Origin of the sequence: Sphingobium soli, assembly GCF_020782245.1 — a bacterium.
GTDB lineage: Bacteria > Pseudomonadota > Alphaproteobacteria > Sphingomonadales > Sphingomonadaceae > Sphingobium > Sphingobium soli.
Genome location: NZ_JAJGNP010000011.1, coordinates 1 through 56,318 on the forward strand (window position 1 = coordinate 1; position 56,318 = coordinate 56,318).

Sequence of the window (56,318 nt, forward strand, 5' to 3'; positions counted from 1 at the left end):
CCAGAACCCAAAAGAGAAAACCACGGGTTGACCCACCCGTGACACCCGAAACATAATCCGCAGACGGGTCACTTCTCGATGGAAAACCCGGGTCACTTCTCAGTGGAAATCAACAGCACTATAGGGCATCACGGCCGTCGCGCCCCGCTGATTGCGTAAATAGTCGATGAAAATCTTGCCCGTGCGTCTGGCCTTTGCGAGGGCGGCGGTAAAGCGGTCGGGATCGGCCTGCGCCAGAGCCAACGCGAAGCGATGGGCAAAATCCTTGACCTGCGGCCATTCCGCCGTCGGCGTCAGAGGCGCGATCACGTGAACCCCTTTACCGCCCGTCACCATCGGAAAGGTCACCAGCCCCATCTGCCCCAGCACATCCTGCAGGTGGAGAGCAGCGGAGGCGACATCCTTGAATTCCAGTCCTTCATCAGGATCCAGGTCAAAGACGAGGCGATCGGCCTTTTCGACATCCTCGATCCGCGCGCCCCAGCCATGAAACTCGACGGTGCCCATCTGAACGCAGGTGAGGAGGCCTTGCGCCGAATCCACAAACAGATAGGGCTCCTCATGGCCATCCTTCTCCAGGATCGCGACCTGCTTGACGCTGTCGCCAAAGCTCCCGGCATCGTGCTTCTGGAAGAAGCATTTCTTAGCGCGACCCTGCGGGCATCGTACGAGGCTGACAGGGCGGCTTCCGGCCCAAGGCAGCATGATATCAGCCACGGCCTCATAATAGTCAGCCAGTTCACCCTTGGTCAGCTTGCCTTCTGGGAATATCACCCGGTCCCTGTTGCTGATCCTGACGCCGCTGGCGATCGCCGATCGCGCCGCGGTCGTAACAGGGCTCTCAACTTCCAGCACAACAGCTTCGGGCTTCTTGTCCTCCCGCAAACCCAGATAGCTTGAATGCCGCAGCACACCCTCTTCAGTGAACTCGATATAGGCGATCTCGGCAACGAGCCGAGGCTTGATCCAGGTCGCCCCCCGCACGGCGGCCCGCGGCGCATCAACCGTGGGTCTTTTCTGTTCAAGCGACGCCATAAGCGCCATTAACCGCTCGACCTCGCCACCGCTAAAACCGGTCCCGACCTTACCGGCGTAGCGCAGCTTTCCTTTTTCGTGAACGCCCAGCAGAAGCGCACGGAAACCGCGCTGCTTGTCCGACGGGGTCCAGCCCACGATGACGAATTCCTGACGACGAATACATTTGGTCTTGACCCATGAGCCCGATCGCGAGCCCGTGTAGCGTGCATCGTTACGTTTGGAGATGACGCCCTCCAGCCCGGCGCCGCAAAAACTATCGAACAACTGCTCGCCCCGCCCGCCTATGTGGTCCGAATAGCGGATATGGTCCCGGCCCTCACCGATCAGCGCAGCCAGCTTCTCCTTCCGCTCAAGCAGCGGGCGGCCTGTGAGGTCTTCACCATCAAGCGCCAGCAGATCGAAAGCCATATAGTCGATTTTGCCCGGATCGCTTTTCAGCGCCGCCTGAAGTGCCTGGAAGCTCGTCCGTCCATCAGGCAGGATCACGACAGCCTCGCCATCGATAAGCGCGCTGCGGGCGTCCAGCGTCACGGCGTCTGCGATGAGGCTCGCGAACCGGTCGGACCAGTCGAGGCCCGACCTTGTATAAGCCCGTCCCTCTCCGCCGCCGATCGCCAATAAGGTGCGATAGCCGTCATATTTGAGTTCATGGAGCCATTGGTCTCCCGCCGGGACATGATCGACCAGCGTTGCCAGCTGTACCGGCCGAAACGGAGGCAGTGCCGATTTGCCCCTCCGGCGTGCTTTCGATGCTGCTGTGGCAACCGGCGCGGCAGAAAGCCTGGCAGAGGAGCCCCGCGCCGTCTTCCGCTTTGGCACGGGCTTTCCGGCCGCGATCTCTTCCATGGTCCGCCCGGTGTCGACGCTGGTGAGATGCGTGCCCACGAGATCGTCCGAACCACCCGCATGAGCGTCATTCACCTTCCTGAGAATCCAGTTTTCGCCCTTTTCCCTGCCGCGGTGCTTCAAGCGGAACAGGATCCATTCGCCTTGCATGCGTCGCCCATGAAGAATGAAGTGAAGATGCCCTTCCGGCAACGTCTTGCGCGCATCCTTCCCGGCAATCGGTTCCCAGGTGCCATTGTCCCATAGCATGACTGTGCCGCCGCCATATTCACCCTTGGGGATGGTGCCTTCGAAGCGCGCATAGTCGAGTGGATGATCCTCCGTGCGTACCGCAAGCCGCTTGTCATCCGGGTTTGCACTTGGACCCCGGGTAACGGCCCAACTGAGGAGAACGCCGTCCAGCTCCAGTCTGAAATCATAATGGAGACGAGACGCGGCGTGTTTCTGCACGACGAAGCCATTGCCAGCTATCGGTGCGCTCGCGCCGGACGGCTCTTTGGTTCGCGTAAAATCCCGTTTCGCACGATAGAGTGCGAGACTGTCGTCCGCTTTGCGCGTCGAAGCTTTAGCCATCTTCTTCTTCCAAGCTACCGCCGATCAACCTGCAGCACGAGCAAGTCGTTCCACCGCATAACGCAACGACTTTGGTCCCTTCGCTTGTCGCTATTACCTTGCACATGCTTGCTTGTTCGCCATATTGTGCAGTGCAGCATAAACGCCCTCTAGGACGATCTCATGCGCTGCCGGGCAACGGGAGATATCCGCGTGACCAAATTATCTGCGACTATTGCAAAGCTCACCGTTATGCGCGGCGTGACAGCCGCTCCGGCGAATGCCGTCGGTGCAAGCCGTTTGAAAGATCTGGAGGGCTTCGGCGCCAATCCGGGCGCCCTGATGGCCAGAATTCACGTGCCATCAAGGCTCCACGAAAAACCCGCGCTCGTGGTGGTTCTTCATGGCTGCACCCAGACCGCTGACGGCTATGACCATGGTTCAGGCTGGTCGCACCTTGCCGATGAACAGGGTTTTGTGTGTCTGTTTCCAGAGCAGCAGCGAACGAACAATCCCAATCTCTGCTTCAACTGGTTCTCTCCGGCAGACAATCGCCGAGACAGAGGCGAAGCCCTCTCCATTCGCCAGATGATTGACGCCACGGTGGCGGCCTATGATATCGATCCTTCGCGCGTTTTCGTGACGGGCCTTTCGGCTGGAGGGGCCATGACGTCCGTCATGCTGGCGAGCTATCCTGAGCTTTTTGCAGGCGGCGCCATCATCGCAGGTCTCCCGCATGGGTCGGCGGACAATGTCCAGCAGGCCTTGCAAGCCATGCGCGATCCGGGCGCGATCAACGCGAAACAGCTCGGGGATCTAGTACGCAAAGCGTCGCGCCATGAAGGATCCTGGCCGCGCATTTCGATCTGGCACGGTAGTGCAGATCAGACGGTCAGCAGCAAGAATGCTGATGCGATCCTTGCTCAATGGCTGTCGGTTCACGATCTCGATCCCACGACCGCCGCCACCGAAATGATCGGGCAGCATCGCCGCCGCGTCTGGAAGGACGGCTCTAGCCGCCCCCTGGTCGAGGACTTTCGCATTGCCAAAATGGGCCATGGCACGCCCATTGCGACTACCGGGCCGGAAGCATGCGGTAGCGCAATGCCCCATATGCTCGACGCCGGCATCTCCTCAACCCGGCGGATTGCATCTACCTGGGGTCTGCTTGGCGCCGATCAAACGGCTCAAGCGGCCTCTACCTATAAGCGCCCAGATGAAACGCCCGCGCATTTGCCGGCGGTGAAGTTCAGCCGACTCGATCCTATGGCATCTGAGACTTCACCCCCTGCCGGGTCCGCGAGGGCCGGCGTTGAAAAAGTCATCCATGACGCCCTTCGCGCAGCCGGTCTTATGCGGTAACCGCGCATCTCGGTCAGGCTGGCAGGGAAGCAGAAGCGGATCAGTCGTCTGACGCCATATCTCGAGCGAACCGGTAGCTGGTCTGCTCGAACTTGAGCGCGCGGAAGAAATTATGAGCGTTGCTGATTGCAATATCGCTCATGGCTTCAATTCGACTGCAGCCCAGTTTGCGAAGCGCTGCGCAGGCTTCGTTCAGCAAGGCGCTTCCGACCCCCTGCCGCCGCTGGCCCTTGTCCACTAACAGCAGGGTTATGCGACCGATGAGGCCATGCTGGAGCGTCTGGATGCTGGTCCAACAGCAGCAGCCGATGATCTCGCCTTTCTCAGCGACGCAAGCCCCGCCGCCAGCCTTGCGCAGTTTCTCAAGATTTCGCGCGATGCCCAGTTCGTCCGCGTTACCGGCTGCAAGCTGGCGCAGCAGCCCTGACAGTCCTGCCGCATCTGACGATTTGGCGATCCGTATTTCAAGGGCGGTGGGGGCTGGCTTGGCGGGGGCATCTGCCTGTCGATCATGCTTTCGTGCAGCCGCGGCGGTGATTTTGGAGCGCCTGCGCGTAGCTGGTTTTGCGCTTTTGTCCGAGGCACGCGAAACCGGCCGGCTCGCGGCCGCCGGGGCCGACGCCGTTTCTGTCGGCCCAGGCCCTCTCACTCGGTCTGTGGCCCCGCGCCGCCGCCGAATGACTGGCTCCTCGTCCGGTTCTTCATCCTGCGCGCGCGCTTTGGACGGATGTGGCGGTCGGGCGGGCGTTGCCTCCGCCGACGCTTTCCAGGTGCCGGTGGCCCCCTTTCGCAGATACGCCTCAATGTCCTTTGGCGAAGCGGTCAGCCCCTTATCGCTGACGCCCAGCAGAGCCTTGCCCTCAGCGTCCGTCAGTCCGAATTTCCCATAGTCGCCGCTGCCGGGCTTGCGTTTGCGAGACTTCAAAAGCTTGAGGCCCCGATGCTCCGCCATGTCCCGCAGCTTCTGGTCGATCGGTTCATCTGTCATGATGCCATAAACCCGCTGACCATGCGCAGGTTCAAAGAGCGCGCCATCATCAACCCGCCATCCCGAGCGTGCAAGTTGGCGTTAGGGACTTGTTGAAGGCGGAACCGTCCTGGTTATTCAAACGCTCGATAGCCATGCGCGCCAGACGTCTAAACTCCTCCATGATCGACCGGATCGGATATGACGAGGATCAACGCATCCTCATCGTCACCTTCCGTGATACCGGAAAATATCTATACCATGATGTTCCGGTCTCGACCTTCGAAGCGTTTTGCGAGGCGCTGTCCGCAGGCGCCTTTTTCAACTTGCATGTGAAGGATCGATTTCGGTGCAGCCGCGACCCGGACAGGAAGCGCTTTGGTCCAAACGCATGAAGATCGTTCAGGTGTCTCCCAGCGCGCGATAGACCGACATGAGATGACGACCCGCTATCGCACGCGCCCGCGGCGAACGGATCGTCTCCTCATTGGTTTCGTGCAGCGTTGTCAGCATGTCGAGCAATTCCTGCCGGGGCATACCGGTTTCCAGCATGTGCGTACCGATCAGCGCCACAAGATTGCTCCATAAAGTGATGGATGCTTCGGCAAAGGCTGTATCGCTTTCATCATCCTCGCCGCGCAGGGAATTATCGTTCACCGCGTCAAGCCCGTTTCCTGGCAGGAGCCTTGCGCGTCGGCTTAGCTGCCGATTTTGTCGTCGCCTTGGCGGACGCTTTGCCCGTCCCTTTTTTGGCCGGTGCCTTGGCTTTGGCGGCACTCCCACCCGCAGGCCCGATCGATTTCTTGAGCGCCGCCATCAGGTCAACGACATTGCTGCCACGAGGGTTAGAGCCGCCGTCATCATCGCTGTCGATATTGAGGGTCTTACCCTTTTTCTTGCGCTCGATCAGATCCTTGAGCGCATCGACATAGCGATCATGAAATTCGCTCGCATCGAATTTGCCCGTCTTCTTGTCGATCAGCGTCGTGGCAAGATCGAGCAATTCTTCATCCGGATCACCGTCGCCGATCTCACGGAAATAGCTGGCAGCCTTGTTTACCTCGTCGGCATAGCGAAGCGTTTCCATGACCATCCCGCGCCCGCAAGCCTTGATGCTCACCACATATTCGCGGCCGCGCATCGCTAGTTGGCCAAGGCCGACCTTGCGGCTACGGCGCAATGCTTCGCGCAAGACGATGAAGGCTTCTTCGGCCAGATCGTCTGCGGGCACGACATAATAGGGCTTTTCGAAATAGATCATGTCGATGTCTTGAGCATCGACAAACTGGGTCAGTTCTAGGGTCTTCTTGCTTTCAAGTTTAACCCCTTCGATTTCCTCTTCATCTAGGAGTACATATTCGCCCTTGGAATATTCAAAGCCCTTGACGATCTCGTCGAGGTTGACCGGCCCGATGCCGGGGACGACCTTCTCATATTTGATGCGCTTGCCCGATGGTTCGTGAATCTGGTTGAAGGCGATCGTCGCGCCGCTCTTTGTCGCTGCATAGATTTCGACAGGGATCGAGACTAGAGCCAGCCGGATCTGGCCTTTCCAATAGGGTCGCGCAGCCATGAACGCCTCCTGACGGCTATTACCGTCACAACCTCTCAGCCATTTGTGTGTTCCACTGGCCCGCTGGGAGGCGACCCACGATCCGCAGAACGCGGCTATGAAAGCACGCGATGGTTGGCGCAGGCGCCGAACGTCGCGCCATCATTACCACCCTCCAGAAGCGCGGATCATTCGCTACTGAAGACTTGAAACTGGCAGAAAATGGGGGCCGCTGCGACCGCTATCGATGGAGCAGAGAGCTGGATTACCTTCGGCTTTACTGCCTAAGCGCCTATGTTACTCTAGCGATCGACGAAACATATGGAGGAACACCCCATCTGTAATCTGTTCACCGTGCGCAAGAGCGCCGCAGAGGTTGCAGCGCATTTCGGCGTCACTCTCCCTGTTGCACAGTTCAACGCTCCCGATGAAGTTTATCCCGGCTATCCCGGAATGGTGGTTCGCGAGCAGGGCGGCGAGCGCGTGCTGCAAAGCATGACATGGGGCTGGCCGGTGCGGCTCAAAACGATGAAGCCGGAATCCAAACCCAAGCCGGTTAACAATATTGCCGATCTGAAGAAGCCTTTCTGGATTGGCGCAGCGCGTAAACCCGAGTTTCGGTGCCTGATCCCGGTCACGCATTTTGCGGAAGCAGAAGGCCCCAAAGGCGCGAAAACAAGAACCTGGTTCTCCCTTCGCGACGGCGCTGTGTTTGCATGGGCCGGGCTTTGGCGCGACAGCGCTGAGTGGGGGCCGGTGTTTTCAGGGGCGATGACCGACTGCAACGATGCGATCCGCCCCGTCCATGATAGAATGCCCGTGCTGCTGCATGAGGATGAATATGAGAAATGGCTGCGCGGCAGCTTCGAGGACATTATCGGCTTTCAGAACCGGTGCTTTCCTGACGACCTGATCGTGATGGAGCGCACCACCGAGGCCTGGAACAAAGCAAAGCCAGCCCCGTCGGCTCCTTCCTTGCTGTGACGAAAGAGCAGGAAAGATAGGCCGAGGCACTGGCCATCGAACGACGGTACGGCGGGAATGCGCCGGATCATATTGCCACGAGAGTCACCGAACTTGCACTTGCTGGCGATGAAGTAGGTGTGCAGCGATGGATAGCTATTGCAGAGCGGTTCGACCAGCTTCAGCCCGACCAACTAGGTTCGAGGCAGTAGCATCTGAAGAACGCGGCTAAGCCAACCTAGCAGACGGAAGTTCAAATGCGCGTTGCGAGGGTGCAGATGATGTCGCTTCGTCTCGCCTGCACAACGAGGCGGCGGCTCCGCTTTGCGAGCACGCCAAGCCCGCCCACACCTCCAAATCCCGACATGAACGTCTTGGTATCGGCGCGTCCAATCTGCCGTGCATCTGCGCTGCTGCTCTGACCTCTCAACTGAAGACGTGATCTGAGTGATTCGCGAAGAGCGCCTCGTCACTCGCGATCCGCCCCGTTTATCGCTTGAATCGCCGTTCCAGCGGCGCCTTATTGCGAAAAGCGGCACTGAGATGCCGCTTTAGGCACTTCAGTGCCGCATTCGGCATCTCAGTGCCCTCCCTATTGCGGCAAACCGCACTGTCAGCACTACTCCGGTTCATCCCGAACGGGGGCGCTGATGTGAACGCTCAATTGAGCAGATGAAGATAAGCGCCTCAGCCCCCTGTCGGTCCGACAAGGCATCGTGCCTTGAAGAAAAGGAGACAATCCGATGTCGGCATTTCGCCCGGCCATTCTGGCTGGATTGCTGCCTGCCGCCTTGCTGACCGCGCCAGCAGGAGCGGCCGGCCACAAGGCTGAAAATCAGAAGCCGTCCAGGCCGCAGCCTCTGCAGACCTCCCAAACGAACGGGGATTTTTTCGTACACACCGTTAGCGCCGCAGTCGCCATCGACACGCCGATGATCACGCTGGGTCAAGGCATTCGATTTGACGCAGCTTTATTCGGACCGCACTTACAGTTGGACAAGGATCTGGGCCAATGACCCCTCCCTTATCGCGCCATCGGTACATGATCGCCGCATTCGCCGTCATTGCCGCTCATTCCGCCTCCGCAGCCGAAAGTGAGCAACTCAAAACCGATCTGGCGGCAACCGCACGTGCGGCAGAAGCGCAACTTCATCAAAGTTTTGCCAACCTCCAGTTCGAGGATTTCGGTCCGGCGCCCGTCACGGGTCCGCTATTCCAGGCAAGCGCTGGTGGCCGCATCCTCTATTATGCGCCCCAGAGCGACCATCTGATGTTCGCCACCATTTACGACCGGAACGGCGTCAACCTGACCGCCCTCGCACAGGATGCCAGCGCGCGGAGAAAGCTCGGCAGCCTCGATCCCACCCAGGCGCTCACCATCGGACCGCCAGGGGCACCCACAGTCATTGAGTTCACCGATCCCGACTGTCCCTATTGCCGTGCCCTCGACCGCTTCTGGGCGGCGAAGGCCGCCGAAGGCAAGCCAGTGCGCCGCCAGATTTATTTCGTGAGCGGTATCCACCCTCAAGCGGCATCCAAGGCCGAGCATATCCTCTGCTCGAAGGACCAGGCGGCTGCCTTCCGCGCCACCTATGCCGGTGAGGCACCAAAGCCCGTGCTTGCCTGCAAGGATGGCGCAGCGCACGTCGCCAAAAATGCCGAGGCCGTCAAAGCCATGGGCATCTCTGGAACCCCAACGGTCATCCTTGATGGCCGCGTCATCTCCGGCTTCCAGCAGGCCGAGATCGAAGCCTGGCTCGATGAGAAACAGGCGCCCAAGAAGCCGCCCAGCTGATCCACTCAAATTTGGCGGGCTCATGGCGACGCACGAACAAGCGCCGACGCCCTGAGCAAGAGATGCCGGCGATAGGGCCCCGATTTTCGAGGAGCCACCCATCCCTTCGCTGGCCGTCAACGAACACCCGCGTCGGTGCCGGCAGGCATTCACAGGGGACGGCTCCTTATTGCCTGGAGAAAAGCCCATGCTCAAACTTGCTTCACTGCCCGTAGCCTCCCGGAACCGGATGCGCCGCCTCTCTTTTGCGTCGGCCGATGCCGTGGGAACCCTGCTGATCGCGATGACCCTGGCATCGGCCGCCCACGCCTTCCAGGCGCCGGCCGCCGGCGACCTTGGCTACGATATCTACGACATCGTGGTGAACCAGGGGGTCAAGGGACCGCTCGGCTTCGTGGGCGGCGTCGCCGCCTTCCTGTTCGGTGTCAGCCGCCTCTTCTCCAACATCATGATCGGCATCCCGACGATCGTCGCCGCGGTCTGCCTGATCCGGGCGGATTCCATCCTCCAGACCTTCGGCATGATGGTCTGAAACCCGCCTGAAACAGGGACTGGCGCGGGTCTGGCTGTCCACCCCGCGCCGGAAATGAGGAGCGAATGGTCGCTCCTCGTAACAATCACGCCTGGTCCAAGCGTGATGAAGCAAGGGAGAAGGACGTGGACGAGAGACTTCCACAATTTCTGCACAAACCGGTCCAGATCCTCTGGTTCGACGCGCAGGAGTTCATCGTCGTGGTGTCCACCATCTTCGTCGCCGTCATCGTCGGCGGGCTGGTGGGCTGGTCGCTCCTCGGCGTCCTTCTCCTCTTCATTCCCTGGAAGCGAACCAAGCCGCGCGGCTTCATGCCGCATCTCGCCTGGCGCTGGGGGCTGCTCAAGCTTCCCCGCTATCCCGGCCCGACCCAGACCCGCTTTTGCGAGTGAGGTATCCCATGTTCGGCAGATCATCCACCCGAGAAGCCAGCGATCCGCTGCTGGAGAAGCCGGCGAGCTTCGGTATCCATCGCTACCTTCAGGGGTCATCCAACCTCTTCGAAGAAAACCGGCTCCTCAAATTCTCGATTGCAGGCCTGTTCGGGATCACTGCTGTGCTGGGCATTGCCCTTTACACGACTGCTCAAAATCAGCGGACGGTCGTGGTCCCCTTTGGCGCAGGCGGCGACCTTTATGTGACCGGGGGCACGCCCTCCCCCGCATACCTGCGCACCATGATGCGCAATATCGTCGCGCTCTCGGGCACATATTCCGCGCTGTCGGCAGACCGGCAGTTCCAGGAACTGCTCAGCATCGTCCACCCGACCGCTTATAATGGCATCCGCGACAGCCTGAACGCGATCCTCGACGAACTCGCCAATAACCCGACGCTCTCGATCGCGACCTATATCCGACCCGACCAGCCCGTCACCTGGACCGATCGCCAGATCCTGGTGCCCGTCGAAAAGGTGCGCGTCATCGGCGGCGTCATCCGCAAGTTCCGGGGCAATCTGCGCATTCGCTACACGATCGATGCTGGCCGCTTCTGGCTCCTGTCTCTCACCGAGGAGAATTTCGATGCCGACCTTCGGTAAGCGCCTGCGCGCGCCGGCGGCGCTGCTCGCCGCCTGTCTTCCCGCCATCGCCATGGCTGAGACGACCAGCAATGCCATCATGGCCCTGCCCGATCAGACCAGCAGCATCCGCCTCTCCAACCGGGACATTAATCATTTCGTCTGCCAAGGCGGCGAAATCGAAGACGTCAAATTCTCGGCCGAAAAGGCGATCGCGGTCGAGAAGGCCGGGGCGGACGCCTGGGTCAAATTCCTCGTCAGGGAGAGCGATGACGCAGGCCAGGTAACGCGCAGTTTCGTCACCACCCCTTCGGAATTCTTCGTAACCTGCAATGGCGCGATCTATCCGCTCTATGCCGAGCCCTCCGATATTCCCGCCCAGACCGTGACGCTTGCGCCGGGCGCCAGCCAGCGCGCCCGCTCCAATGGCGAATTGCTGGGACCGCTGGTCGAGGAGGAGCGCGCCGTCTCGATCACCCTCTCGATGCTCCAGGACCGGGTGCCCGCCAGCTTCACCGAGGTCGCTGTTTCACCAAGGCCGCTTGCGCTTGCCGCTGCTCCCGCGCTGCGCATCACCGAGCGCCGCCGCGTCGCGATCGAAGGCACGGGGCTTTCGGCATCCGAATATTGGATCGAAGCGAGCGCCGATAGCGAGGTCGACGAGCGGCTGTTCCTCGACACCGCCATGGGCGCCCGGATCTTCAGCGTCACCCTTGATCGCTTGTCGCTGCGCGCTGGCGAGAGCGCCCGCCTCATCCTGCTCCGCCGCGGAGACGCGCTATGAGCGGCGGCGACAATCAAGGCCCCGGTAACAAGGGTACGGACAACAAGGGCACCAGCAGCGGCAATCCTGCCCAGCGCCCAGACGCACCTCGCAAGCATGCCGGGATGCAGGGCTATTCCCGTCCACCCAAACGAGCCGGCGCCAGTGAGGGCGACGACAGACAAATCGTTCCCCTGCGCGGCCCCGCGCTTCTCGACCTGAAAGCTCGCTGGGCAAACTTGAGCGCCAAACAGCAGCTGCGCGCCCGGCAGGCCGGCGTCGGCGTGGTGATCGCGATGTTCGGCTACGGCCTCTATACCGCCTCGACCGGATCAAAGGACGAAGCGCCGGCCGCGCCGGCAGCATCGCGCCTCGACATGGGCGCGGGTCTTCGCGGCGACAGCCTAGAGACTAAGGTGCGCGGCGATCTCAAGAAAATCCTCGATGGCCAGGCGCTGCTGGGCGACCGGGTAACCGCGATCGAGGAAGGAAAAATCGCGCCGGGTTCGCGATCGTCAACGGACACAGCAGGGGGCGACCTTCCAAGCGCCATGCCCGGGGACATCCCGGCCTTCCCGCCCAGCCCCAGCGCGCATGAACTGGAAAGCGCAGACGGTAGCCTGCCACCACCGCCCGTGCCTTCGGCTCCTGCTGCACCGCCCGCCCCGCCGGTCGAGCGCCAGGTCGGCTCGATCGGAACCGCCACCGCCGCGCTTACTTCCGATGCCGGGGACAAGGGGCCAACAAGCGTTAAAAAAAAGACCCGGACGATCTATTTGCCACCTGGTTTCATGAAGGCGCGGCTGCTGACCGGGATCGACGCGCTCGCCAGCCGGGACGCGACCTCGAACCCGGAACCGCTGATCGCTCGCGTTCAGGCCCCCGCCGTACTGCCCAATGACGTCAAGGCGAACCTGTCAGGCTGCTTTGTCGTCGGCAACGCGACGGGCAGCCTTGCCAAGGAGCGGGTCGAGGTCCAACTCGTCTCCCTCTCCTGCGTCGACTTTGACGAACGCTCGGTGGTCGATCAGCCGATCAAGGGCTTCTTCGTCGATACCGACGGGAAGAAGGGGTTGTCGGGCCGCGTCGTCACCCGCGCCGGCGCAGCGCTCGCCCGCAGCTTCATTGCCGGCACGATCTCAGGCATGAGCCAGAGCGTCGACAACACATTCGGAGACACGTCGGTTTCCGCGCTCGGCACCGTCCGATCGCTCGATGCGGGCGACGCGGCCAAAACCGGCATTGCCGGCGGCCTTTCCAAATCCTCCGACAAGCTCACCGACTTCTATCTCGATCTCGCGCGCCAAGCCGGTCCCATCGTCGAGGTGGGCGCCGCCAAGGATGTGGTCGTGGTGATCCAAGAAGGCGTCGCCCTCGAAATCAAGCCGACCGCGGGAAGCAAATTCTGATGCGCCCGCCCCTCACACAAGGAGACCCGCCCATGCCGCTCCTCGCCTTTCCATCAGCCTCGTCCGTACGCCGCGCCGGCGCGCCGCTGCTGATGCTCGCCTGCCTCCCCGCTTGCAGCACGATCGGATCGGTCATGTCGCCCTACCCAGAAAAGTTCAGCTGCAAGAATAGCGACCATGGCCAGTGCATCCACCCAGAGCGCGCCTATGAGGACGCCGTTGCCGGCGCTGTTTCTCGGTCCGATCCCAAGGTGACGAACGACAGGAAAATGCTGAAGGGCAGCACCGCAGCCACGGCGTCCGGTACAACCGGAGGCAGCCGGGGCAAGGTGACGCCCCCCCTATCTCGGCTATCGCGACAGCGTCTATCGCGAATTGCAGGGTCTGGTCGAAGCGCCGGTGACGCCGATGCTGCGCCCCGGCCGCACGATCCGCACCCTCATCCTCCCCTATGCCGACCGGGAACGTCCCGACCGGCTCTACATGCCCCGCTATGTCTATTCGATCCTCGACAAGCCCCAATGGGTGGTCGGCGATTATCTGGTGACCCCTGTCAATCCGGCGGCCCGCGTGCCGGTTCTGGAGCAAGTGAAGGCCAATCCCGCGTTGAGCGAGGGCAGCGACATTCCCGCGCCGCCGCAGGAGCAGGGCCAATGAGGGCGCCTGGCACCCGCCATGGCGGCGGCATGACCTTCGAGCGGCTGCGCCAGAGCGTCTCGCGCGATTCCTATTCCGACTTTCTGCCCATGGTGGCTTGGGTCGAAGAGGAGAACGCCTTTCTCTGCATCGATGATGGCTGGGGCCAGGCCTGGGAACTCATCCCCTCCGCCTATCTCTTCGCCCATGTCCATCAAGCGCTGCTTGGCCTGCTCAACATCCAGTTCGCCACTGGCACCGTCGTCCAGCTCCACTGCTTTGCCGACCCGCTGATCGATGATGCGCTCGACGCGTTCCTCGATTTGAAATCCCGGCCCGATCCGCTGATCCAGGCCTCGGCGCGCAGAACCCGCGACTATCTGCGCGAGGGAACGCAGGGTCTCGACGCTCTCCATGGCATTCCGCTGCGTAATTTCCGTCTGCTGCTCTCGATCAAGACCCGTAAACCGCTGGGCCATGATCTGCGGCGTCAGATCGAGGAACAGCTCTCCAAGCTCGGCATCACCCGCCTTGCGCCCGACGCACTGGTCACCTTCTATCGCCGCATCTTCAACGGCGTGTTCGAAAATGCGCCTGGGGTCTTTTCCCAAGGCAGCGAGGACATGCCCGCGCGCCCGGTGCGCAAGCAGCTGATCGATGCCGGCCCGGATCTCGTCTTTGATGGCCCGGAACTCTTTCTCGGCGATCAGGTCGCGCGCTGCCTGACCCCCAAATCCCCGGCCCGGCGCGTCACTGCCGAGCGCTGCAACCGGCTGCTGGGCGGCATGCGCGGCGCCTCGGAGGATAGCGACCAGATTGGCGGCCCTTTCCTCTATACGCTCAACATCCTTTTCGATCATTCGAGCTTCGAGATCCACAAACGCGCGCAGATCCTCTCCGCGCAAAAGGCCGCCGGCAGTTTCGCGGTCGAGGTCGGAAAGCAGATCGAGGAAATTGGCTGGGTGCTCGACGAGGCGGGGAACAGCCGCTTCGTCTCGGTGATCCCGGTCATCTGGGTGTTCGGCCGAGACAGCGCGCAGGCCCGCGAGATGGCGGCGCGCGCCAAGCGGCTCTGGGAAAGCGAACCGCTACCCTGGATGATGCAGGAGGAGAGCTATCTCAACCCGGTCCTGCTGCCGATGGCGCTCCCCTTCGGCTTCTATCCCGACCGGTGCACGGTCAGGATGTTGGAGCGCGACCTTCCTATGCCCGCCAAGGCGGCGGCGCTGCTGGCGCCCGTGCAGACCGACTTTCGCGGCGGGGGCCGCCCCGCCCTTCTCTATGCCGGGCGCAAGGGCCAGCTCATCACGCTCGATCTCTTCGATCAGCGCATCAACAATTATAATTTCATCGTCTCGGCCGAGAGCGGCGCGGGCAAGAGCTTCCTCCTCAATAATCTCTGCCAGCAATATTATGCGCAAGGCGCACTCATCCGCATCATCGATATCGGCGGAAGCTACGCCAAGCTCTGCACGCTATGCTCTGGCCGCTACATCGACATTGGCGAAGAGCATCTCGTCCTCAATCCCTTCGACATGGGTTTTGCGCTCGACGGCGACGATCGCCAGTCGGCCATTTCCATGGCGGTCGCGATTGTCGCGGAAATGGCCCATGCCGCGACCCGCAAGGGCGTCAGCACCTCGGAATGGAATCTCCTCAAATCCGCAGTGCAGTGGACGATCGACAGCGGTCGGGCCGAGGCGGGAATCGATGCAGTGCGCGACTGGCTCGGCGCCTATCCCGCTTATGCCACAAGCGATCTCGACAAGGTCGATCATTTGATACCCGCCGCCCGCGAACTGGCGTTCAATCTTCGCGATTTCGCCAGTTCGGGCGCCTATGGCCATTATTTCAATGGCCCTTCGACCTTCGACATTTCTGCCGATGAATTTGTCGTACTCGAGCTTGAGCGCCTGAAAGCCATGCCCGATCTCTTCAATGTGATCGTGATGGTGGTGGTAAACGCGGTAACGCAGGAACTTTATCTTTCCGCGCGCGACCGGCCCCGCTTTGTCCTGTGCGATGAGGCAGCGCAGTTCATGACCCGGACCGACGGGCAGGACCTGTCCCGCCTCGCAGAGGTCTTCGGCCAGGGCTACAGGCGGGCGCGCAAATATCAGGGAAGCTTTGGCGTCGTCCTCCAGTCGATGAGCGACCTGCTGCTGTTCGGCGGGACGGGACAGGTCATCCTTGAAAACGCAGCCACGCGGTTCCTCCTTCAGGGATCAACCTATGACCGGGCTGTCGAGAACAAGATCCTCGATTATTCGGGCTTCGTCCTCGAGCTCCTGAAGTCGGTTCGCAACAACAAGCCCAACTATTCCGAGGTCTTCATCGACTCGCCTCTTGGCCTGGGCATCGCCCGCCTCGTGGTCGATCCCTTCTCCTACTGGATCAACACCAGCGCGCCACAGGAGGTGGCGGCATTCGAGGCGCGGCTGCGCAGGGGCATGTCGCCGCTCGAAGCAATCTGCGATCTGGCCGGTGTCGATGCGACCGAAATCCTCGGCTCTGGCTATACCGGGGAGCCGCTCTGATGCGCACGCCTCCTGACCCAAAACAGACCCTCTTCGACTTCGATCCGGACCCGAAACTGGAAGCCTTGATCGAGGCGCGCGCCGCGGCAAAAGCAGAGGCGCAGGCTTTCCAATGGCGTTTTCGGCTCGTGACGATCGAGACGATGATGCTTGGCTTTCTCGTCGGCGCCGCCGGGATCGCGCTCCAGAAGCCGCCCTTTCTGATCTTTCGCGCAGCGGTCATGGTGGCCGCGGGCTGCTTTGCGAGCGGCATATTGCTAATCGGCATGACCGGCGCTGCAGACAGGTCGGCCAAATGGCTGCGCAACTGGTGGAACCGGCGATGAAGGGCATCCTCAGCGCCGCCCCGGCAGCCGGGCCGATCCGCCTTCTGGTGGGCACACAGCTAATGCTGCTCGTCCTCACCATATTGGTGCTCGAAACACCCGGCACCCTGCCGCTGCGCCTCCAGGGTCTGCTGCTCGCCGGCTGGGTGCTCGGCGTCTCGGCGCTCATCTGCGCGATCCGCGGCGAAAGCCCTGAGGACAAACCATGGTGGAGACTGCGCCATGACCGTTGAGCCGCGCTATCCGCACCGCGCCCGTCACGCGCTGATCGGCGCGCTGATGCTCGCCCTAGCCTGCGCCGAGACGGCAACGGCCGCGACTTCCACGATCGGCCGGACCTGGCCGATCGCCGAGCCCGACGCCATGGCGGAGATCGAGTCTCGCGCCGCAAAGGCGCCCAGCCTCGCCTCCCGAATTGGCCCGCGCTCCACCTGGTCGGCGCTCCGAGCTGCGCAACTGGGGCAGGCCAAGGTCGATCGGGTCCGCAGCCTCATTCCCTTCTACACGGTGGAGGACGACATTCGCCTGCCCGATGGTCGGCTGCTCTATCCCAAGGGCTTTACCTTCAACCCGCTCGACTATGTGTCACTGCCCCAGCGCCTCGTCATTATCCATCCCCGCGATCTTGGCTGGGCATTGAAGCAGGCGCGCTTTGCCGATTTCATCCTGCTGACCGCCGGTGACGCGCTGGACCTTTCCGAACGGAGCGGCCGGCCCCTCTTCATCCTGGAGGAGCGGGTCAAGGAAAGGCTCGGCCTCACCGTCGCGCCGGTGATCGTCGCCCAGCAGGGCAAGAAGCTCGTTCTCACCGAATATGCGCCGCTCCGCGCCGCGGGCGGGAGTGCACGACCATGAAGCGGAGGCTTTTCACGCGCATGGCGCCGCTCGCGCTGGCCCTCGCCGCCGGTAGCGCCTCGGCGCCCGCCGACGCCTCCAAATGCGAGGCAGGGACAATCTTCAATCCCATCACCAAGGTCCGCTGGAACTGCATCTTCCCGATCACGATCGGCGGCGTGCGGGTGGGCAGTTTCGACAAACTCGACAAGGAGCTTGATGCCCAGTCTGCGTCCAAGCCGCTCTGCGCCTGCCGCAAGGGCGCAACCTTCTGGTTCGGTGTGAAGGTGAGCTTCTGGTCGCCCAACCGGATGATCGACGTCGTGACTGAGCCCGGATGCATGATGGCGCTGGGCGCCGATCTCTTGCCGACCGGCGGCGGGCTGCAAGGCAGCCAGTCTGGAATCGCGGACGGCACCAACAGCCAGAAGATGTTCGCGCAGATGCATTATTATATCTCGCCGGTCTGGAAGATGCTCGACATGTTCACCGACCTGCCCTGCATCGAGGATGACGGGTTCGACGTCGCCATGATCACCGAAGTGCTGCCGACCTGGCAGTCGGGGACACTGGGCGCGATCATTCAGCCTGAGGGCATTCTCTTCGGCAATCCCGCTGCAGGCCTAGCCTGCATGGCCGACAGCGCCGCAGCGGCTGCCGGCAAGGTCATCGATCCGCTTTTCTGGTGCATGGGGAGTTGGGGCGCCACCTATCCGGTCGCCGGCGACATTCATTTTGGCGACAGCGTCGAAGCCTGGGCAGGGCTTGCCGCGCGCGGCACCTTCATGATGGGCCGCCTTGGTGCGCTTACCATCAGTTCCGCCGACGGCTGCTCGTTCAAGGCCCAGCCGATCTGGACCAAGAGCCGCTACAAGCTCCAGATCATGGAGCCGGTCAAGGGCGGCAAATGCGTCAATATCGGCCGACCGGGCGCGCTCTGGTCCTCGGCCAAACATGCGCCGGGCAAGGACAATGCTCAGTTCATGTCGTTTGAAAAGGTAGTCTGCTGCGCGGTGGTATCAACCCCATGAGCAGCAGAGCCCTTCCCCCGATCCCGTCAGCGATTCCCGACTTTCGAAGGTCTGCCCGCCAAGGCCACGATGGGCCGTTCGATCGCTGCGCGGGCGGAGCGGCGTTGGCGCCATCCGACGCCGCTCCAACACCCCATTCTTCCCATGCGGCTTTGGAAACGCATGGGAAGAAGGTCAGCACGGCCAGATGTACCCCCGGCGAGCGAGGATACCCCCCTCTGCCTGAATCCTCGCCCGCTTTGGCCGTGCTGACCATCATCAACGAAAGGGCTGCCTTCCAATGCCTCTCGGCACCATCCGATATTGCCGGATCGTGCCCCTTGTTCCGGCTCCGCGCCATGGGACGCTCGCGGACTAGGGAGAAAGAGGCATGAGGACACGCCTCCAGACCAGCCTAGCGATGCTGTCAGCACTGCTCGCGCAATCAGCCTTCGCTCAGGACATGGACGCACGGGCGCGGGCGGCGGCTGCCGCGTCGCGCGCCAAGTCCAGCGACAGCGACGCGATTGGTCAAAATTACCTAACGCCGGGCCTCGCCAACCAGCCGGTCAACACGGTCGACAACAGCCGCAGCTTTACGCCCAACCTTGCCTGCCAGAAAAGCGCGACCATGCTCGAGATGCTGGTCCAGCCCGGCAGCACCGGCGACATCACGCACTTCACCATTTCCCGCGACAAGGATCTGGACGGCGCCTTTGACACCACGCTGACCCTCCCGGTCCCGGTTTCGGGGATCTGCGCCAATGGCGTGATTTCCTGTTCCCCCGGAAGCTGGAACCAGTGCCAGAGTTTCAAATGGGATGTCGGCGGCACGGGTGACCTGAAGCTCACGCAGGTCGACCTAGCCGACCTCTCCGGTTGCTATTGCGTCAACGCAAGCTGCGGCGCCAACCTTGCTTCGGGCAATCTACCGTCCATCCTAAAGGATCTGGGCGGGGGCGTCATCGGTGCGCTGACAACCGCAGACCCCCGGATCGCGGTGGCGCAGGCCAGTATCGATGGCCCGGTCATCCGCTACACCGGCGCGCAGACCACGGCTTGTACTGCCTCACCAAGTGTCTCAGCGACTGCCTATCGCTCCAACCCGACCGCGATCAACGGCGATGCCTATGCAGCCACGCAGACGAGCTCGGTCTTCACTGCGCTGGCGGCATCGCCAGCCGGCAATGGCAAGGCGGAGGAAACGCGCTCCTGTACAATCGAACGCGAGATCAACGTCAAGGAATGGGGCTTTGGTGATATCGTCTCCGCCAGCGGGTCGATCACATCGACCAGCAGTTGCGGAACCGGATGCCTGCGCTTCCACATCCGGGGTGCAGGGAGCTGTGGCAGCAACCCGCCCGTCTATACCGTTACCTTCAATCCGCTCATGCCGAACCGGATCGTCTCGGCGCGCATCATCGAAATGGGCGCAGACGATTGGGTCCAGGGACGGATCAATGGTCAGGTTGTGGGGTACGCCGGCAAGCGCCCGTGGACCGGCGATGGGCTGCCGTCCGGCGACTGCCGAATCAGCGATGATCCCCGGTATAATCGCACGCCCATCGATTTCACCGACAGGCTCAAGTCCGGCGCGACATCTGTCAGCGCGCGGGTGCGCGGCGGGGGTGGCGGCAATTGGGGTTATGTCACAGTAGAGATCCAAGTCGACACCACCTGCGAGGTCAGCGAGCGACTGGTTGACCTCTGTGCCGGCTACGCGAGTGACCCTGCCTGCCACCTGTCCCAGGAAGATGTCGACGGCGTAGAAACTGTCCGCAATGGCGTCGTCACGGGGATCAAACCCCTGCCCCTCACCCGCCTGTTCGGCAGGGGCAGTTGCACCTTCCAATATAGCCGCGACTTCTTTTTGCGGACCCGCCGCTACGCCTGCATCGTCGACACATCAGGAACAGCGCAACCTGATCTCAGCCGTGCCGCCTATATCATCGATCACTCGACCGAGACGATGCTCGCCGATCAGACGCGGGCCAGCGACGGCTCCCTCGTCCAGTTGACCCGCGCCTTCGCGCTACCCGACCTCCCCGCCGTTGCGGCATGCGAATCCATCTGCAAGACCCGCGCGCCCAGCGCCAATGATGGCGTCGCTCCGGCAGGAACCGTGGCGGAGAAGCAGAATGTGCCCGTCGGCTGGGACAGCTTCTATCATGTCTGTTCAAGCGACAATGTCTGTCCGCTGGGCGCGGGCGAAGAGATCGTCTCACCCTGCGGCTGCCTTAATGACTTCCCCGAAGCGGTGGTGATGATGCAGACGGTCCGGCTCGCTGGCTCGGACCTTGCCTGCACGGCGGTGGCTCGATGATCCACTGGCTCTCATCCTTCGTCTTGCTCGCCTGTGCGCTGATGCCGCTTGGCATTGCCATGAGCCCGTCCGCCCACGCAGCGCAGATTTGCGCGGCGGACCTCAACGGCAATGGCGATGCCGCCGATGAGGGGGAGATGGCGCAGTGCCTGGCAACCGCGGACGGTGGCACGCTCTGCCCGATTGGCCAGGTCGACTGCGTGACCGACGCGCAGGGCGGCTACGCCTGTCCGCTTGGAGCCGCTTTTGCCTGCTACACACCGACGACTGGGGGCGTGCCGGCCTGCTCGCCCAATAGCTGTATCGATACCGCTGCCACGCCGATCGATAATGAGGAAGTCGTCGATGATCCAGGCGCACCCAATGACGGGCCGGTCGATGCCGACGGCAATTGTCTTGGCACCATCGAGATATTCGGCGGGCGGGCGCTGCGTTGCCGGCCACCCGGCGCCAGCGTCACCTTCCAGAATTGCTGCAAGGACAAGGGCAAGATCGTGAAGGACGGGATGGGCGGCTCGCTCACCTCGATCACCACCAAGATCGCGATCGCCAAGGGCGTCTTCACGGGCGTGAAAGCGGCCTATACCGCCTTCAAGGCCGGAGCGACAGCGGGCGAAGCAGCCTCGGCGGGCGCCCATGCGATCATCGTCGGCATCGATCCCACCTCGATCGCGATCAGCCTGGCCATCAACTATATGATCGAGGTGCTGCTCCAGGGCTGCGACCAACAGGATATGGAGACCGGCATGCTGCGCGGCTCGGGCATGTGCCATGAGGTCGGCACCTATTGCTCATCCAGTATCCTTGGCATCTGCATCCAGAAGGCGCGCGGTCACTGCTGCTTCAACACCAGGCTCGGCCGCATCATCCAGGAGCAGGGCCGCCCCCAGCTGGCGGCCTTCAACAGCCTTGGCTGGGGTACGCCCGAACATCCCTATTGCCGCGGCTTTTCCGCCGAAGAGTTCCAGGCGCTCGATTTCAGCCGAATGGACCTCTCCGAATATTATTCGGACATCGAAGCCCGCGCCCAATCCGACATTCAGATCGACATGAAGGAGAAGATCGATGCGACGCTCAGCATCATCCACCCCTGAACGGCTGCTGTGCGCCGGTGCCGTAGCCGCGCTCTGTGCCGCCAGCCCTGCGCTGGCGGCACAGAGCGGCCCGAGCACCAGCGACAGCCAACTGCTGGCATCGGACCGCCCCACAATTTCTGGTCCAACCGGCATTCCCGAACCATCGCAGCCCATGCGCCGCCGCGCGTTCGAAGCGATGCGGCAAAAGGGCCGCTTTTCACAAATCGAGGCGCGGGCGCGGGAGGACCGGGAGAACGCCAGGCTGCGCATGGCGGCCGAGCATGACGCCATGCAAGCCCGCCTTTACGAAGCCCTCGGCCTCGCCGCGCCGATTGATACCAAAAAGTCAAAGGACGGGCACGCGGCGCCTTCGGCAAAGAACTGGGTGCCGATGCTGTTCGCCTCTTCATCCATGCCGCTTCAGACCCTGCGCAACTACGCCGCGCAGCTCGAAACAGTGGGCGGGGTCATCGCTTTTCGCGGCGTCCCTGGGGGCCTGACCAAAATCGGCCCAATGGCGAAACTGACAGCGCAGATCCTTCGCGTCGATCCGGGCTGCGAAGGCCCGGCCTGCACGATGCGCAATGTCCAGATCGTCGTCGACCCGATCCTCTTCCGCCAGCACGGCGTAGCCCAAGTTCCCGCATTCGCCATGGTGCCGGGCGATCCCACCCTTCCCTATTGCGAGCGCGACGAGGAGGTTGCGCCCCGCGCCAGCCATCTCGTCTTTGGCGACGCGGCCCTTTCAGGACTGATGGACGAATATGCCCGCCTCGGCGGCAAGGAGGAGGTCCGCGATGCTGCGTCTCGCCTGTCTCGCCGCTAGACGGCTCTGGCCTGCTCTCAAGGTCCTGCCCATCCAGGCGGCCCGCGCGCTGGGCGGAGCGGTCGGGAACCAGCCTGCCGACAACAGGCGACTGACCCTGAACCTCGCGGTCATCCTGCCGATCGCAACGCTTACCTGGCTCGGCCTGCCGGGCGTAACGCTCGTCATGAGTCCGTCGATCGACGCCTGGGCCGTGCGACGTGCACCTGGAACGATCCGCAAGAGCGATCTCGTCGAGTTCATGCTCTCCCATCCCATCGCAGGCCCGAAGCCGGTGAGCGTTACCAAGCGGGCGCTGTGCCTCCCCGGCGAGCGCCTCCGCGAAATCGAGCGGCTTTCGGTCGACGGCCGGGAAGGCACCCGTGGCTGGTATTATTGTGGCCGCACCTTCCTCGGCGCTAGCCGCCCCTTCGGCCGCGACGGCCGCCCCCTTCCGCATCTGCGCTGGGGCGATCGGCCGATCCCTTCGGGCTATATCTATGTCGGTTCCGACCACGCCGGAGGGTTTGACAGCCGCTATTTCGGGCCGGTCAGGCTCGATCGCCTCACCCGTATGGAGCGCATCCTGTGAAGCGCGCGCTCGTTCTGCTGGCCGTGGCTGGCCTGCTGCTCCCAACGGCAGCCGTTGCGGCGGACACGATCCGGCAAGGCTACTGGTGGTATCGCCCGAAGGCCGATCCCGCCGAGACGCCGCCCGATGATGTGCCGCCAGCGCCCGTCATTCCGCCTATGGCCGAACTCGCCCGATGGAGTCCGCCACGGATCGCCAAGCTGATCGCCGACCAGCGCGACTATGCAGCAACCGTCCTTACCGTCGAGGCGGTGTCCGATTTTTGGCGTTTGGAGGATTTTGCGCGCCGCAAGGCGCGGGCTTTTGCCGGCGTCACCCAGTTGGCGATGCTCGCCCATCCGGAGCTCAACGCCAAATCCGCCAATCCCATGATCGGCGACGCCCGCGATGCACTCAGCGCACAGAAGGATGCGGTGCGCCGCTCCTATCTCCGCTCGCGCGGCCCGGAATTCGCGCTCGTCATGTTCTCGCGCACTTCCTGCGGCTATTGCCGGGTGCAATGGCCGATCATTCAGCGCTTCCAGGAGGAAACAGGCTGGCAGATCATCCGCGAGGATCTCGACCGGCGACCGGAACTCGGCGCCCGCTTTGGCGTCGAGGTGACGCCGACCACCATGGTCATCCGCCGCAATTCCGCGCAGCGCATGGTCATCGCCAATGGGGTCGAAGCTTTCCCGACGCTCATCCAGACTGCCTATCAGGCGGTAAAATTGCTCTCGGGCGACATCAGGCCCGAACAGTTCCTCACGGGCGCCGGCGAAGAGAATGGCTTCTTCGACGCGCTGGCCAATGGCCCGGTCGCGGCTGCTGATCCGATGGCAAATCCAGGCGGGAGCCGCCCGTGAGAGTCCGTCCCCTCGGAACATGGATAGCGCTCCTGGGTTCGTTGCCGCTCTCGGTCCACGCTCAGCTGGACCGGGCGAAGCCTGACCGGGTTCAAGCCGCCCGCGCCGCTATCCATCCGGTGTCCAGCGCCCGCGAAATGCAGGGCTGGCTCGCCCGTGTTCCTCGAACCGTTGATTATCCGCCGGATTTCGAAGCAGCGTTGCAAGGCCAGGGTGCCGCGTTCGTCATCGAGATGAGCACCGCGCCAGGCTGTCTGCCATGCGGCGATCTCTGGTCGAAACTTCACGCGCTCAAAGTCCGATATGGTCTGACGGTCCGGCCGCTCGGCAGGGACCAGGCGATGCTCCGCTCAGGACGGCTCGGTCTCCCCTGGATCGGCCATCCCGTCGCCTGGCTTCGACCCGTGTCCGATGAGACCCGCACCCTGCCGATCGCGATCGGAACGGATCACGCGGCCAATCTCGCGCGCAACATTTATCTCGGGATCAAGATGCAGACCGGCGTGCGGGCGGCGGTCGGCGTACGCGCGATGGCAAAGTTCACCGGTATCGTCAGCGCTCCGGCGCCCTCTCAAACAATCAGCAAAGTGAAGGACTGAGCAATGGCGGGCTCTGACCTTCACTCCACTTCCCCAAACCCCTGGAGTCCGCCATGGCCGATCGCTGCACCCCTGCCCGTTTGCATCTGACATTCCGTGCGCGACCCGGTCGCTGGACCGCGCTGCTTGCCACGCTCCTCGCGAGTTGCGGCACCATGGCGCCTGCCCACGCCCAAAGCTGGGCGGAACATTGGTTCGACAATGTGACCTATACCAGCCCCGGCAGCTTCGAGGACCAGACGCGCGGCTATGTGACGGCCGGCGGCATGTCGGGCCGGATCGATGTCCATAGCGACTATCTGATGAGTCTCACCATGCCCAAGGTGAAGGCAGGCTGCGGCGGCATCGACATGTTCCTCGGAGGCATGTCCTTCCTCGATCCCGACTATCTCGTCCAGAAGTTGGAAAGCATCCTTCAGGCCGCGCCCGCTGTCGCCTTCCAATATCTGCTCGAGACGCTCGACGAGAAGATGGGGAACATCATCTCGAAGATGGAGGCGGCCACCAATTTTCTCAATTCCATCCAGGTCAACGACTGCCGTCTTGCCAACCGGATGGTCCAGATCGCCAAGGGCGATGATAATATGTCGGGCATCATCGAGGAGATGACCGGCTACAAGTCGGTAAAGGAAGGCTACGCCAAAAGCTATCAGCAGAGCCGCGAGAAGATCCAGGCAAACGGGAACAGCCCGACCGAGGATTTGAAGGACGCGCTCGCCAACTGCCCGGCCGAAGTCACCGACATCTTCCGCACCGGGTCGCTGCTCTCGCATGCCGCTGCCCGCGTAGGCGCCGCCGATTGGGCGAGCGTCATGCGCGCGCGCGTGGGCGACGTCTATATGCGCTGGGACGCGACCGACAAAGTTCCTCTCTTCTCGGCCATCCCCGCCTGCGCCGGACAGGACACCGAATCTTCGGAGGATTTTCTGAGCGGTCGGGTCATGCGCCGCGCCCTCAACATGCCCGCGACCGCCGCCGACTGCACGCAGGACGGAGCCAAGGGCGCGCTGGCCCTCACCCGCGAGCGCATGACCTCGATCGCCGAGAAGATCAGGACGCGCGCCGCTCTGACAGCCGAGGAGCGGCAGTTCGTCGCCAATGTGAGGACCCTTCCCGTCTATCGAATGCTCGAATGGGGCGTGCGCCAAGACGTGGTCGACTCGGTTATCGGCGATACCGACGAACTGGTCGCGCTGACGCTTGCCTATCAGATGCTGAACGACCTTACCCGCAGCATCGATTTTGCGATCTCCAATGCCGAACGCGGCACCAGCGCGGCAGGCGCCGCCGATGGGACGAGCGCCAACATCTGCCAGACCCGGATCCTTACAAAGGGCATCGAGCAACTGCGCGACCTGCGCGAAGAGGTGCTCCGCCAGCGCGCGCAAATGCGCCAATCCTATATGGCGGCGCTTTCCCAGGCGAACCTTTCGACGGGCTATGCCGGCCTCATCCGCCAGCGCGACCGGGACGCGCGTGACGCCGCCGGCACCGCCGCCAGCCGCAACCGCTGAAGGATCGATACCATGCGTCGCATGATCCGCTTGCCCGCGCTGATTGGCAGTCTCGCCAGCTTGTTCGTCGCCTCCCCCGCTTATGCCCTGGAAACAAGCTTCCACACCTATGACGGCTTTGCCGAGACTGTGGATGCCTTTCGGCTCGTATCGATGATCTTTGCCGATCCGCGCTACGAGACGCTGGTGCTGATCGTCGCGGTCGTCGGAATGGCGCTTGGCGCGGTGCTCGCCATGATCCGTGGCACGGGCATGGGGCTGGTTGCTTTTGGCCTCCAGATGCTGGTTGGCATCGGGCTGTTCGTCGGCCTTGTTGCGACGACGGGCACCGTCGATGTCTATGATCGGGTGCGCAACGCCTATCAGCCGGTCGGAGACGTTCCCAATCTCATAGTTCTGGTGGCGGGCGTCACCAACATGATGGAACGGGCGCTCGCCGAGACGATCGACGACAATACGCTCGACCCGCATGCCAAGCTCGAGTTCGGCGCGGGCGGCCATGCGTTCGATCTGTTTCTCAATGCTGTAAGCCCGCGCGGGCCGATGACCGATGCGTTTCTCGATGCGACGATCATGGATTATGTCCGCCAATGCTATCCGGTCGCCCGTGTCTCTCCGGCCTACGGCATCGATGACGACCAGCTTTTCCGTACCAGTTCGGACCTCCCCTCATCCTTCGCCGCGATGGCGGGGCCGTCGACCTTCAGCACCGTCTTCACCGCCTCGGACAAGGGCGGAACGACGGTCAGCTGCAACGAGGCCTGGACGCATATCGCCGACCGGCTCTCCGACCCGGCGATCTTCGAGGGCTATTCCTCTCAGGTCTGCCAGCGCACCGGCTATGACATCGCCAAGGCGGATCAACTTGCGCGCTGCCGCAGCAATCTGGCTGAGATGGGTGACATGATGCTGGGAACGCCGCTCACCGTCCAGGCCTTCTTCACCAACCTCCTGCTTGGAAACAGCGTGGGCGATGTACTGTTCGAGGACAGCCCAGCGACGGCCGCTCGCGTCATGGCCAATCGCGCGGTGGTGGCGGGCGGCCTTGCCACCATGTCGACCGCCAATGAATGGATGCCGACGATCCGGGCCACGGTGTTCGGGATCATGCTCTTCATGATGCCGATCGCGCTGCTGTTCATCCTCACCCCGATCAACCTGCGGGTCGCGAGCTTTGCGCTGGGCCTCTTCGTGTTCGTGGCGCTCTGGGGCGTCATCGACGCAGGCATCTATCAACTGACCCTGGGACGCGCGATGGCGGTCTTGGCCGAGATGCGCTCCAGTCATGTTTCGGCCACGACCTGGATGCTTGCCCCCTCCTCCGCAATGAAGGCGCTCGCCATTTTCGGCAGCTTCCGCACGGCGGCGGCAGGCCTTGCCGGTGCCTTCGTGTTCACGGTGTTCCGCTTCTCGGGCAACGTTTTCTCGTCTTTCACCGGCGGGTCGCTCGGGGTACAGGCCCAGGGATCGGCGGCGGCGGCGGGGGTCTCGACCACAGAAGGCTTCGCCTCGGCGCTGGAGGCCCAAGCCTCCGCCATGGGCACAGGCAGCCGCCGCTCGGCCGCTTCGGGGTTCGGGGATTTTGGTGAGCGCTCGACCTTCGGCACCAACCGCAGCTTCGGCGCGGCGGGTGCCGTCGACGCAGCACATGGCGGTGGGGCACCGGGCAGTGCGGCGATGGGTCTGGGATCGATCGACGCCGCCCGCGAACTGGGCGGCCTTGCGCCCGCCCTGCACGGCCGAGACCTCAACGATCCGGCGACGGCCAGCGCTGTGCGCGCCGCTGCGGCGACCGGCGCGATCCATAATTTTGCCGAGAAGGATGCTCTGCGCAGTCTTGGAACCAGCTATTTCGGGAAAGGCGAAGCGGGCGAGAAGGCATTTGGCGCTTTCACCCAAGGTCTGGTCCAGTGGCGGGCTTTCGGCGACACCCGCGCCTATGGCATGATGATGCAGGCGGCGACGCGGCACTTCGAGCGCGGCGGATATTCTCCGCAGGACGCGGCGCTCAAGGCAAGCGGCGTCATCGCAGAGGCAAGCGCCGATCCCACCTTCGCCAAGCTCATCGCCAACAGCTATGCGCAGGAGGAGATGTTGCGCAATGATCTGACCTCGGCCCAGGTCCAGGTTGGCGCCATGGAGGGCCGTCGCGATTATGCGGGTGACCGGGTCACCCAGGTGGAACGGCGCAATGTCGCGACCGAACAGGCCCATCGGACGGGCGGCAACGAGGGTCAGCGCGACGCCGCAGGCATGCTCGGTCTTCCTGTTGATGAAATGAGTCGCCGCATCGCCTTCATCAATGCTCTCTCCGGCGAAGCGCGCTCCTCCGCCATCACCCAACTCTCCCGCGCTACTGGCCGCAATGAGGCCCAAGTCACCAAGGCCCTCGAAACCTATCGGGCGGCGACCGATCTTGGCACGGCGGATGGGGCGACGGCCGAAGCCGCGCGCGAAGGCACCAGCGTTTACGGTCGGACCCGGGAGGCCGCCGGCTACGATTTTGCCGAGCGGTCGGGCAAGCTCGACGCCCAGAAGGAGATCGGGCATGACGGCACGCGCGGCGCCGCCCGGATCGGCGAGCAGCGGCGTCAGTCGGAGAGTTTCGGTTTCGCGCAAGGTGCCGAGGCGGCCGGCATGTCGACGCGCGAGGCCGCCCGCCTCGACAGCTTCATTCGGGCGCTGGCGGATACGAGTGGCAATCAGCTCGACATGGCGGAAGGCGGCGCTGAAGGCATCGCCGACCGGGCACGAAACGTCCGGATGACCAGCATTGTCGAGCGCGAGCGTCTGTCACGTATGCAGGCGCTCTTGCGGGCCAACGGCATCGAAATGAGCAAGCGCCAGATCGCCATGGACCAGAATGGCGATTTCAGGATGAATCTCACCCCGGCGACGGCCGCCCAGATGTGGCAGGCCGGCCTGCTCAACGAGAGCCAGCTCGGCGCGGTCGCCAATGGCGGCCATGCCCGCTTCAGCTTGGCTCATAATGACCTCCTCGTTTCGAGCAGCGCAGGGTTCGCAAAATCGGCTCGCAACGACACAAGCACGCGGTTCGAGGCGGGCAAGCAGGCTGGACCCGACACGATCGAGCATTTCATGGGCGGTGGTGCCGAAGGTCACGCCGCCATGGCGAATTGGCTCAAGGGCGGGTTCGAGATGGACCGGAAGGGCAATTGGCGCTTGAAGCCGCAAATAGCGGACACGCTACAGCGCGATGTGCAGGCCATTATTTCGCAGACAGGGTGGGATCGCTCAATCGCCCGATTTGCACAGGATCAGAACACGTTCAGCATATCAGCGCAGGGCGAGATTGGAGGTTCAACATCGAGTGGGCGCAGCCAAAGCCGCAAATCGCAACCGAATGCTGCCGCTGGCCGAGTGAGCGGATCAATCGGTTTTTCAAGCCAGGAGACAGGATCGACCAACGAAGTTGCTAGCGCTCAACTCAACATAGTGAATTATGATGTCCGCCAGGCAATTTCAAATGCCGAGCAGGCTGCCTCCAAATCCGGGAACCCCGCGGATGCGTTCGCCGGTCACCTTGCAACCGATATTCTTGGTCCGCAGGGCTTGCGGAATAGATATTTGCGCGAAGCAGATAGCGGTCGCGGCACCACAGACATTAGCGCGCCTGTCACATCTCTGGAGCAATCGTCGATCCTTCGCACAGGCCGCCTTTCGACAGATCTCGGGCACGGACCAACGGATGGAAATCCAGCGTTTAAGACCCGCGATTGATGTAGCCGGGATTGAGTGGATTTAGCGGACTGCCGAGCCAAAATACACCGGAGCTAGGCTCAAGCGGATCAACCTCCTTTGGCATGCCCGATGGGCCAAGCCTTCGCTTTCTCCAGTATTCCTCCTCGTCGAATTCATCGTTCTCAAGAGCGGGCAAGCTGGCTAGCCAGCGTTTGAGAAATCCGAACGAGAGAACGAGCGCCATCACAGGAGGGAAGAAGACGATGTTGAGATATCCTCCAAACGCCGAATGATAGATCGACGCTAACCCATCAAACCGAATGGCAGCGAGCATGCCAAGCCAATAGGCTGGCACGCCGCTCCACCAGAGCTTCGCGTACCAGGGTCGCCAAAGCCAATTCCTGAGACGAAGTTCGCCGGGATCCCGATCCGCATCATTGGGTTCAAAGGTTGCAGCCATCATCAATTCCTCTTCGCCGAACCTACCATCTTGGAGCCGCGCGGAAAATAGCTAACGCTCCGGAAACAGGAAGTTTCGTCCTCCCGTCAGTTGGTTAACCAAGATCCGATCACTCCAATCCCCTGCTACCCTTCGCGTCCTCCCCCTTCCCTTCGTCGGTGCCCCATTTCGGGTTCAGTTTTCGCTCTCACAAAATGCCGTAGCCATCAGATAAATCGAGCAAATCAATTGATTTTCCTGCGATTCCGGGGCATCATTTCTTTTGGCCGGGCAGACCTCATTCAAGAGGTTGATTGATGCCTAAAAAAGTTTCGATGCCCCCGGACACTGCGGAGCTCGTCACATCTTCTGCGAAGGATCGTCGCATTGATTCCCTCTGGCGCATTGCCATGGTTGCTCAGCGGACTGGTCTCTCACGCGCAACAATCTACAGATTGGAAGCGGCGGGCAACTTCCCCAGTCGCCAGCAAATCAGTCCAAGATGCGTTGGATGGTATGGCAGCGACATCGAGGATTTTATCGCAAACCCACAGGCCTTCATACGGTCGGTCACGAGGCGATCCCCGCCCCGATGATAGCCGGCTCCAATAAATACTAATCGCCGCTCTTGTCTATGCGCCAAGTTCGTTGGCGTATGATAGCCGGGCAGTGTTCGTCGGTAAGACTGGATCGTGGTTCCACGACCTCGGCGACGTGTATTGACATTGTCATGACGGATCGACATATCGGGTATCTGAAAGAAAGCTTGGAACCATGGCACAGACCGCACAACCTCATTCTACCCGCCGTACTCCAGCGCCCAAGAATGATGTCATTCAGATTCGTGCCTCTGCAAGCATGAAAGCCATCCTCACCCGCGCTGCGTCTTTACGTGGTCAGAAGCTCTCCGAGTTCATGCTCGACAGCGCACGCCGGGAAGCCGAAGATGCGATCCTGGACCAGCGCACGTTCTTTCTGGACGCAGAGCAGCACGAGCAGTTCCTGGCAACGCTAGATTCTTCCCCGGCGCCGTCAGAGCAGCTAAAAAAGCTGATGCAGCGGAAGCCGTCCTGGGAACGCTGACGGTCGGTTCGCGAGCGATCCATGGCAGAAATTCGCGTCACCGCGCCTGAGCGCTTGGCCGCACAACATGAAGTCAACGACTTCACGAATGGCGTGCATGAATCGCTCGATGCATGGTTGCATGATCGGGCGCTCGCAAGCGAAGGCAATTCGGCGCGTACCTACGTGGTGTGCGACGCGGCACAGCGCCAAAGGGTGGTCGGCTACTACACGATCACCACTGCGATGGAGCAGCGCGTGGCGCTGCCATCCGCAAAGCTGCGCCGCGGAATGCCCGAGCAAGTGCCGCTGCTACTGGTTGCCCGGCTCGCGGTCGATGCGAGATTTCAAGGTATTGGGCTTGGCGCCGACCTGTTGGCAGATGCGCTTCGCCGCTGCGCGGCAGCATCGGAAATCGTTGGTGCCAGGGCCGTGGTCGTTCATGCGATCGATGAAAAGGCGGCCGCATTCTACGCTCGGCATGGTTTCATAGCTTCGCCTTTAGGCGAACTGGTTCTGCTGTTGCCCATGGAATCGGTCAGGTCGCTATTAGATGAAAAAGCCGTCAGCTAGCCAGATCGCGAAAACCTGAGGCGAATATTTGTCGTTTGCGCTCACTGCAGGTTAATGATCTAGGTCAGAAATATTGTGATTTCACATCATTAGAAGTCGCGACAGGTAGTTGGATGAGCAGCGTAGCGACACAGGTTCTGGCAACAATTAGCGCTCCTTACGGGACGGATCTTTCTGCGCATGAGTTGGCCAAACTTCTCATCGATGTGCAAAGCGCGAACGCCTTCAACGCTCTCGTCTTTTCATTCTTCTCCGAGGTCCCTCCTGGCATTCAAAGGAAGTTTCTCATCGAGATGGGTGTCGATGCTTTAGCGGTCAGGAAGGTTGCGGATCAGTTTTCGAGGCTTTCGGGCTGTGCATTACCGCTTGCGACATAACGTTTGTGGGAAATGGATTCCCACAAACGCAACGCCTTTCCATGGCAAATCTCCGCTTGGACCTAATGGACAGAATCGACTGGCCTAACGTCGGGCCGGCCTGAACTGGATGATGTTTGGCCCAGTTGGCGTGCTCTCCCAGCGTGAGAGCGTCCTTCCTTTGACCATTTTCACATTCACCAAGGCGAATGGATTTTCCAGCCCGTCGCCGATCAGGTCAGCCCAAGCCTGCAACATCTCCCGACGCGGCTTAAAATAGCGTGCGCGGTTATAGGCCCATTCCGACGCCGATACGCCCTTGGGCACATGCGACAGTACAAGATCGATGATCATGCGATCGCCGTCACGCTCGAGTTCTGCAGCTCGTTCGTTCATCACGGTCGAAAAAGCCGAACGCCAGCCGTGCGGCACCATCTTCCCTTTGTAGGCGCCATTCCCGATCCGCTTGTATAAGGTGCTGACAGCCGCGTCACTCATCGGCAGACGCCAGGACCTGCTGCTCGGAAAGACGAGGCTGAACTTTCCGGTGAGTACCCTTACGGCTCGAAGCGTTTCGACGGCCTGCCAAGAGAGCGGCACGTCGTGGCCGAACGCGGCATTGCTTTTGTCCTCGACCGCCAGCTTCATCCGCTCGGCGGGAATCCGCCAGATTGCCGCGGGCGCAGGCTTGTCGGGATCTTCCCAGTCGATACCTTCAAACTCGTCCCACTCAGCAGTTCGAAGGACGCCGACACGGACGGCGGTGAGAGCAAGCAGCCGGGAGGCAAGTTTGCTCAACGGGCCACCGGTCGAGAGATCGACGCGTTTCTGAAATTCGCGCAGCTGCGATACGCGCGTGAGCGCTGGTTGCTTGATCCCCGGAGGCGAGCGCTTCAGCGCATCAGCGACGATCTCGACGCTAACGATCGTTTCTGTGGTCACCAGGCCCTCGCCGCGAGCGCGCTTGAGAATACCCAGGATGTAGCCGCGGACCCGCTTCGCAGTTTCTATCGCGCCCCGACGTTCGATTTTCCGGAGTGCGATCAGTACCATTTCGCTGGTGACCTGACTGACAGGCAGCTTCCCGAACTCGGGATAGATGTCCTTCTCGATCCTCGATCGTACCCTGAAGGCATTGGCGGCAGACCACCAAGGCTCGTTCTCCGTGAGCCATTCTTCGGCCTTGGCGCGAAAACTGGCGTCCGCCTGAACTACGGCCTGCGCCTTTCGTCGGAGAAACTCCACTGCAGGGTCGATGCCCTGCCGGAGCAACTCGCGTGCCTCTTTTTGCCTATCACGCGCTTCGGCAAGCCCGACCTCGGGGAACAGCCCGAAAGTGACAAGCTTCTCGCGATCAGCAAAATGATATCTGAACCGCCACGACTTCGCGCCGGCCTTTGTTACATAGAGATAGAGACCAGCAGAATCGGTCATCTTGTAGTTCCGCCCGGTGGCGGCGGCGTTTTTCGCTTCAGCGTATGTAAGAGTCATCGATACCCCAAAAATTGGTTTCGATACCCCCACCGATACCCCACGATTCGTGAGATACCCCGATACATCCTGAGACATTATGGATGAAGAACGGCTCACAAATCCCTGATTCACAGGGATTTATGATACCGCATAATGTTCATGAAATCGAGTGTTGGTGGGCCCGGCAGGACTCGAACCCGCAACCTAGCCGTTATGAGCGGCCAGCTCTAACCATTGAGCTACAGGCCCCACCTTAGGCGTCGGATAGGCAGCATCACGCCGCTTTGCAAGCCTCGGCACGGGGTGGAACGGCTGCGAGCAATTCATCGAGGCTAGCGGGAGCGACGCCGCGGCGCGCCATGTGGGCCAGCACCGCATCCCACCATTTGTAGAAATCCGTGAGATCCGCCTCGCTGCGCACATAAGGCGTATGGCCGGGCGCCAAGGTGGGCGAGTGGAAGCTGAAATTGAGCAGTTGCACCCCCTCTTCGATCAGCGCGTCGATGGCCGCGATCGCGTCACGCACCGGAACGCCTTCCGGCGTTAATGGCACGCGGCTGATCAGGCGGGCGCGCGACAAAACGCCGGCCAGCGGCCTGACCCTATGTGCCGCGCGGTACAACGCCTCACCCCCGCCACGCGCCAGCCCGACAAAAGCCGTCGACAAGGGAAGCTCGATCAGCGAGCGGCCGGGTGCCGCCCAATAGGGACATTGGGGCAACCCCTGAAAATCAGGTCCATGCTGTTCGCTGTAGTCAAACCGGCTCCGCACCGATGTGTCGAGCCTGAATCCCGCTTCCTCCAGGAGCCGCGCGCTGTGCGGCCCTACGCCGTACCGGCCTGCCCGATAGCAGATCGGACGAGCGCCAAAGCGTGCCTCCATCTGGTTGCACAAAGCGTCCAGCTTGGCGCGTTCAATCGCCTCTGGAAGAAAGCCGACATAGGAATTTGCGGCGTTCACCTCTTCCAAATGCGGCGGATTGACCCAGGGATGCAGATGCGCGCCAAGGTCGGCCGATCCATCCGCCCGCCATTGCCCAAGCAACGCCACGGCCTTTTCCGATTCCACGATGGGATAGTCGGTGACGTAAATCGGCTTTACCCCAGCGGATTGAAAATAGGCCTGCCCCCGCGCCAATCCCTCAAGCGCGGTGACGCAATGACCGGTGCGGCGGAATGGGCCGTCCCAATCAAATTCTTCCTCTGTGTCCACGAAAAGCATGAATCGCGTGCCAAAGCCCGGTTCAAGCCGTATCCGATCCCGGTCCAGTGGAGGCAGCAGCAGGTTGCCGTCATGCGAAGAAGCGATCATGCACATCCCCTAGCGTCCAATGGTTGCCATAGGGTTGCGATGACACCCACGGTCAGCGGATATCGACTGCTCCGCTCGCCACGCCCGCAACCGGAATGCTCAATATCATCCGGCGCGCCTCTATTTCCAGCGATCCGCCACAGGCGCTCGCAAGGCTGCGGATCAATCGCAGTGAAAATCCAAGGCCTAGCAGTGGACCATCGACCCAATTGCCGTCCGCGCTGTAGCCAGGATCCAGCAATTGCCCTTCTTCAAGCCCGATCAGCGTCGATGGGCGGTCGACCGCCAGCACGACACAGCCATGACCGGCATCCGGACGCAGCCAGCAGGCCCCCGTCACCGCTTCGTCCCGCGGCGCGACGGACACCATCGTTCGCAAAAGATGTTGCACCATGCGCTCACCCTGAACCGGATCGACCAGAATCTGCGGCAGATCGGACGCGATTGCGATGTCGATCGTCGGCAGTTCCAGGCCGCCTTGCTCCCTGAAACGGTCGATCACCTGCGTCACCAGCCGGTCGGGATCGATCAGTTTCGGCGCGCCATTGCCATCGCCGCGCGAAACGCGCGCGGCCAGATCCAGATCCTCGAATGCAACCAGCAAATGCCGCGCGTCTACCGCGATATTGCCCGCCATCTCGCGATATTGCATGCCGACCGCGCCGAATAATTCCTGCTCGATGATCTCGGCAAAGCCCAGGATCGCATTCAAGGGCGTGCGCAGTTCATGCACCAATTGCCGCAACGAATCGGCCGACAAACCTGTGATCTCCATGGGAGCAGGCGTCGTCCGGGCCGCGACTTCGTGCAGATAGGGACGCCGCGCTTCCCCGCGAAACCCTTGAAACCGGCCGGATTTTGCGTCGAAGAACGGAACGGCGGACATGCGCCATTCGCCCGTCATGACTCCATCCACGATCGTGAAGCGACCATTTTGAAAGCCGCTGCGTCGGGCGAAGGCGCCGGCCACATGCCCGTCCGGACCGCTCCCGCCCTCCAGGGCGGCTTCGCCCAGCGTGAGACCGATCAAAGCCGCCCGTGGCCCCTGGTCGATCCAGAGGATGGCCCCGGAGGCATCCGTCTCGAATGCGAAGGACCGAGGCGCGTCATTGCGCGCCACATCATCGGCCCGTGCCTCACCGACCGGGCGGCGATTGCTCGTAAATTCCGCGATCCGGTCAACGAGGTTCCGAATTTGGTCCTCATCATGGCCGGATGCGCCGATTTTGGGGGACGCGACGCTCAGGTCATTCGCGCTTGCCATGTGCGGATCGGGCTCCGCTTCTTCCGTCAAAAGCAGCGCATCGTCATCCTGATCCTGATCCGCAGCTCGAGGCGCGGCGGTCAGCACCAGATCGGCCGAGCCGAACGCTTCCAACGCCTTGCGCGTATAGGGACCGATATCGCGTCGACCACGAAGCACGCCACGGGCCGTCGGCGTCAGATGCTGCAGGATTTCCGCCCACGCCAGGTCGGGCAGCTGGGCACGCGCGATGGCTGCGGCTGCGACCGATGGTCGGTCATTGGCGAAGAAACAGATGAGCGCCGGTGACCGCAGACGCCGCCCCAATTCCACGACCGTTGCGATTCGTTGCGCTTCGCTCAACTGGGGCCGCAGGGTCGAAAGGCGGTCGAGCAGCAGGTCCCGCTCCTCGTCCGCCATGCCGTTCCTGTCCGGACGATCATGCTGCGCCAGAAGATCGACGCACTGCCGCCACAACGTCACCGCGCTCAGTCCAGAGCGGCTTTCCGCTGCCAGTACCGTTTGCAAGAGATCGTTGAACCGCACCATATTCCCCATCAAACTACGCGATCGCGCGTTGCTACCCCATCGATAGGCCGATGTTCGCTCCAGGGGAAGGGGCACGGCATGCGACAGAAACGACCCGTCGCATAGTGGGACAATTGCAATGCCCTGAAATATTATTATGATGAGGCCATCACACAGGATAGGAAATAATCAGGATAATGGCCGGCCCCAATATCGACGACATCGACTTGCAAATCCTCGGCGAATTGCAGAATGACGGGCGGATGACAAACGTGGAACTGGCGCGCAAGGTTGGACTGACCGCGCCACCCTGCCTGCGCCGTGTGCGCGCGCTGGAGGAGTCGGGCGCCATCACTTCCTATCATGCCGTCGTGGACCCTGCCATGCTGGGCTACACCATCACCGTGTTCGCCATGGTAAGCCTCAAGAGCCAGGCGGAAGCGGACCTGAAAGCGTTTCAGGAGCATGTCGACGACCTGCCAGAAGTGCGCGAATGCCACATGCTGAATGGCGAGATCGACTTCATCCTGAAGGTTGTCGCCAGGGACCTCCAAAGCTTCCAGCAGTTCCTGACGTCGAAATTGACGCCGGCGCCCAATGTCGTCAGCGTCAAGACATCACTGACGATCCGGACGTCGAAAAACCAGCCGGGCGTGCCACTGCCGGTCTGAACCGACAGCGGCGCGCCAATGCCGTCAGGCGGCGCTGGCCTTCTGGTTTTGCTGGTCGATCCAGGTCGACCAGAAGCCGGCCACATTGGCCCAGTCACTGTCGCTCGCCTGGGCAAGCGCCGCCTGCGCGCCGGCATAATCGCCCGAACGCGCCAATGCGATGCCCAGCCGCGCGTTGACGCGGCCCACGTCCACACTGCCCTTGGACAGCGCCAGCCGATATTGTTCGACCGCCTGCGGGAATTGCGCGAGCGACATATAATTGTCGCCCAGGGCAAGCGCATCCTTGCCGGTCGAAGCGCTGGCCGCCTTCTTCGCCATCGCTGGCAGGGCGGCAATCTCCTTGGTCGCCTTGGGCGTGACCGATTTGAGCAGCTGGCTCGTGGCCGCCTGTTTCGCGGTCAGTTTGCCAGCCTTGCGTCCCGCTTCGATAATGGCCTTCGCCTCGGCATAAAAGCCATTCTTTTCCGCTAGCTGCGCATAGGCCTGATAATCCCGCTCGCTGGCCATCGCGCCATTGGCGGCCTGTAGCCGATAAAGATCCAGTTGCGCCTGCGCCTCCAGTCCGGCGGCGGACAGATAATTGGTCAGGGCCGAGCGCCAGTCCTGCGGCGTTGCCGTGCGGGCCAGGCGTTCACGATATAGCGCGCCCACCTCGTTGAAGTCCTGCGCCTGATAGGCGAGCGAGATCGCGCGGTCGATCCATGCCAGCGGCACCTCTTCGCCAGAAGCGCGCTGACGGGCAAGCGCTTCGCGCAACAGGGGTCGCGCTTCCTTCGGCTTGTTCCGGCGCAGCGCGATATCCGCGCGCAGCATGGTCGCGTCGATGCCGTCATAGCCCAGCGTCTTGGCGTAATCGAGTTGCGCGGTCGCATCGTCATAATTGCCGACCAGGAACGACAGATAGCCCGCAACATAGCGCAGCCGCGGTGCTTCCGCCTTGGGCAGTTCAGGGCTCTTGAAAAGATCGGTGAGCGCGATCCGCTGTGCCTGCACGTCGCGGCGCTGCACCGCAAGTTGGTAGCGCATGGCGGCAGCGACATAGGTTTCGAACTCCGATGTCGGCGACAAGGCGCCAATGCGGGCGGCGGCCGTCGCCGTATCGCGCGCCTTCAACGCGGTTTCCGCGGACGCCGCGCTGGCACGAAAGCCATCGGACATGGTGATCGGCGGCCCGGCCACGACGATCTTCTTCTTTTTTGCCGATACAGGCGTCGCCACCAGCGCGCCAAGGGCGACTGCCATCAACAGGCCGCCACGCAATCCGTTCAAACTACCCACAAAAGCCCCCGCCAATCCCGTCATTGCCGTCGGTGCGATGCCAACGCTTTATCTGCTCCGCCCGAACACTAGAACGCCGCCGGGGCCATGATCGGCCCCGGCGGCCCTGCGCCGTCAGGCGCCCTTCGTGCCAAGATAGGCCAGCCACAGAGCGGCGATCTGCTTGCGCGCGCCGCTTTGCACCGCTTCGAACGCGGCCTTTGCGCCTGCCATGTCGCCACCCAGCGTCTTGGCGATGCCCAGACGCGTGTTCACCTCATCCGCGTCGACGCTGCCCTTTTGTTTGGCCAGCTCGAACATCGCAGCGGCCTTGGCATAGTCGCCATAGCCCAGATAGGCGTCACCGGTCGCGGCCGCGATCTTGCCATTGGCCGCTTTCTGGGCATCCGCTTCGGCAGCGCCCAATGTGCTTTTATCGCTCGAAATCTTCGGAACCGCGGTCTGATAGAGGTCTCCGCCCTGGCTTGCGTTCAGCACACCCTTCGACCGCCCCTTGTCGATCACCGACTTGACCTCGCCATAAATGCCGGTCTTCGACGCCATTTCGGCATATTCGGTGAAGTCCTGCGCGACGACCAGTCCGTCCGACGCCCCAAGCAGGCGCAGAACGTCCAGATTTTCGCGATTGGTGATGTTGGGATTGGCGCGCTGGAACAGGCGAACCAGCGTGCGCAGATTCTGTCCGCTCGGATCCGCCCGATAGGCCATCGTGGCCCACTCCGTCACCTCGGGCAGCTTGGCCGCTTCAGAGCGGCTGACGCCGATCTGATACCATTGCGCGGGAACCTGCTGACCCGATGCCTTGGACGCCTCGGCCGCCGCCTTGAGCGCAGCCAAGCCCTTCTGCGTGAAACCGCGCGCAGGCTCGGCCGACGTGTTGGTCGTGCCGGCCTTGCCGAAATAGGCCTGAGCAATGGTCGGCTGCACGGCTTCGGGCTTGTAACCGGCCGCAAGAGCCGCCTCGCCGCGCTGGATCGCGACGTCGTAATTTTTCTGCCCCAGCGCGGCATCGGCGGCAACAGCATTGAACTGGCCAGCCTGCTCCGGCGGCGTCAGACCGCTGTCGAGCATCTGGTTGAGGCCCTCCATCTTGAGCGCTTCGTCATTATTGCCGATGCCTGCGTTCAGCTTGATCGCGCCGATCTGATATTTGTCGTCATTCGACGTCGCCTTGCTGTCCGCTTCGGCGAGCGCCGTCTTTGTAGCGGCCAAATCCTTGGCCTCAGACGCCTTCTGCGCAACCTGCAACGCCTTGAGCACATCGGGCGTGACGTTCAGCTTTGGTCCGGCTTTCTTCTCTTCCTTTTTCGCGGCGAAAGCGGGGGCGGAAACCGCGCCGCCAGCCATCGCCAAGGTCAGCGCGAGCGCCACCGGGGTTACAAAACGCATGATCCTCATCTCCTCTACGCCTGCATTCAGGCGACCTTCCAGGGTTTGGTAGCCGGTTAGGGGCCGGCGCGTGAACGGGCTTTGAACAACCCTAAATCGCAGTGATTTGCAACCTCTATGCGGACCTTTCGTTCCGGGCCGCACGCCAGGGACGCGCGACAAGCGCGCGCGCGCGAGGGGTGACAGATTTGTTTCGCTGGGCTAGTGCTTGCCCATCGCAACGCACCATCCAAAAAGAGAATCGCATTGACCGACGAGACCGTCCTCGCCGACCCTTCGGACATCAGCCCCATCTCCATCGTGGATGAGATGAAGGCCAGTTATCTTGACTACGCCATGTCCGTTATCGTCGCCCGCGCCTTGCCGGACGTGCGCGACGGGCTGAAGCCGGTGCACCGCCGCATTCTCTTTTCGGCCCAGGAATCGGGCTTCGTCTACAATCGTCCCTATCGCAAGTCCGCGCGCCTGGTCGGCGAGGTGATGGGTAAATATCACCCGCATGGCGACAGTTCGATCTACGACGCGTTGGCGCGCATGACGCAGGACTGGTCGATGCGCGTCCCGCTGATCGACGGTCAGGGCAATTTCGGGTCGATGGACCCTGATCCGCCAGCCGCGATGCGCTACACCGAAGCGCGGCTTGCCAAGGTCGCGACCGCGCTGCTGGACGATCTGGACAAGGACACGGTCGATTTCCAGCCCAATTATGACGCGTCGGAAAACGAGCCGCAGGTGCTGCCGGCGCGCTTCCCCAATCTGCTGGTCAATGGCGCGGGCGGCATCGCGGTCGGCATGGCGACCAACATTCCGCCGCACAATCTGGGCGAAGTGCTGCGCGCCTGCCTTGCCTATATCGACAATCCCGGCATCAGCACGGACGAACTGATTCAGATCGTCCCCGGTCCCGATTTTCCGACGGCGCCGCTGATCCTGGGTCAGTCCGGCGCGCGCAGCGCCTACAACACCGGTCGCGGTTCCATCATCATGCGCGCGCGCCATGATGTTGAGGAAGGGCGCGGCGACCGCCGATCCATCGTGCTGACATCGATCCCCTATCAGGTCGGCAAGTCCGGCCTGGTCGAGAAGATCGCCGAGGCCGCCAAGGACAAGCGGATCGAGGGCATCAGCGACATTCGTGACGAATCGAACCGCGAGGGCGTTCGCATCGTCATGGATCTGAAGCGCGACGCGACGCCGGAGGTCGTGCTGAACCAGCTGTGGCGGAACACGCCGGCGCAATCGAGCTTCCCCGCGAACATGCTCGCCATCCGGGGCGGTCGCCCGGAAATCCTTGGCCTTCGCGATATCATAGAGGCCTTCATCAAGTTCCGCGAAGAGGTCATCACCCGCCGCACCAAATATGAGCTGAACAAGGCGCGCGATCGCGCGCATATCCTGCTTGGCCTGGTCGTTGCGGTCACCAATCTGGACGAGGTGGTGAAGATTATACGCGGATCGGCCAGCCCGGCCGAGGCGCGCGAGACGTTGCTGGCGAAGGAATGGCCGATCGGCGAGATCGCGCCCTATCTCCGCCTGGTCGAAGCGATTGAAAACGACATCGATGGCGACAGCTACAGGCTGAGCGACATTCAGGTGCGCGCGATCCTGGACCTGCGCCTGCATCGGCTGACCGCGCTGGGCCGCGATGAGATCGGCAAGGAACTGGCCGAACTGGCCGAAGCCATTACCGAATATCTCGCTATCCTCGCCGACCGCGTGAAGCTCTATGCGGTGATGCGCGAGGAGCTGGAAGCGATCGAGCGCGAGTTCGCGACACCGCGCCTGTCGGAAATCACCGCTGCGGCCGACGGGATCGAGGACGAGGACCTGATCGAGCGGGAGGACATGGTCGTCACCGTGACCATGCAGGGCTATATCAAGCGCACCCCGCTCGACACCTTTCGGGCGCAGGCGCGGGGCGGCAAGGGCCGCAGCGGCATGGCGACCAAGGATGAGGACGCCATTACCGAATTGTTCGTCACATCGACCCATACGCCGGTGCTGTTCTTCTCGACCGCCGGCAAGGTCTATCGCCTCAAGGTCTGGCGCCTTCCCGAAGGCGGGCCGGCGACGCGCGGACGGCCGATGGTCAACCTGCTGCCGCTGGGGCCGGGCGAAACCATTTCCACCGTCCTGCCGCTGCCGGAGGACGAGGAGGAATGGGGCAAGCTGCACGTCATGTTCGCGACCGCCATGGGATCGGTCCGTCGCAACAGCATGGACGCCTTCGCCAATGTGCCGTCCAACGGCAAGATCGCGATGAAGTTCGAGGGCGAGGATGAGGACGACCGCCTGATCGGCGTCGCCTTGCTGGATGAAAGCGACGACGTGCTGCTCGCCACCCGTCAGGGCAAGGCGATCCGATTCCAGGCAGAGGATGTTCGCGAGTTTCAGAGCCGCAACTCCACCGGCGTGCGCGGCATGAAGCTGGCGGACGGCGACGCGGTCATTTCGCTGTCGGTGCTCCATCGTTCGGGCGCGGACGGCGAACAGCGCGAGGAATATTTGCGCTTCGCCCCCTGGAAGCCGGAGAAGGACGGCGAGATGCAGGATCAGGCGATGTTCGCCCGAATGCAGGAGAATGAGCAATTCATTCTCACCGTCTGTGCGAACGGCTACGGCAAATTGTCGTCGGCCTATGAATATCGCCGGACCGGGCGCGGCGGCCAGGGCATCACCAATATCGACAATATCGGCCGCAACGGACCGGTGGTCGCGAGCTTCCCCGCAACCCGTGCGGACCAGCTGATGCTGGTGACGGATCAGGCGAAGCTGATCCGCATGGGCCTTGATTCGCTGCGCGTCATCGGCCGCAATTCGGCGGGCGTGCGTCTGTTTAACGTGGCGGACAATGAACATGTCGTCAGTGCCGCGAAGATTGAGGAAAGCGAGGCGGAGGCCGATCTGGACGGTGAAACCGACAGCAGCGAGGCATGAACGAGCTGTTCGCCTACAAGGTACTGACCGCCGAACAGTTTGACCAGTTCAAGGCCGACGGCGTGTTCAAGGGCGCGTCGGTCGATCTGGCTGATGGCTATATGCATATGTCGACGCGCGAGCAGGCGGCAGACACGGTGGCGAAGCATTTTGCCGGTCAGGATCGACTCGTCATGCTGATGATCGACCTTGCGCCCTTCGGCGACGCGGTCAAATGGGAAGTGTCACGCGGCGGCGCATTGTTCCCACACCTATATGGCGAGTTGCCGATGAGCGCAGTCGCGGGCAAGGTCGTGCTGCGGATCGGCGATGATGGCCTGCACCAGTTTCCGGCCGGTTTTTAGGCTCTTATCCGTTGATGTTAAGACGGCATATCAGCCGGGTGTGCGGGACATGCTCGTGACCCGGCCTTGCTTCACACGATAAAGCCATCCGCCCCAGCGTATATTGTCTGAGCAAGCGGCGGCCAGCTGCACCGCCAGATGCGACCAGGCGACGGCAAATGGCAGGGCGATATCCCAATAGAGCGAGCGCTGCGCCTGCCGGATCTGGGCGGGTTCGAGCACGCTGATCAGTATCTTCCGCCGGACCAGCGCCCTAACCCAGGCCGCGCTATAGCCGATCGCGATCGCGGCCCAGCCTCCCCATCCCAAAGCCCATAGCCAGGCTGCCGACTGCGCCGCGACCATGCCGGTGGCAACGCCCCACATGCGCAGGCTGTTGGTGCGGACGTGCCGATATTGGCGCACCCCAAACGCCAGCAGGTCGGCGGCGCGGCCGTCAATCGGGCTGGCAACAAGCAGATCGCGCACCGGCCGCATCCGCAGCTTTGCGCGCCAACCGGCCAGGCCGATCGCCATGTCATCGGACAGCCGCCCGGCAAGCACGCCGTCCAGGTCCAGCCGGTCAGCCACGCCGCGCGTCATCGCCATCGCGCCGCCCCAGGGCATGGTGGCGGTGGCGGAGCGCGGCAATGTCGCAAGCTGCATTTCCACCGCGCTGACCAGCGTGGGCATCCAGCCCCGGCCAGGAAGCAGCATGCGGTAGCCGGTCGCGATATCCGCCTTGTCGCGCGCGAGCGGAAACAGCAGCCGCCCGATGAGCCGCGCCGGTGGCGCAATATCCGCGTCGAGGAAGACGAGATAGCGATCATCCGGTCCCAATGCCCCCAGAGCCGCGCGGAGCTTGTGCACCTTCTGCCCTTCATCCTGCGCAACGCCGGCGGAAACCAGCTGCACCCATGCGCCTTCGCGGCTTGCAAGGTCGCGCGCGGCGGAACAATGGCCCGATGTCGCTAGGATCAGGCGGAACCGGGCATGCTGGGTCTGTAGTCGGGCAATCAGGTCAGGAGCGCCGTCCCAATCGTCGCGCAGGCTGAGGATGACGACCACGCCATCAGGCGTTTCTTCCTTTCGTTCGATCGGCAGGTTGCGCCAATAGCTGGCGACCCCGATGAGGGTGAGCGCCTGAAGAACTGCCCAGAGCCATATCATCCTTGCCGCCGCACCCTTTACCGTTTCGACGGCTGCTGTATGACGCTCGGCCCATGCTCTCCAACCCCTTTCTCTTTGCACTGATGCGTCATTTGCCCGTGCGCTTGGCGTCGTGGCTTGGCGGGTGGCTGTCCGCCCATGTCGCGCGGCGCACCATGAAGCTGCGCGATGCGCGGGCGCGCGCCAATCTGGCGATCCTGCGGCCAGATCTGTCCGAAGCGAAGCGTGAGGCGATCTTGACCCGGCGCTGGGTCAATGTCGGCCGCACCATGGCGGAACTTGCCAATATCGATCGACTGGTGAATGACGCGCATGTGCGGGTTATCGATGCGCCGGGCTATAAACAGGTGCTCGACGGTCCCGGCCCGATGATTGCCCTTACCTGTCATCTGGGCAATTGGGACCTGCTCGCCGCCCATATCAAATGGTCGACAGACCGGCCGGGCCTTGGCGTCTATGAAGATCCCGAAGACCCCAGGATCGCCGCCCAGCTCAAGAAGGCGCGCTCCAGCTATATGGGGGAGGCGATTGGCGGCGACGGGGCGGCGCGCGGCGTGCTCAAGCATCTGACGCAGAAGGACCGCGCGACGCTCTATATCCTCGCCGACGAGCGCCGCGAGCGGCAGGTGTGGTTCCCGACCTTCGGTCGGCCGCTGGTGCCGTCCGGCAATCTGTCGATCGCGTTGCGGCTGGCGCGCAAGGTGGGCGCGCGCATCCTGCCCTTCTACCTGCTGCGCACAGATGGTCCGCGGTTCGACCTGCACTGGCATGCACCGTTCGATCCCAGGGACATGGACGACGCGACCATCATTGCCGCGCTGGACGCCTATCTGGGCACAGCCTGCATCACGCACGCCGATCAGTGGCTGGCACTGCATGACATGGACCTGACCGTCGACGGCCATCGCCCGCCATGTGACTTCGCGGCCGATCACCGCTAAAGCGCCGCCATGTCCCGACTCGCGATCAAGATTTGCGGCCTGTCGACGCCGGAAACGGTTGGCGCCGCCGTGCGCGCAGGGGCGAGCCATCTGGGCTTTGTGCATTTTCCCAAAAGCCCACGCCATGTCGAAGCCGATCACATGCGCGCACTGGCCGCGTCGGTGCCAGCGCATGTCGGGCGCGTGGCGGTGGTGGTCGATGCAGACGACGCGGAATTGGCCCGCATCGTGGGCACAGAGGCAATCAGCGCCCTCCAGCTTCACGGCAAGGAAAGTCCCGAACGCAGCGCCGCCATCCGCGCGCGTTTCGGCCTGCCGGTGTGGAAGGCGATTTCGGTCAAGTCTCGTGCGGATATTGATGGCGCGTCTGCTTATGCCGGCGCGGTCGATCGCTTGCTGTTCGACGCCAAGACGCCCGATGGCGCGGCCTTGCCCGGCGGCATGGGCCTGCGCTTTGACTGGAGGCTGTTGCGGGGGGTAGCGGTGCCCGCCCCCTGGGGCCTGTCAGGCGGCCTGTCCACCGCCAATGTCTGCGAAGCCATCAGCGAGACCGGCGCGCCGCTGATCGACATTTCATCGGGGGTTGAGGACGCGCCCGGCATCAAGAGTGTGGACAAGATCATGGCCTTCTGCAAAGCGGTATCCGCATGTTGACGTTCACTGCCCCTGCCCCGCGCATTGAAGGACGATGGCGCTGATCGCGTGCCGGACTGGCACCTGCGAACGCCCTTATTGTCGTCCTTCTGGAAAGACCGATTCATGACTGACACCATTGCCCTGCCCAACAGCCTGCGCAGCCAGCCCGACGCCAACGGCCATTTCGGCGCCTTTGGTGGTCGTTACGTTGCCGAAACCTTGATGCCGCTGATCCTGGAACTGGAAAAAGTCTATAAGGCGGCGAAGGCAGATCCGGCCTTCGACGCGGAAATGGCCGAGCTGCTCCGCACCTATGTCGGGCGCCCCAATCCGCTCTATTATGCCGGTCGGTTGACCGAGACGCTGCGCGCCAAAGCGGAACCGGGCAAGGGCGCGAAAATCTACCTGAAGCGCGAGGAACTCAACCACACCGGCGCGCACAAGATCAACAATTGCATCGGCCAGGCGCTGCTCGCCCGGCGTATGGGCAAGAAGAAGGTCATCGCGGAAACCGGCGCGGGCCAGCATGGCGTCGCCACTGCGACCGTCGCGGCGCTCTTCGGCCTGGAATGCAAGATTTTCATGGGCGCCAAGGATGTTGAGCGGCAAAAGCCCAACGTTTTCCGCATGAAACTGCTCGGCGCGGAGGTGATCCCGGTCCATTCCGGTTCCTCGACGCTCAAGGATTCGATGAATGACGCGCTGCGCCATTGGGTGTCGAATGTGCACGACACATTCTACATCATCGGCACGGCGGCGGGGCCGCATCCCTATCCCGAACTGGTGCGCGATTTTCAGTCGGTGATCGGCAAGGAAACCCGCGCGCAGATGCTGGACACCGAAGGCCGCCTGCCCGACATGCTCATCGCGCCGGTAGGCGGCGGGTCCAACGCCATTGGCATGTTCCACCCCTTCCTCGACGATCCCGAAGTCGCGATGATCGGTGTGGAGGCGGCGGGCGAAGGGCTGACCGGCAAGCATGCCGCGAGCCTGGCGGGTGGCGCATCGGGCATTTTGCACGGCAACCGCACCTATCTGCTGCAAGACGAGGATGGCCAGATCACGGAGGCGCACAGCATTTCGGCGGGCCTCGATTATCCCGGCATTGGCCCTGAGCATAGCTGGCTGCATGAGATCGGGCGCGTCAAATATATGCCGATCACGGATGACGAGGCGCTGGAAAGCTTCCAGTCGCTCTCGCGCCTCGAAGGCATCATTCCCGCGCTGGAATCCGCGCACGCCATCGCGGCGGCCGAGCAGGTCGCACCCACGCTGGACGCGGACAAGATCATCGTCGTCAACCTGTCGGGCCGTGGCGACAAGGACATCTTCACGGTGGCGGATGCACTGGGAGTTGAGATGTGAGGGCCAGTCGGCAATATCACAACCCGTTCGGGCTGAGCCTGTCGAGGGCCCGCACTTCTCTCATTAGAAGGTCGAAAAGAAGACCAGCCCTTCGACAAGCTCAGGGCGAACGGAAGTTGGGACATGCCCGTGACTGACCGCCTCTCCACCCGCTTCGCCGCCTGCAAGGCGCAGGGGCGCGCTGCGCTCATCACCTTCGTGACCGCTGGCGATCCGGACGTCGCGGCGACGCCCGCCATCCTTGACGCGCTAGTCGCGGGCGGCGCGGACATTATCGAGCTTGGGATGCCGTTTACCGATCCCATGGCCGACGGTCCCGCAATCGAACTGGCCAATCTGCGTAGTCTCGGCTCTGGCACGAAGACCAGGGACGTGTTCGCGCTGGCAGCGGATTTCCGCGCGCGGCATCCGGACACCCCACTGGTGTTGATGGGCTATGCCAATCCCATGCTGGTGCGAGGCGCGGACTGGTTCGCGGATCAGTGCCAAGAGGCCGGTGTCGATGGCGTCATCTGCGTCGACGTGCCGCCCGAGGAGGATGCCGAAATCGGCCCAGCCCTGCGCGCGGCGAATGTGCATCCGGTGCGTCTGGCGACGCCGACTACTGACGCGCAACGCCTGCCCGCCGTCCTCGATGGCGCGAGCGGTTTCCTCTATCATGTCGCCGTCGCGGGCATCACCGGTAAGCAACAGGCGGCGCAATCGTCGATCGAGATGGCGGTCGCCCGGCTCAAGGCCGCGACCGACCTGCCGGTGGCTGTCGGCTTTGGTGTCCGCACGCCCGAACAGGCCGCCGCGATCGGTCGCGTCGCCGATGGCGTCGTCGTCGGATCGGCAATCGTCGATATTGTCGGCAGCCATGGCGATGCCGCCGCCCCCTTCGTTCAGGACTTCGTCGCCGCGCTGCGCGGCGCGCTCACCCATCAAGCCCAAGAGACTGCCGCATGAGCTGGATCAACCGCGTCCGCAACGCCCTGCCCTTCACCAAGAAGGAGACCACCGCCGAAACGCTGTGGCACAAATGCCCGTCCTGCGGCGAGATGGTGTTCATCAAGGAGTGGGAAGAAAATCTGTCGGTCTGCCCGCGTTGCGACCATCATGGACGGATCGGGCCGAATGAACGGTTCGCGCAGATACTTGACGCCGGCTTCATCCTGCTGCCCACGCCCCATGTCAGCGAAGACCCGCTCAAATTTCGCGACAGCAAGCGCTATCCAGACCGGATCAAGGCCGCGCGCCAGGCCACTGGCGATCAGGACGCGCTGATCAACGCGCGCGGCGCGATCGACGAAGTCCCGCTGGTGATGGGGGTGCAGAATTTCGCCTTCATGGGCGGGTCCATGGGCATGGGTGTCGGCGCAGCCTTCATCCAGGGGGTCAATGACGCGATCGCGCATGATTGCCCCTATGTCATCTTCACCGCCGCAGGCGGCGCGCGGATGCAGGAAGGCATATTGTCGCTGATGCAGATGCCCCGCGCGACCGTCGCCATCCAGAAGCTGCATGCCAAGGGATTGCCCTATATCGTCGTGCTGACCGATCCTACGACCGGCGGCGTCACCGCGAGCTATGCGATGCTGGGCGACATTCAGATCGCCGAACCCAATGCGCTGATCGGCTTTGCCGGACAGCGCGTCATCGAGAGCACGATCCGCGAAAAACTGCCCGAAGGGTTCCAGCGCGCCGAATATCTGCTCGACCATGGCATGCTGGACATGGTCGTCCATCGCAGCGAATTGCGCGATACGCTGGCGCGGGTGATCGGCTATCTGCGGCCCCGCGCAGCCGCCTGACCGCTACGCGCCAAGGGGGAATAGCGCCGTGGCCGACCATGCCGTTTCGGATGATCCGGACGTACAGGCGCAACTGGATCGGCTCTGGTCGCTATCGCCGGGCGCGGACATATTGGGGCTGGAGCGGATCACGCGCCTGCTGGAACGGCTGGGTGATCCACACCGCGCGCTGCCCCCTGTGTTTCACGTCGCCGGAACCAATGGCAAGGGGTCGACCTGCGCCTTCCTGCGTGCGGCGATGGAGGCGGATGGAAAGAACGTCCATGTCTTTACCTCGCCGCATCTGGTGCGCTTCAATGAACGCATCCGCATCGCCGGCCAATTGATCGACAACGCAAAGCTGGCGCGCTATCTGGAACGCGTGCTGGACATTGCGGAGGGCGTGAACGCCAGTTTTTTCGAGGTGACGACGGCCGCTGCCTTCCTGGCCTTTGCCGAACATCGCGCCGACGCCTGCATCATCGAAGTGGGGCTTGGCGGACGGCTCGATGCGACCAATGTCATCGTTGATCCCGTCGTCTGCGGCATCGCGCAGCTTGGCATCGATCATCAGGCCTTTCTGGGCGACACGCTGGCGCTGATCGCCGCGGAAAAGGCCGGCATCGCAAAGGCGGGCGCGCCGCTGGTAACGCAGCGCTATCCAGACCTGCTCGAGCCGATCATGACGGCGGCGGTGACGCAAGCGGGGACGCAGTGGATCGGTCAGGGCGACGGGTGGGATGCCGCCGTCTATCGCGACCGGCTCCACTATCGCGACGCGCATGGACGGATCGATACGCCCTTGCCCCGGCTGGCGGGCGCGCATCAGGTTCACAATGCGGCGCTTGCCGTCGCCATGCTGCGCCATCAGCACGTCGTGCCACTGTCCGACGCCGCGCTCAAGGCTGCGCCGCTCTGGGCGCAATGGCCCGCCCGCTTGCAGCGATTGGAGCGCGGACCGTTGCTGGCGCCCTTGCCGCCCCGTACCGACACATGGCTGGACGGCGGCCATAATGCCGCAGCGGGCGAAGCGATCGCCGCCTATTTTACGCCGGAACGGCTGGAGGGGCGAAAGCTTCATCTCGTGGTCGGCATGCTGTCCAACAAGGATATTGACGCCTTCCTCGCGCCCTTTGCCGGCATCGTCGGACATATCCACGCATTGCCCGTACCCGGCCATGATCATCACCCGGCCGATCGCTTCGCCGCCATTGCCAATCAATGGGGCATTGGCTGCACCGCCCATGAAGGGCCGGACGCCGCGATCCTGGCCATGGCATCCCTTGCCGAGCCGCCGGCCAAGTTGCTGATGGGCGGATCGCTCTATTTGGCGGGGCAGATTTTGCGACTGAACGGGCAATTACCCGACTGAATATACTTGCGACTGCTTCGCAATAGCCTATCCTGCGGCTTCGACCAATCAAGAAGGCGCGATTCTATGGCTTATGGAGAGACTTCCCCCGTCGACTTACCCCGTCCTATTCCGGGCGGCTATGGCAACCGGCTATTCCTGTTCGTGATGCGCCGGATGGCCAGCGCCGGGGTGAATGACGCGCACGCAGCCAACGCCATGCTGGGGGCCTTCGGACGCAGCTACCGCCGGCCGCTGGTGCTGATGCGCGCGATGATGCTGGAACTGGCCCGCGCATCGAGCCGCAGGATCATGGTCGCACCCTGCTGCTGCGCGCGCATGACCCCTGATGAGGCAAGGATGATGGAAGCGACGGGGCTGGCCCTGCGCGATCCAAATCAGGCCTATGACCAGGTGAGCGCACTTTTGGGCAATGACCATGCCCTGGGTGCGCTAACCTGCCTGCAGGCGGTGGCACAGGCCCACAGCGACCTGGGCCGACCGCTCGATCTTTACGCGACGGGCTGATCCTTCCCTGCCGTCGCTGCCGTTCCTACGCTCGCGTCGATCAGGCCGGCGCGCATCATCAGCCAGAATAGCAGGATCCCCGGTACGGCCAGGCCCGTGGTCAGAAGGTAGAAATCGACATAGCCAAAGCGTTCGATCAACGCGCCGGCCGTCGTGCCGGTCAGGAAACGGCCAACGATGCTGGCCGCGGCGGAAATCAGCGCATATTGCGAGGCGGTGAAGCGCAAGTCGCACAGGGCAGAGAAATAGGCGACGACCGTCACGCCACCGATGCCACTCGCGAAATTTTCAAAGCCGATCGCGCCGGCCATGCCCCAATTGCTTTTGCCGAGCGCCGCGAGCGCGGCAAAGCTGAAATTGGACACGCACATCAGCACGAGACTGATCAGCACCGACCGCTTCATGCCGAGCCGCGCATACAGAATGCCGCCAATGAAAATCCCGACAAGATAGGCCCAGAAGCCCATGCCGACGTCATAAATGGCAATTTCGTCATTGCTGTAGCCCATGTCGTCAAACAGCAGGCGGAAGGTCAGGTTGGCCAGCGTATCGCCGATCTTATGCAACAGGATGAAGAGCAGCACCAGGAACGCGCCGCGCCGGCGGAAAAATTCGGCAAGGGGGCCGGCGATGGATTGCCAGACCTCCCCCAGTCCGCGACGACTGACGGCCTCGCGATGCCGCGTGGGCTCGCCGACGATCAAGCCTGTCAGCATGGCCGGAAGAGCGAAGACCGCGCAGGCAAGATAGGCGCCATGCCAGCCGATCCGCGCCGCCAGCACGAGCGCCAGTGATCCGGCCGCGACCGATCCGATGCGCCAGCCATATTGCGACATGCCCGACCCGATGCCCAGTTGGCGCGGCTCCAATATTTCGATGCGATAGGCATCGATGACGATGTCGTAGGTCGCACCCGCGACACCGACCAGGATTGCGGCATAAGCGGTCTGGAGCAGGCTGGTCGTGGGGTCTACCAGAGCGAGGTTGACGACCGCGAGGATCGACAACGCACCAGCAATAAGCAGCCAGGACACGCGCTGGCCCAGACGGCCGATGAGCGGCACGCGGACGCCATCGACAATCCACGCCCAGATCCATTTCAGATTATAGACGAGGAACGCCAGGGTGAAGGCCGTCACCGCCTTCTTGTCGATCCCGTCCTGCGCCAGGCGCGTCGTGAGCGTTGCGCCGATCATGGCGAAGGGAAAACCGGAGGAAACGCCCAGGAAAAAGGCGGCGAGCGGGGCTTTTTCCGCATAGGGTTTCACAGCATCCACCCATGAGCGCCTGCCCTGCGTAATTTCGGTCATAAATGCGCGCGATCCCCTTGGCGTCCGTTTGCGCCACCATATGGCGTGAGGCGCATCAGGCAAGCAGCGATTGCAGCGATCAGCCGCGCGGCTCGAACAGGGTGAGGCCCGGCGGCAACTTGGGCCGGCGCGCGCCGCGCAGGACCGCGTCGACCACCTGGATCGCCGCGATCAGGTCTCGCTGGGCATAGGGTTTGGACAGACAGCCGATGGCCAGCGCGCGGGCGTCCCCCGGACAGCGCCCAGTGACGAACAGCACCGGCAGCTCGCGTTCCGCGGCGTGACGCGCGACGTCGATTCCGCTTTTTTCGCCTTGGAGGGCGACGTCGGCCACCACCAGATCCACGCCGCCTTCATCAATGACGCGCACGGCATGATCATGGTCGTCGACGGTGGCAGCGATCCGGTAGCCCGCCTGTTCCAGCGCATGTTCATTGTCAAAGGCTACCAGCGGCTCATCTTCCACCACCAGGATGGATTTGATTGCCTTGCGCCGTGAGGGCCGCTTTTCTTCCTCTTTCAACAAACCGAAAAACATTTGCCAAGCCCGCCCTGATTCCGCCATGCGATAAGAGAAACGCCGCGCGCCCGCACCGGGTTGCCCGACGGGACGCAAACTCCTTCGCATAGTCTCCGGAGCGGCACATTTCAGCTCAATGCTGGCTTTGTTCGAATATGGGAACGGCCAGTGACAAGGAAAAGGAATTGACCGTGGAACCGCCGAAAAAATCTGGATCGCCTCGCAGGGGGGCAGGCGGCGGTGGCCCTAAGCGTCCTGATGGCGCGCGTCAGCGCCCCGCGACGGGGAAGTCCACCGTCCGCCGATCGCCCCGGGCCGCGCAGGAAGCCAATCCGCATCCCGCCCGCGCGGCCGCAGCAGCCTCCGGCAAGAACGAACCTCAGCGCATCGCAAAGCTGCTGGCGCGGGCCGGAGTCGCGTCACGCAGGGAAATCGAAAGGATGATCGCAGACGGGCGCATCGCCCTGGATGGCGCGCCGGTTGATACGCCCGCGACGCTGCTGACGTCGCTGCATGGCGTTACGGTCGACGGCGTCGCCATTGCCGCCCCTGCGCCCACGCGGCTGTTCTTGTTCCACAAGCCCACCGGATGCTTGACGACCGAACGGGATCCGGCCGGTCGCCCGACCATTTATGATCGCCTGCCCGACGGACTGCCGCGTGTCATGCCGATAGGGCGCCTGGACATGAACACCGAAGGGCTGCTGCTGCTGACGACCGATGGTGGTTTCAAGCGGCAGATGGAATTGCCCGCGACCGGCGTGCCCCGCACCTACCGTGCGCGGGCGTTCGGAGAGGTCAGCCAGCAACAATTGGAGGACCTGTTCGACGGGCTGGAAATCGACGGCATTCGCTACGGCCAGATCGAGGCTAATCTGGAGCGCCGGACCGGGCGCAACCAATGGATTGAAATGACGCTGACCGAAGGCAAGAATCGCGAGGTCCGGCGCGTGCTGGAACATCTGGGGCTGAAGGTGAACCGATTGATCCGTACGGCCTATGGCCCCTTTTCCTTGGGGGAACTGGCGGTCGGAACGGTGGAGGAAGTGCGCCAGCACGACCTCATTCTTTTTCGCAAGACCCTGAAGGGCGGCGCGGCATGAGGATCATCGCCGGCGAATGGCGCGGTCGCCCGCTGACCGCGCCCAAGGGCGACGCGACGCGCCCCACGGCGGATCGCACGCGCGAAACGCTGTTTTCCATGCTGACAAGCCGGATCGGGTCTTTCGAAGGTCTGGCGGTAGGGGACTTTTTCGCAGGGTCGGGCGCCTTGGGGTTCGAAGCGCTCTCACGCGGCGCGGCCACATGCCTGTTTGTCGAGCAGGACAAGGCGGCGCTGGACGCGATCCGCGCCAATGGTGATCGCTTTGGCGTTCGTCCCGACATTCGTCCGTCGAGCGTATTGACGCTTGGTCCAGCCCCTGCGCCGCTGGACATCATCTTCATGGACCCGCCCTATGACACGGGCGCGGGCCAGGTCGCACTGGATAAGCTCGGACGATTGGGATGGACCGGGCCGGCCAGCTGGATTTCGATCGAAACCGGCCACCGGGAAGACGTCGCCGTGAAAGGCTATGCTATCGACGCCAGCCGCAACGTCGGCAAGGCGCGGTTGACGCTTTTGCGGCCGGAATAAGGCACGTCGCGCAGACAAGGCCGGTCCGAAATGCCGGACCGGCCCTCATATGGCCGAGCCATTGGCTAAGCCGGCCGACTCAGCCGGGCTTGCGCATAGCACGGGCTTGGCCGCGATTGATGCAGCTGTCCTGAACCGTGCGCGAACAGACGGGATAGTCCTTCGCCTCGGTCAGGGGCGGCGTCATGTTACCGCCCATGGTCACGGGATTTTCCGCCGAACCCATCGGCGCTGCGGGATCGCGGGGCGCATTGGCAGGGGCGGGCATCATACCGGGATCAGCCGGCACGGCGCCGGTAGGCTGGCCTGCATTCGGGTCAGCGGGCATGGGCATGGACGAGTCGTCGGGTTGCGTCGGCATATTCGTCGAGGGATTTGCGGGTGGCGTGGGCATGGCCGGGTCGGTCTGCGGGGTCATGGTGCCGGCGGGCGGCTGACCGCCCGGTGTCATGCTGCCCGGTGTCATGGCGTCTTGCGCGAGGACCGTGCTGGAAATGGCCGAAACGCCAAGCAGGGCGGCGCCTGCCAACAGGAACGTTTTCATCGGGAACATCCTTTCCTTTTATCGTGCCCCGGTGCCCGCTCGTGCGAAAGACAGAACACCGCGCAAGGAAAAGCCGTTCCCGAATAGCGACGAAAATATCCGGGCCCAGTGCCCGTCTTAAAGCTCAAGGGGCTTCTGGATAGCGATCGAACCTGGGTAAATCCTGTATCGCCTTTACCCATGGCGCCGCTTCGGCCCATTGGATATGCGCCTGGGGAGGGATCGCGTCCTGATCGTCCAGCGTCGCGGTCTGAAGGTCGATCCCGCCCGGAAAGACAACGGGATTGCGGTAGAAAAGCCCGGTGCCGCAGGTCCCGCAAAATTGACGGATCGCGTTTTCGGACGAGCGATAGCTGACCGGCTCGCCACTGATGATAAGCTTGTCCTCGGGAAACAGCGCCCATCCGACCATCGGCGCTCCGGCGCTCGCCCGGCAATCGCCGCAATGGCATAGCGCGCTATACGCCGGATCGCCCTGCACCGTATAGCGAATGGCACCGCATTGGCATTGGCCGGTGAGCATGACAGTCATCCCCTTGCATGATTCGCTTTTTGTTCTCATAGAAAGGGCGAACTGGCAAGGCCCTGCCCTTGCCCCCATCCCTGCCCGACCCTAGTTGATTTTGCATGACGCTTCCCGCACCTTCACCCAACGATCCCTCTTATTTGAAGGGCCTCAACACGCCACAGCGAGAGGCCGTGCTGACGACCGAGGGGCCGGTGCTGGTGCTGGCCGGCGCGGGAACCGGCAAGACGGCGGCGCTGACGGCGCGGCTGGCCCATCTGGTCGCGACGCGTCGCGCCTGGCCGTCGGAAATTCTGGCGGTCACCTTCACCAACAAGGCCGCGCGGGAAATGCGCGCGCGCGTCGGTGCGATGATCGGCGACGCGGTCGAAGGAATGCCCTGGCTCGGCACTTTCCATGCCATCGCCGCGCGGATGCTTCGGCGTCATGCCGAACTGGTCGGCTTGCAATCCAATTTCACCATCCTGGACACCGATGACCAGCTGCGGCTGATGAAGCAATTGATCCAGGCCGAGGGCATTGACGAAAAGCGGTGGCCCGCCCGCCAACTGGGCGGCTTGATCGACCAGTGGAAGAATAAGGGGCTGACGCCGGACGAAGTCAGCGCGGGTGAGGCGGAGGGCTATGCCCATGGCAAGGGGCAGAAACTCTATGCCGCCTATCAGGCGCGCTTGCGTGACGTGAACGCGTGCGATTTCGGGGACTTGCTGCTTCATGTTCTCACCATCCTGAAAAAGCATCGCGACGTGCTGGAGCAGTATCAGCAAAAATTCCGCTACATCATGGTGGACGAATATCAGGACACCAATTCGAGCCAGTATCTGTGGCTGCGGCTGTTG

56 protein-coding genes, 1 tRNA gene and 1 pseudogene (1 of these 58 running past the window's edge) are annotated in these 56,318 nt (G+C 62.7%); 42 read left to right on the plus strand and 16 right to left on the minus strand.

The features are described 5' to 3' along the window. Positions 1-99: 99 nt before the first annotated feature. Complete coding sequence (gene ligD, locus LL253_RS13120; RefSeq protein WP_228227474.1) at positions 100-2,457, minus strand: DNA ligase D; 2,358 nt, start codon at positions 2,455-2,457, stop codon at positions 100-102. A 192-nt stretch (positions 2,458-2,649) separates the two neighbouring features. Between ligD and LL253_RS13125 the strand changes: the two genes are divergently transcribed. Next, positions 2,650-3,798, plus strand: coding sequence for an extracellular catalytic domain type 1 short-chain-length polyhydroxyalkanoate depolymerase (locus LL253_RS13125; RefSeq protein ID WP_062734307.1), 1,149 nt, complete (start codon positions 2,650-2,652; stop codon positions 3,796-3,798). Positions 3,799-3,838: 40 nt separating this feature from the next. On the opposite strand, the gene LL253_RS13130 is transcribed toward LL253_RS13125, so the two are convergent. Next, positions 3,839-4,786 (minus strand): GNAT family N-acetyltransferase, encoded by a 948-nt coding sequence (locus tag LL253_RS13130; protein ID WP_062734230.1) that lies wholly within the window; start codon positions 4,784-4,786, stop codon positions 3,839-3,841. A 161-nt stretch (positions 4,787-4,947) separates the two neighbouring features. Between LL253_RS13130 and LL253_RS13135 the strand changes: the two genes are divergently transcribed. Next, positions 4,948-5,160, plus strand: a complete 213-nt coding sequence (locus tag LL253_RS13135) for a KTSC domain-containing protein (RefSeq protein ID WP_062734232.1) — start codon at positions 4,948-4,950, stop codon at positions 5,158-5,160. 7 nt (positions 5,161-5,167) lie between these two features. Here LL253_RS13135 and LL253_RS13140 read toward each other — a convergent pair whose 3' ends face one another. Further along, entirely contained in the window at positions 5,168-5,422 is a 255-nt protein-coding gene (locus LL253_RS13140; protein ID WP_062734234.1) for a hypothetical protein, read from the minus strand. Positions 5,423-5,426: 4 nt separating this feature from the next. Further along, a complete protein-coding gene (gene ku, locus LL253_RS13145) occupies positions 5,427-6,338 on the minus strand; it encodes a non-homologous end joining protein Ku (protein ID WP_062734236.1) in 912 nt (303 codons plus the stop codon). Between the two features lie 300 nt (positions 6,339-6,638). Between ku and LL253_RS13150 the strand changes: the two genes are divergently transcribed. From LL253_RS13150 to LL253_RS13255, 23 genes and pseudogenes are all read left to right on the plus strand, one after another. After that, a complete protein-coding gene (locus tag LL253_RS13150; RefSeq protein ID WP_062734237.1) occupies positions 6,639-7,301 on the plus strand; it encodes an SOS response-associated peptidase in 663 nt (220 codons plus the stop codon). 29 nt (positions 7,302-7,330) lie between these two features. Further along, positions 7,331-7,492 carry a DUF6961 family protein gene (locus LL253_RS19995; RefSeq protein WP_407696102.1) on the plus strand — a complete coding sequence of 54 codons (162 nt, stop codon included), beginning with the start codon at positions 7,331-7,333 and terminating at the stop codon, positions 7,490-7,492. 531 nt (positions 7,493-8,023) lie between these two features. Further along, positions 8,024-8,296, plus strand: coding sequence for a hypothetical protein (locus LL253_RS13155; RefSeq protein ID WP_062734239.1), 273 nt, complete (start codon positions 8,024-8,026; stop codon positions 8,294-8,296). Positions 8,297-8,322: 26 nt separating this feature from the next. Next, complete coding sequence (locus LL253_RS13160; RefSeq protein ID WP_062734241.1) at positions 8,323-9,075, plus strand: DsbC family protein; 753 nt, start codon at positions 8,323-8,325, stop codon at positions 9,073-9,075. Between the two features lie 187 nt (positions 9,076-9,262). Next, a complete protein-coding gene (locus LL253_RS13165; RefSeq protein WP_157078370.1) occupies positions 9,263-9,607 on the plus strand; it encodes a hypothetical protein in 345 nt (114 codons plus the stop codon). Positions 9,608-9,732: 125 nt separating this feature from the next. Further along, the gene (locus LL253_RS13170; protein WP_062734244.1) at positions 9,733-9,999 is read left to right on the plus strand and encodes a type IV conjugative transfer system protein TraL; all 267 of its coding nucleotides are present in this window, start codon (positions 9,733-9,735) and stop codon (positions 9,997-9,999) included. An 8-nt stretch (positions 10,000-10,007) separates the two neighbouring features. Then, positions 10,008-10,643, plus strand: coding sequence for a TraE/TraK family type IV conjugative transfer system protein (locus LL253_RS13175; protein WP_062734245.1), 636 nt, complete (start codon positions 10,008-10,010; stop codon positions 10,641-10,643). After that, positions 10,627-11,406 (plus strand): type-F conjugative transfer system secretin TraK, encoded by a 780-nt coding sequence (locus LL253_RS13180; RefSeq protein ID WP_062734247.1) that lies wholly within the window; start codon positions 10,627-10,629, stop codon positions 11,404-11,406. Before LL253_RS13175 ends, LL253_RS13180 begins: the two co-directional genes overlap by 17 nt. Next, positions 11,403-12,794 (plus strand): TraB/VirB10 family protein, encoded by a 1,392-nt coding sequence (locus LL253_RS13185; RefSeq protein WP_228227475.1) that lies wholly within the window; start codon positions 11,403-11,405, stop codon positions 12,792-12,794. Before LL253_RS13180 ends, LL253_RS13185 begins: the two co-directional genes overlap by 4 nt. A 32-nt stretch (positions 12,795-12,826) precedes the next feature. Further along, a pseudogene (locus LL253_RS19910) lies at positions 12,827-13,451 on the plus strand (TraV family lipoprotein). Next, a complete protein-coding gene (locus tag LL253_RS13195; RefSeq protein WP_062734251.1) occupies positions 13,448-15,967 on the plus strand; it encodes a TraC family protein in 2,520 nt (839 codons plus the stop codon). The pseudogene LL253_RS19910 and the gene LL253_RS13195 overlap by 4 nt, the downstream one beginning before the upstream one ends. Further along, complete coding sequence (locus LL253_RS13200; protein ID WP_062734252.1) at positions 15,967-16,293, plus strand: hypothetical protein; 327 nt, start codon at positions 15,967-15,969, stop codon at positions 16,291-16,293. The genes LL253_RS13195 and LL253_RS13200 overlap by 1 nt, the downstream gene beginning before the upstream one ends. Beyond that, positions 16,263-16,526 carry a hypothetical protein gene (locus LL253_RS13205; protein ID WP_228227476.1) on the plus strand — a complete coding sequence of 88 codons (264 nt, stop codon included), beginning with the start codon at positions 16,263-16,265 and terminating at the stop codon, positions 16,524-16,526. Before LL253_RS13200 ends, LL253_RS13205 begins: the two co-directional genes overlap by 31 nt. After that, the gene (locus LL253_RS13210; protein ID WP_062734254.1) at positions 16,516-17,148 is read left to right on the plus strand and encodes a hypothetical protein; all 633 of its coding nucleotides are present in this window, start codon (positions 16,516-16,518) and stop codon (positions 17,146-17,148) included. The genes LL253_RS13205 and LL253_RS13210 overlap by 11 nt, the downstream gene beginning before the upstream one ends. Beyond that, positions 17,145-18,158, plus strand: coding sequence for a TraU family protein (locus LL253_RS13215; protein WP_062734256.1), 1,014 nt, complete (start codon positions 17,145-17,147; stop codon positions 18,156-18,158). Before LL253_RS13210 ends, LL253_RS13215 begins: the two co-directional genes overlap by 4 nt. 370 nt (positions 18,159-18,528) lie before the next feature. Further along, positions 18,529-20,460, plus strand: a complete 1,932-nt coding sequence (locus tag LL253_RS13220; protein ID WP_228227477.1) for a hypothetical protein — start codon at positions 18,529-18,531, stop codon at positions 20,458-20,460. Between the two features lie 59 nt (positions 20,461-20,519). Further along, positions 20,520-21,554, plus strand: coding sequence for a conjugal transfer protein TraN (gene traN / locus LL253_RS13225; RefSeq protein ID WP_174525673.1), 1,035 nt, complete (start codon positions 20,520-20,522; stop codon positions 21,552-21,554). After that, positions 21,526-22,362 (plus strand): type-F conjugative transfer system pilin assembly protein TrbC, encoded by an 837-nt coding sequence (locus LL253_RS13230; protein ID WP_083951392.1) that lies wholly within the window; start codon positions 21,526-21,528, stop codon positions 22,360-22,362. Before traN ends, LL253_RS13230 begins: the two co-directional genes overlap by 29 nt. Beyond that, the gene (locus LL253_RS13235; protein ID WP_062734261.1) at positions 22,334-22,933 is read left to right on the plus strand and encodes a S26 family signal peptidase; all 600 of its coding nucleotides are present in this window, start codon (positions 22,334-22,336) and stop codon (positions 22,931-22,933) included. The genes LL253_RS13230 and LL253_RS13235 overlap by 29 nt, the downstream gene beginning before the upstream one ends. After that, positions 22,930-23,778 carry a conjugal transfer protein TraF gene (locus tag LL253_RS13240; protein ID WP_062734263.1) on the plus strand — a complete coding sequence of 283 codons (849 nt, stop codon included), beginning with the start codon at positions 22,930-22,932 and terminating at the stop codon, positions 23,776-23,778. Before LL253_RS13235 ends, LL253_RS13240 begins: the two co-directional genes overlap by 4 nt. 137 nt (positions 23,779-23,915) lie before the next feature. After that, positions 23,916-24,377 (plus strand): hypothetical protein, encoded by a 462-nt coding sequence (locus LL253_RS13245; protein WP_228227478.1) that lies wholly within the window; start codon positions 23,916-23,918, stop codon positions 24,375-24,377. Positions 24,378-24,532: 155 nt separating this feature from the next. After that, on the plus strand, positions 24,533-25,891 hold the full coding sequence (locus tag LL253_RS13250; protein WP_228227531.1) for a conjugal transfer protein TraH: 1,359 nt from the start codon (positions 24,533-24,535) through the stop codon (positions 25,889-25,891). A 21-nt stretch (positions 25,892-25,912) separates the two neighbouring features. Continuing rightward, positions 25,913-29,632, plus strand: a complete 3,720-nt coding sequence (locus LL253_RS13255; protein WP_407696103.1) for a conjugal transfer protein TraG N-terminal domain-containing protein — start codon at positions 25,913-25,915, stop codon at positions 29,630-29,632. Here the strand turns inward: LL253_RS13255 and LL253_RS13260 are convergent. Further along, entirely contained in the window at positions 29,616-30,056 is a 441-nt protein-coding gene (locus LL253_RS13260) for a hypothetical protein (RefSeq protein WP_228227480.1), read from the minus strand. The genes LL253_RS13255 and LL253_RS13260 overlap by 17 nt on opposite strands. Positions 30,057-30,442: 386 nt before the next feature. Between LL253_RS13260 and LL253_RS13265 the strand changes: the two genes are divergently transcribed. From LL253_RS13265 to LL253_RS13280, 4 genes are all read left to right on the plus strand, one after another. Next, positions 30,443-30,628 carry a helix-turn-helix transcriptional regulator gene (locus tag LL253_RS13265; RefSeq protein ID WP_228227532.1) on the plus strand — a complete coding sequence of 62 codons (186 nt, stop codon included), beginning with the start codon at positions 30,443-30,445 and terminating at the stop codon, positions 30,626-30,628. 178 nt (positions 30,629-30,806) lie between these two features. Continuing rightward, positions 30,807-31,115, plus strand: a complete 309-nt coding sequence (locus LL253_RS13270) for a type II toxin-antitoxin system TacA family antitoxin (RefSeq protein WP_062734267.1) — start codon at positions 30,807-30,809, stop codon at positions 31,113-31,115. Between the two features lie 21 nt (positions 31,116-31,136). Further along, a complete protein-coding gene (locus tag LL253_RS13275) occupies positions 31,137-31,667 on the plus strand; it encodes a GNAT family N-acetyltransferase (RefSeq protein WP_062734269.1) in 531 nt (176 codons plus the stop codon). A gap of 113 nt (positions 31,668-31,780) precedes the next feature. Next, the gene (locus LL253_RS13280) at positions 31,781-32,044 is read left to right on the plus strand and encodes a hypothetical protein (protein ID WP_228227481.1); all 264 of its coding nucleotides are present in this window, start codon (positions 31,781-31,783) and stop codon (positions 32,042-32,044) included. An 84-nt stretch (positions 32,045-32,128) separates the two neighbouring features. Here LL253_RS13280 and LL253_RS13285 read toward each other — a convergent pair whose 3' ends face one another. The 4 genes from LL253_RS13285 to LL253_RS13300 all read right to left on the minus strand — a co-directional run bounded on the left by LL253_RS13285 (position 32,129) and on the right by LL253_RS13300 (position 36,600). Beyond that, positions 32,129-33,514, minus strand: coding sequence for a tyrosine-type recombinase/integrase (locus LL253_RS13285; protein WP_083951396.1), 1,386 nt, complete (start codon positions 33,512-33,514; stop codon positions 32,129-32,131). A gap of 155 nt (positions 33,515-33,669) precedes the next feature. Beyond that, positions 33,670-33,745: transfer RNA gene (locus LL253_RS13290), tRNA-Ile, on the minus strand. A gap of 25 nt (positions 33,746-33,770) precedes the next feature. After that, complete coding sequence (locus tag LL253_RS13295) at positions 33,771-34,808, minus strand: polysaccharide deacetylase family protein (RefSeq protein WP_228227482.1); 1,038 nt, start codon at positions 34,806-34,808, stop codon at positions 33,771-33,773. 52 nt (positions 34,809-34,860) lie between these two features. Beyond that, a complete protein-coding gene (locus tag LL253_RS13300) occupies positions 34,861-36,600 on the minus strand; it encodes a sensor histidine kinase (protein WP_228227483.1) in 1,740 nt (579 codons plus the stop codon). A 176-nt stretch (positions 36,601-36,776) separates the two neighbouring features. On the opposite strand from LL253_RS13300, the gene LL253_RS13305 reads away from it, so the two are divergent. Then, entirely contained in the window at positions 36,777-37,250 is a 474-nt protein-coding gene (locus LL253_RS13305; protein ID WP_009821827.1) for an Lrp/AsnC family transcriptional regulator, read from the plus strand. A 24-nt stretch (positions 37,251-37,274) separates the two neighbouring features. Here LL253_RS13305 and LL253_RS13310 read toward each other — a convergent pair whose 3' ends face one another. Together LL253_RS13310 and LL253_RS13315 are read right to left on the minus strand one after the other, a co-directional pair. Continuing rightward, complete coding sequence (locus tag LL253_RS13310) at positions 37,275-38,495, minus strand: hypothetical protein (RefSeq protein ID WP_228227484.1); 1,221 nt, start codon at positions 38,493-38,495, stop codon at positions 37,275-37,277. Positions 38,496-38,645: 150 nt separating this feature from the next. Continuing rightward, the gene (locus tag LL253_RS13315; protein ID WP_228227485.1) at positions 38,646-39,920 is read right to left on the minus strand and encodes a hypothetical protein; all 1,275 of its coding nucleotides are present in this window, start codon (positions 39,918-39,920) and stop codon (positions 38,646-38,648) included. Positions 39,921-40,166: 246 nt separating this feature from the next. On the opposite strand from LL253_RS13315, the gene gyrA reads away from it, so the two are divergent. Both gyrA and LL253_RS13325 read left to right on the plus strand, forming a co-directional pair. Further along, entirely contained in the window at positions 40,167-42,857 is a 2,691-nt protein-coding gene (gene gyrA, locus LL253_RS13320; protein ID WP_228227486.1) for a DNA gyrase subunit A, read from the plus strand. Then, entirely contained in the window at positions 42,854-43,201 is a 348-nt protein-coding gene (locus LL253_RS13325; protein ID WP_228227487.1) for a DUF952 domain-containing protein, read from the plus strand. Before gyrA ends, LL253_RS13325 begins: the two co-directional genes overlap by 4 nt. 30 nt (positions 43,202-43,231) lie before the next feature. Here LL253_RS13325 and LL253_RS13330 read toward each other — a convergent pair whose 3' ends face one another. Beyond that, on the minus strand, positions 43,232-44,350 hold the full coding sequence (locus LL253_RS13330) for a glycosyltransferase (protein WP_228227488.1): 1,119 nt from the start codon (positions 44,348-44,350) through the stop codon (positions 43,232-43,234). Between the two features lie 53 nt (positions 44,351-44,403). Here LL253_RS13330 and LL253_RS13335 point away from each other — a divergent pair, with 53 nt between their 5' ends. From LL253_RS13335 to LL253_RS13365, 7 genes are all read left to right on the plus strand, one after another. Then, positions 44,404-45,291: a lysophospholipid acyltransferase family protein gene (locus LL253_RS13335; protein WP_228227489.1), complete on the plus strand. Its 888-nt coding sequence runs from the start codon at positions 44,404-44,406 to the stop codon at positions 45,289-45,291. A 9-nt stretch (positions 45,292-45,300) separates the two neighbouring features. Beyond that, positions 45,301-45,945, plus strand: a complete 645-nt coding sequence (locus LL253_RS13340; RefSeq protein ID WP_228227490.1) for a phosphoribosylanthranilate isomerase — start codon at positions 45,301-45,303, stop codon at positions 45,943-45,945. Between the two features lie 105 nt (positions 45,946-46,050). Beyond that, positions 46,051-47,292: a tryptophan synthase subunit beta gene (trpB, locus tag LL253_RS13345; RefSeq protein WP_228227491.1), complete on the plus strand. Its 1,242-nt coding sequence runs from the start codon at positions 46,051-46,053 to the stop codon at positions 47,290-47,292. Positions 47,293-47,415: 123 nt separating this feature from the next. Further along, the gene (trpA, locus tag LL253_RS13350; RefSeq protein ID WP_228222397.1) at positions 47,416-48,240 is read left to right on the plus strand and encodes a tryptophan synthase subunit alpha; all 825 of its coding nucleotides are present in this window, start codon (positions 47,416-47,418) and stop codon (positions 48,238-48,240) included. Next, the gene (accD, locus tag LL253_RS13355) at positions 48,237-49,085 is read left to right on the plus strand and encodes an acetyl-CoA carboxylase, carboxyltransferase subunit beta (RefSeq protein ID WP_228222396.1); all 849 of its coding nucleotides are present in this window, start codon (positions 48,237-48,239) and stop codon (positions 49,083-49,085) included. The genes trpA and accD overlap by 4 nt, the downstream gene beginning before the upstream one ends. 28 nt (positions 49,086-49,113) lie before the next feature. Beyond that, entirely contained in the window at positions 49,114-50,436 is a 1,323-nt protein-coding gene (locus tag LL253_RS13360; protein WP_228227492.1) for a bifunctional folylpolyglutamate synthase/dihydrofolate synthase, read from the plus strand. A 66-nt stretch (positions 50,437-50,502) separates the two neighbouring features. Beyond that, entirely contained in the window at positions 50,503-50,943 is a 441-nt protein-coding gene (locus tag LL253_RS13365) for a DUF6628 family protein (protein WP_228227493.1), read from the plus strand. On the opposite strand, the gene LL253_RS13370 is transcribed toward LL253_RS13365, so the two are convergent. Both LL253_RS13370 and LL253_RS13375 read right to left on the minus strand, forming a co-directional pair. Then, a complete protein-coding gene (locus LL253_RS13370) occupies positions 50,928-52,253 on the minus strand; it encodes an AmpG family muropeptide MFS transporter (protein ID WP_228227494.1) in 1,326 nt (441 codons plus the stop codon). The two genes, LL253_RS13365 and LL253_RS13370, sit on opposite strands and share 16 nt — an antisense overlap. 79 nt (positions 52,254-52,332) lie before the next feature. After that, on the minus strand, positions 52,333-52,791 hold the full coding sequence (locus LL253_RS13375; RefSeq protein ID WP_009821842.1) for a response regulator: 459 nt from the start codon (positions 52,789-52,791) through the stop codon (positions 52,333-52,335). Positions 52,792-52,964: 173 nt separating this feature from the next. On the opposite strand from LL253_RS13375, the gene LL253_RS13380 reads away from it, so the two are divergent. Together LL253_RS13380 and rsmD are read left to right on the plus strand one after the other, a co-directional pair. Then, positions 52,965-53,876: a pseudouridine synthase gene (locus LL253_RS13380; RefSeq protein WP_228227533.1), complete on the plus strand. Its 912-nt coding sequence runs from the start codon at positions 52,965-52,967 to the stop codon at positions 53,874-53,876. Further along, positions 53,873-54,409 (plus strand): 16S rRNA (guanine(966)-N(2))-methyltransferase RsmD, encoded by a 537-nt coding sequence (rsmD, locus tag LL253_RS13385; RefSeq protein ID WP_228227495.1) that lies wholly within the window; start codon positions 53,873-53,875, stop codon positions 54,407-54,409. The genes LL253_RS13380 and rsmD overlap by 4 nt, the downstream gene beginning before the upstream one ends. A gap of 79 nt (positions 54,410-54,488) precedes the next feature. Here rsmD and LL253_RS13390 read toward each other — a convergent pair whose 3' ends face one another. Together LL253_RS13390 and LL253_RS13395 are read right to left on the minus strand one after the other, a co-directional pair. Next, on the minus strand, positions 54,489-54,953 hold the full coding sequence (locus LL253_RS13390) for a Fe-S oxidoreductase (protein WP_228227496.1): 465 nt from the start codon (positions 54,951-54,953) through the stop codon (positions 54,489-54,491). A gap of 124 nt (positions 54,954-55,077) precedes the next feature. Next, the gene (locus tag LL253_RS13395; RefSeq protein WP_037542742.1) at positions 55,078-55,476 is read right to left on the minus strand and encodes a GFA family protein; all 399 of its coding nucleotides are present in this window, start codon (positions 55,474-55,476) and stop codon (positions 55,078-55,080) included. Between the two features lie 104 nt (positions 55,477-55,580). On the opposite strand from LL253_RS13395, the gene LL253_RS13400 reads away from it, so the two are divergent. Next, positions 55,581-56,318, plus strand: partial view of an ATP-dependent helicase gene (locus LL253_RS13400; protein WP_228227497.1) — the 5' end (the start) only. The gene runs 1,539 nt beyond the window's last position; the window shows 738 of its 2,277 coding nt (coding positions 1-738); the start codon lies at positions 55,581-55,583; its stop codon lies beyond the right edge, outside the window.

Bases quoted from the DNA above. Each gene is read 5' to 3' on its own strand.
- ligD (WP_228227474.1), bottom strand. From the start codon at position 2,457: ATGGCTAAAGCTTCGACGCGCAAAGCGGACGACAGTCTCGCACTCTAT.
- LL253_RS13130 (WP_062734230.1), bottom strand. From the start codon at position 4,786: ATGACAGATGAACCGATCGACCAGAAGCTGCGGGACATGGCGGAGCAT.
- LL253_RS13135 (WP_062734232.1), top strand. From the start codon at position 4,948: ATGATCGACCGGATCGGATATGACGAGGATCAACGCATCCTCATCGTC.
- ku (WP_062734236.1), bottom strand. From the start codon at position 6,338: ATGGCTGCGCGACCCTATTGGAAAGGCCAGATCCGGCTGGCTCTAGTC.
- LL253_RS13150 (WP_062734237.1), top strand. From the start codon at position 6,639: ATGGAGGAACACCCCATCTGTAATCTGTTCACCGTGCGCAAGAGCGCC.
- LL253_RS13155 (WP_062734239.1), top strand. From the start codon at position 8,024: ATGTCGGCATTTCGCCCGGCCATTCTGGCTGGATTGCTGCCTGCCGCC.
- LL253_RS13160 (WP_062734241.1), top strand. From the start codon at position 8,323: ATGATCGCCGCATTCGCCGTCATTGCCGCTCATTCCGCCTCCGCAGCC.
- LL253_RS13165 (WP_157078370.1), top strand. From the start codon at position 9,263: ATGCTCAAACTTGCTTCACTGCCCGTAGCCTCCCGGAACCGGATGCGC.
- LL253_RS13175 (WP_062734245.1), top strand. From the start codon at position 10,008: ATGTTCGGCAGATCATCCACCCGAGAAGCCAGCGATCCGCTGCTGGAG.
- LL253_RS13180 (WP_062734247.1), top strand. From the start codon at position 10,627: ATGCCGACCTTCGGTAAGCGCCTGCGCGCGCCGGCGGCGCTGCTCGCC.
- LL253_RS13185 (WP_228227475.1), top strand. From the start codon at position 11,403: ATGAGCGGCGGCGACAATCAAGGCCCCGGTAACAAGGGTACGGACAAC.
- LL253_RS13195 (WP_062734251.1), top strand. From the start codon at position 13,448: ATGAGGGCGCCTGGCACCCGCCATGGCGGCGGCATGACCTTCGAGCGG.
- LL253_RS13200 (WP_062734252.1), top strand. From the start codon at position 15,967: ATGCGCACGCCTCCTGACCCAAAACAGACCCTCTTCGACTTCGATCCG.
- LL253_RS13205 (WP_228227476.1), top strand. From the start codon at position 16,263: ATGGCTGCGCAACTGGTGGAACCGGCGATGAAGGGCATCCTCAGCGCC.
- LL253_RS13210 (WP_062734254.1), top strand. From the start codon at position 16,516: ATGACCGTTGAGCCGCGCTATCCGCACCGCGCCCGTCACGCGCTGATC.
- LL253_RS13215 (WP_062734256.1), top strand. From the start codon at position 17,145: ATGAAGCGGAGGCTTTTCACGCGCATGGCGCCGCTCGCGCTGGCCCTC.
- LL253_RS13220 (WP_228227477.1), top strand. From the start codon at position 18,529: ATGAGGACACGCCTCCAGACCAGCCTAGCGATGCTGTCAGCACTGCTC.
- traN (WP_174525673.1), top strand. From the start codon at position 20,520: ATGAGCCCGTCCGCCCACGCAGCGCAGATTTGCGCGGCGGACCTCAAC.
- LL253_RS13230 (WP_083951392.1), top strand. From the start codon at position 21,526: ATGCGACGCTCAGCATCATCCACCCCTGAACGGCTGCTGTGCGCCGGT.
- LL253_RS13235 (WP_062734261.1), top strand. From the start codon at position 22,334: ATGCTGCGTCTCGCCTGTCTCGCCGCTAGACGGCTCTGGCCTGCTCTC.
- LL253_RS13245 (WP_228227478.1), top strand. From the start codon at position 23,916: ATGCAGGGCTGGCTCGCCCGTGTTCCTCGAACCGTTGATTATCCGCCG.
- LL253_RS13250 (WP_228227531.1), top strand. From the start codon at position 24,533: ATGGCGCCTGCCCACGCCCAAAGCTGGGCGGAACATTGGTTCGACAAT.
- LL253_RS13255 (WP_407696103.1), top strand. From the start codon at position 25,913: ATGATCCGCTTGCCCGCGCTGATTGGCAGTCTCGCCAGCTTGTTCGTC.
- LL253_RS13260 (WP_228227480.1), bottom strand. From the start codon at position 30,056: ATGATGGCTGCAACCTTTGAACCCAATGATGCGGATCGGGATCCCGGC.
- LL253_RS13265 (WP_228227532.1), top strand. From the start codon at position 30,443: ATGGTTGCTCAGCGGACTGGTCTCTCACGCGCAACAATCTACAGATTG.
- LL253_RS13270 (WP_062734267.1), top strand. From the start codon at position 30,807: ATGGCACAGACCGCACAACCTCATTCTACCCGCCGTACTCCAGCGCCC.
- LL253_RS13275 (WP_062734269.1), top strand. From the start codon at position 31,137: ATGGCAGAAATTCGCGTCACCGCGCCTGAGCGCTTGGCCGCACAACAT.
- LL253_RS13280 (WP_228227481.1), top strand. From the start codon at position 31,781: ATGAGCAGCGTAGCGACACAGGTTCTGGCAACAATTAGCGCTCCTTAC.
- LL253_RS13285 (WP_083951396.1), bottom strand. From the start codon at position 33,514: ATGACTCTTACATACGCTGAAGCGAAAAACGCCGCCGCCACCGGGCGG.
- LL253_RS13295 (WP_228227482.1), bottom strand. From the start codon at position 34,808: ATGATCGCTTCTTCGCATGACGGCAACCTGCTGCTGCCTCCACTGGAC.
- LL253_RS13300 (WP_228227483.1), bottom strand. From the start codon at position 36,600: ATGGTGCGGTTCAACGATCTCTTGCAAACGGTACTGGCAGCGGAAAGC.
- LL253_RS13305 (WP_009821827.1), top strand. From the start codon at position 36,777: ATGGCCGGCCCCAATATCGACGACATCGACTTGCAAATCCTCGGCGAA.
- LL253_RS13310 (WP_228227484.1), bottom strand. From the start codon at position 38,495: ATGGCAGTCGCCCTTGGCGCGCTGGTGGCGACGCCTGTATCGGCAAAA.
- LL253_RS13315 (WP_228227485.1), bottom strand. From the start codon at position 39,920: ATGCGTTTTGTAACCCCGGTGGCGCTCGCGCTGACCTTGGCGATGGCT.
- LL253_RS13325 (WP_228227487.1), top strand. From the start codon at position 42,854: ATGAACGAGCTGTTCGCCTACAAGGTACTGACCGCCGAACAGTTTGAC.
- LL253_RS13330 (WP_228227488.1), bottom strand. From the start codon at position 44,350: ATGATATGGCTCTGGGCAGTTCTTCAGGCGCTCACCCTCATCGGGGTC.
- LL253_RS13335 (WP_228227489.1), top strand. From the start codon at position 44,404: ATGCTCTCCAACCCCTTTCTCTTTGCACTGATGCGTCATTTGCCCGTG.
- LL253_RS13340 (WP_228227490.1), top strand. From the start codon at position 45,301: ATGTCCCGACTCGCGATCAAGATTTGCGGCCTGTCGACGCCGGAAACG.
- trpB (WP_228227491.1), top strand. From the start codon at position 46,051: ATGACTGACACCATTGCCCTGCCCAACAGCCTGCGCAGCCAGCCCGAC.
- trpA (WP_228222397.1), top strand. From the start codon at position 47,416: ATGCCCGTGACTGACCGCCTCTCCACCCGCTTCGCCGCCTGCAAGGCG.
- accD (WP_228222396.1), top strand. From the start codon at position 48,237: ATGAGCTGGATCAACCGCGTCCGCAACGCCCTGCCCTTCACCAAGAAG.
- LL253_RS13365 (WP_228227493.1), top strand. From the start codon at position 50,503: ATGGCTTATGGAGAGACTTCCCCCGTCGACTTACCCCGTCCTATTCCG.
- LL253_RS13370 (WP_228227494.1), bottom strand. From the start codon at position 52,253: ATGACCGAAATTACGCAGGGCAGGCGCTCATGGGTGGATGCTGTGAAA.
- LL253_RS13375 (WP_009821842.1), bottom strand. From the start codon at position 52,791: ATGTTTTTCGGTTTGTTGAAAGAGGAAGAAAAGCGGCCCTCACGGCGC.
- rsmD (WP_228227495.1), top strand. From the start codon at position 53,873: ATGAGGATCATCGCCGGCGAATGGCGCGGTCGCCCGCTGACCGCGCCC.
- LL253_RS13390 (WP_228227496.1), bottom strand. From the start codon at position 54,953: ATGAAAACGTTCCTGTTGGCAGGCGCCGCCCTGCTTGGCGTTTCGGCC.
- LL253_RS13395 (WP_037542742.1), bottom strand. From the start codon at position 55,476: ATGCTCACCGGCCAATGCCAATGCGGTGCCATTCGCTATACGGTGCAG.